50 protein-coding genes and 1 pseudogene (1 of these 51 running past the window's edge) are annotated in these 57,671 nt (G+C 60.4%); 18 read left to right on the forward strand and 33 right to left on the reverse strand.

The window, feature by feature from the left end:
* A partial coding sequence (gene hemA, locus X741_RS151855; protein WP_023778099.1) for a 5-aminolevulinate synthase occupies positions 1-714 on the reverse strand: 714 nt, incomplete at its 3' end.
* Positions 715-992: 278 nt separating this feature from the next.
* Between hemA and galE the strand changes: the two genes are divergently transcribed.
* The 3 genes from galE (at position 993) to X741_RS01000000166580 (ending at position 5,087) form a co-directional block, all read left to right on the forward strand.
* Positions 993-1,988, forward strand: coding sequence for a UDP-glucose 4-epimerase GalE (gene galE / locus X741_RS151850; protein WP_023778100.1), 996 nt, complete (start codon positions 993-995; stop codon positions 1,986-1,988).
* A 97-nt stretch (positions 1,989-2,085) separates the two neighbouring features.
* Positions 2,086-3,336 (forward strand): D-amino acid dehydrogenase, encoded by a 1,251-nt coding sequence (locus tag X741_RS151845; RefSeq protein WP_023778101.1) that lies wholly within the window; start codon positions 2,086-2,088, stop codon positions 3,334-3,336.
* Between the two features lie 2 nt (positions 3,337-3,338).
* Positions 3,339-5,087 carry an alanine racemase gene (locus tag X741_RS01000000166580; protein WP_245272708.1) on the forward strand — a complete coding sequence of 583 codons (1,749 nt, stop codon included), beginning with the start codon at positions 3,339-3,341 and terminating at the stop codon, positions 5,085-5,087.
* A 77-nt stretch (positions 5,088-5,164) separates the two neighbouring features.
* Here the strand turns inward: X741_RS01000000166580 and X741_RS151840 are convergent, their stop codons facing one another.
* The 7 genes from X741_RS151840 to X741_RS151810 all read right to left on the reverse strand — a co-directional run bounded on the left by X741_RS151840 (position 5,165) and on the right by X741_RS151810 (position 12,349).
* Positions 5,165-6,541, reverse strand: coding sequence for an FGGY-family carbohydrate kinase (locus tag X741_RS151840; RefSeq protein WP_023778102.1), 1,377 nt, complete (start codon positions 6,539-6,541; stop codon positions 5,165-5,167).
* Complete coding sequence (gene rhaM / locus X741_RS151835) at positions 6,538-6,855, reverse strand: L-rhamnose mutarotase (protein WP_023778103.1); 318 nt, start codon at positions 6,853-6,855, stop codon at positions 6,538-6,540. The genes X741_RS151840 and rhaM overlap by 4 nt, the downstream gene beginning before the upstream one ends.
* Positions 6,855-7,850 carry an ABC transporter permease gene (locus tag X741_RS151830; protein WP_023778104.1) on the reverse strand — a complete coding sequence of 332 codons (996 nt, stop codon included), beginning with the start codon at positions 7,848-7,850 and terminating at the stop codon, positions 6,855-6,857. The genes rhaM and X741_RS151830 overlap by 1 nt, the downstream gene beginning before the upstream one ends.
* Positions 7,847-8,824: an ABC transporter permease gene (locus X741_RS151825; RefSeq protein ID WP_023778105.1), complete on the reverse strand. Its 978-nt coding sequence runs from the start codon at positions 8,822-8,824 to the stop codon at positions 7,847-7,849. The genes X741_RS151830 and X741_RS151825 overlap by 4 nt, the downstream gene beginning before the upstream one ends.
* Complete coding sequence (locus X741_RS151820) at positions 8,821-10,377, reverse strand: sugar ABC transporter ATP-binding protein (RefSeq protein ID WP_023778106.1); 1,557 nt, start codon at positions 10,375-10,377, stop codon at positions 8,821-8,823. The genes X741_RS151825 and X741_RS151820 overlap by 4 nt, the downstream gene beginning before the upstream one ends.
* 117 nt (positions 10,378-10,494) lie before the next feature.
* On the reverse strand, positions 10,495-11,490 hold the full coding sequence (rhaS, locus tag X741_RS151815; RefSeq protein ID WP_023769316.1) for a rhamnose ABC transporter substrate-binding protein: 996 nt from the start codon (positions 11,488-11,490) through the stop codon (positions 10,495-10,497).
* Positions 11,491-11,545: 55 nt separating this feature from the next.
* Positions 11,546-12,349: a DeoR/GlpR family DNA-binding transcription regulator gene (locus X741_RS151810; RefSeq protein WP_023778107.1), complete on the reverse strand. Its 804-nt coding sequence runs from the start codon at positions 12,347-12,349 to the stop codon at positions 11,546-11,548.
* Positions 12,350-12,533: 184 nt separating this feature from the next.
* On the opposite strand from X741_RS151810, the gene X741_RS151805 reads away from it, so the two are divergent.
* From X741_RS151805 to ggt, 3 genes are all read left to right on the forward strand, one after another.
* A complete protein-coding gene (locus X741_RS151805; protein ID WP_023778108.1) occupies positions 12,534-14,636 on the forward strand; it encodes a bifunctional rhamnulose-1-phosphate aldolase/short-chain dehydrogenase in 2,103 nt (700 codons plus the stop codon).
* 93 nt (positions 14,637-14,729) lie between these two features.
* The gene (gene rhaI / locus X741_RS151800; protein ID WP_023778109.1) at positions 14,730-16,022 is read left to right on the forward strand and encodes an L-rhamnose catabolism isomerase; all 1,293 of its coding nucleotides are present in this window, start codon (positions 14,730-14,732) and stop codon (positions 16,020-16,022) included.
* Between the two features lie 264 nt (positions 16,023-16,286).
* A complete protein-coding gene (gene ggt, locus X741_RS151795) occupies positions 16,287-18,023 on the forward strand; it encodes a gamma-glutamyltransferase (RefSeq protein WP_023778110.1) in 1,737 nt (578 codons plus the stop codon).
* Between the two features lie 111 nt (positions 18,024-18,134).
* Here ggt and X741_RS1000000170880 read toward each other — a convergent pair whose 3' ends face one another.
* On the reverse strand, positions 18,135-18,476 hold the full coding sequence (locus X741_RS1000000170880; RefSeq protein WP_013897228.1) for a hypothetical protein: 342 nt from the start codon (positions 18,474-18,476) through the stop codon (positions 18,135-18,137).
* A 346-nt stretch (positions 18,477-18,822) separates the two neighbouring features.
* Here X741_RS1000000170880 and X741_RS1000000170885 point away from each other — a divergent pair, with 346 nt between their 5' ends.
* The gene (locus X741_RS1000000170885; RefSeq protein WP_245272709.1) at positions 18,823-19,068 is read left to right on the forward strand and encodes a hypothetical protein; all 246 of its coding nucleotides are present in this window, start codon (positions 18,823-18,825) and stop codon (positions 19,066-19,068) included.
* Positions 19,069-19,077: 9 nt separating this feature from the next.
* Here X741_RS1000000170885 and X741_RS151785 read toward each other — a convergent pair whose 3' ends face one another.
* The 3 genes from X741_RS151785 to X741_RS0134675 all read right to left on the reverse strand — a co-directional run bounded on the left by X741_RS151785 (position 19,078) and on the right by X741_RS0134675 (position 20,701).
* Complete coding sequence (locus X741_RS151785) at positions 19,078-19,527, reverse strand: hypothetical protein (protein WP_245272710.1); 450 nt, start codon at positions 19,525-19,527, stop codon at positions 19,078-19,080.
* Positions 19,528-19,811: 284 nt separating this feature from the next.
* A complete protein-coding gene (locus tag X741_RS151780; RefSeq protein WP_023778114.1) occupies positions 19,812-20,252 on the reverse strand; it encodes a hypothetical protein in 441 nt (146 codons plus the stop codon).
* Between the two features lie 191 nt (positions 20,253-20,443).
* On the reverse strand, positions 20,444-20,701 hold the full coding sequence (locus tag X741_RS0134675; protein ID WP_023769324.1) for a hypothetical protein: 258 nt from the start codon (positions 20,699-20,701) through the stop codon (positions 20,444-20,446).
* A gap of 1,301 nt (positions 20,702-22,002) precedes the next feature.
* On the opposite strand from X741_RS0134675, the gene X741_RS151775 reads away from it, so the two are divergent.
* The 5 genes from X741_RS151775 (at position 22,003) to X741_RS151755 (ending at position 27,313) form a co-directional block, all read left to right on the forward strand.
* Positions 22,003-22,944, forward strand: coding sequence for a hypothetical protein (locus X741_RS151775; RefSeq protein ID WP_031250060.1), 942 nt, complete (start codon positions 22,003-22,005; stop codon positions 22,942-22,944).
* Between the two features lie 39 nt (positions 22,945-22,983).
* Positions 22,984-23,193 (forward strand): hypothetical protein, encoded by a 210-nt coding sequence (locus tag X741_RS151770; RefSeq protein WP_023778117.1) that lies wholly within the window; start codon positions 22,984-22,986, stop codon positions 23,191-23,193.
* A 174-nt stretch (positions 23,194-23,367) separates the two neighbouring features.
* Positions 23,368-25,500, forward strand: a complete 2,133-nt coding sequence (locus X741_RS151765) for a DUF262 and DUF1524 domain-containing protein (protein WP_023778118.1) — start codon at positions 23,368-23,370, stop codon at positions 25,498-25,500.
* Positions 25,501-25,931: 431 nt separating this feature from the next.
* The gene (locus tag X741_RS1000000169735) at positions 25,932-26,234 is read left to right on the forward strand and encodes a hypothetical protein (RefSeq protein WP_023778119.1); all 303 of its coding nucleotides are present in this window, start codon (positions 25,932-25,934) and stop codon (positions 26,232-26,234) included.
* A gap of 410 nt (positions 26,235-26,644) precedes the next feature.
* The gene (locus X741_RS151755; protein ID WP_156937883.1) at positions 26,645-27,313 is read left to right on the forward strand and encodes a hypothetical protein; all 669 of its coding nucleotides are present in this window, start codon (positions 26,645-26,647) and stop codon (positions 27,311-27,313) included.
* Positions 27,314-27,341: 28 nt separating this feature from the next.
* Here X741_RS151755 and X741_RS151750 read toward each other — a convergent pair whose 3' ends face one another.
* The 5 genes from X741_RS151750 to X741_RS151735 form a co-directional block, all read right to left on the reverse strand.
* Positions 27,342-28,484 carry a hypothetical protein gene (locus X741_RS151750; protein ID WP_023778121.1) on the reverse strand — a complete coding sequence of 381 codons (1,143 nt, stop codon included), beginning with the start codon at positions 28,482-28,484 and terminating at the stop codon, positions 27,342-27,344.
* A 2-nt stretch (positions 28,485-28,486) separates the two neighbouring features.
* On the reverse strand, positions 28,487-29,113 hold the full coding sequence (locus X741_RS151745) for a hypothetical protein (RefSeq protein ID WP_023778122.1): 627 nt from the start codon (positions 29,111-29,113) through the stop codon (positions 28,487-28,489).
* 57 nt (positions 29,114-29,170) lie between these two features.
* Positions 29,171-29,353 (reverse strand): hypothetical protein, encoded by a 183-nt coding sequence (locus X741_RS151740; protein ID WP_023778123.1) that lies wholly within the window; start codon positions 29,351-29,353, stop codon positions 29,171-29,173.
* Between the two features lie 416 nt (positions 29,354-29,769).
* A complete protein-coding gene (locus X741_RS01000000166585) occupies positions 29,770-30,126 on the reverse strand; it encodes a hypothetical protein (protein ID WP_348625682.1) in 357 nt (118 codons plus the stop codon).
* Between the two features lie 309 nt (positions 30,127-30,435).
* A complete protein-coding gene (locus tag X741_RS151735; protein WP_023778124.1) occupies positions 30,436-30,645 on the reverse strand; it encodes a helix-turn-helix transcriptional regulator in 210 nt (69 codons plus the stop codon).
* Between the two features lie 531 nt (positions 30,646-31,176).
* Here X741_RS151735 and X741_RS1000000169740 point away from each other — a divergent pair.
* Positions 31,177-31,410 (forward strand): hypothetical protein, encoded by a 234-nt coding sequence (locus tag X741_RS1000000169740; protein ID WP_156937884.1) that lies wholly within the window; start codon positions 31,177-31,179, stop codon positions 31,408-31,410.
* Complete coding sequence (locus X741_RS0134700; RefSeq protein WP_031250066.1) at positions 31,346-31,600, forward strand: hypothetical protein; 255 nt, start codon at positions 31,346-31,348, stop codon at positions 31,598-31,600. Before X741_RS1000000169740 ends, X741_RS0134700 begins: the two co-directional genes overlap by 65 nt.
* A 146-nt stretch (positions 31,601-31,746) precedes the next feature.
* Here the strand turns inward: X741_RS0134700 and X741_RS151730 are convergent, their stop codons facing one another.
* The 12 genes and pseudogenes from X741_RS151730 to X741_RS151680 form a co-directional block, all read right to left on the reverse strand.
* Positions 31,747-33,060 (reverse strand): HlyD family type I secretion periplasmic adaptor subunit, encoded by a 1,314-nt coding sequence (locus tag X741_RS151730; protein ID WP_023778127.1) that lies wholly within the window; start codon positions 33,058-33,060, stop codon positions 31,747-31,749.
* The gene (locus X741_RS151725) at positions 33,035-34,810 is read right to left on the reverse strand and encodes a type I secretion system permease/ATPase (protein WP_245266721.1); all 1,776 of its coding nucleotides are present in this window, start codon (positions 34,808-34,810) and stop codon (positions 33,035-33,037) included. The genes X741_RS151730 and X741_RS151725 overlap by 26 nt, the downstream gene beginning before the upstream one ends.
* Positions 34,811-35,193: 383 nt before the next feature.
* Positions 35,194-35,994 (reverse strand): hypothetical protein, encoded by an 801-nt coding sequence (locus X741_RS151720; RefSeq protein ID WP_023784695.1) that lies wholly within the window; start codon positions 35,992-35,994, stop codon positions 35,194-35,196.
* A gap of 904 nt (positions 35,995-36,898) precedes the next feature.
* Positions 36,899-37,160, reverse strand: a pseudogene (locus X741_RS1000000170380) (hypothetical protein); the annotation flags it as partial.
* Positions 37,161-37,190: 30 nt separating this feature from the next.
* Positions 37,191-38,141, reverse strand: a complete 951-nt coding sequence (locus X741_RS151715) for a LysR family transcriptional regulator (protein ID WP_023770907.1) — start codon at positions 38,139-38,141, stop codon at positions 37,191-37,193.
* 66 nt (positions 38,142-38,207) lie between these two features.
* On the reverse strand, positions 38,208-38,996 hold the full coding sequence (locus X741_RS151710; protein WP_023778129.1) for an ABC transporter permease: 789 nt from the start codon (positions 38,994-38,996) through the stop codon (positions 38,208-38,210).
* Positions 38,997-38,999: 3 nt separating this feature from the next.
* Positions 39,000-39,911 carry a nodulation factor ABC transporter ATP-binding protein NodI gene (nodI, locus tag X741_RS151705; RefSeq protein WP_023736276.1) on the reverse strand — a complete coding sequence of 304 codons (912 nt, stop codon included), beginning with the start codon at positions 39,909-39,911 and terminating at the stop codon, positions 39,000-39,002.
* A gap of 4 nt (positions 39,912-39,915) precedes the next feature.
* On the reverse strand, positions 39,916-40,200 hold the full coding sequence (locus tag X741_RS151700) for a carbamoyltransferase N-terminal domain-containing protein (protein WP_023778130.1): 285 nt from the start codon (positions 40,198-40,200) through the stop codon (positions 39,916-39,918).
* A gap of 35 nt (positions 40,201-40,235) precedes the next feature.
* Positions 40,236-40,844 (reverse strand): nodulation methyltransferase NodS, encoded by a 609-nt coding sequence (gene nodS, locus X741_RS151695; protein WP_023778131.1) that lies wholly within the window; start codon positions 40,842-40,844, stop codon positions 40,236-40,238.
* Between the two features lie 35 nt (positions 40,845-40,879).
* A complete protein-coding gene (gene nodC / locus X741_RS151690) occupies positions 40,880-42,238 on the reverse strand; it encodes a chitooligosaccharide synthase NodC (RefSeq protein ID WP_023778132.1) in 1,359 nt (452 codons plus the stop codon).
* Positions 42,239-42,252: 14 nt separating this feature from the next.
* A complete protein-coding gene (nodB, locus tag X741_RS151685; protein WP_023778133.1) occupies positions 42,253-42,912 on the reverse strand; it encodes a chitooligosaccharide deacetylase NodB in 660 nt (219 codons plus the stop codon).
* On the reverse strand, positions 42,909-43,502 hold the full coding sequence (locus X741_RS151680) for a NodA family N-acyltransferase (RefSeq protein ID WP_023736281.1): 594 nt from the start codon (positions 43,500-43,502) through the stop codon (positions 42,909-42,911). The genes nodB and X741_RS151680 overlap by 4 nt, the downstream gene beginning before the upstream one ends.
* Positions 43,503-43,741: 239 nt before the next feature.
* Here X741_RS151680 and X741_RS151675 point away from each other — a divergent pair, with 239 nt between their 5' ends.
* Complete coding sequence (locus X741_RS151675; RefSeq protein WP_023778134.1) at positions 43,742-44,767, forward strand: LysR family transcriptional regulator; 1,026 nt, start codon at positions 43,742-43,744, stop codon at positions 44,765-44,767.
* Between the two features lie 483 nt (positions 44,768-45,250).
* Here the strand turns inward: X741_RS151675 and X741_RS151665 are convergent, their stop codons facing one another.
* Positions 45,251-46,282, reverse strand: coding sequence for a LacI family DNA-binding transcriptional regulator (locus X741_RS151665; RefSeq protein ID WP_023778136.1), 1,032 nt, complete (start codon positions 46,280-46,282; stop codon positions 45,251-45,253).
* A gap of 304 nt (positions 46,283-46,586) precedes the next feature.
* A complete protein-coding gene (locus X741_RS151660; protein WP_023770900.1) occupies positions 46,587-47,915 on the reverse strand; it encodes a dicarboxylate/amino acid:cation symporter in 1,329 nt (442 codons plus the stop codon).
* A 1,413-nt stretch (positions 47,916-49,328) separates the two neighbouring features.
* Between X741_RS151660 and nifA the strand changes: the two genes are divergently transcribed.
* The 3 genes from nifA (at position 49,329) to X741_RS151645 (ending at position 53,588) form a co-directional block, all read left to right on the forward strand.
* Positions 49,329-51,095, forward strand: a complete 1,767-nt coding sequence (gene nifA, locus X741_RS151655; RefSeq protein WP_031250074.1) for a nif-specific transcriptional activator NifA — start codon at positions 49,329-49,331, stop codon at positions 51,093-51,095.
* A 223-nt stretch (positions 51,096-51,318) separates the two neighbouring features.
* A complete protein-coding gene (gene hisC / locus X741_RS151650; protein ID WP_023778138.1) occupies positions 51,319-52,458 on the forward strand; it encodes a histidinol-phosphate transaminase in 1,140 nt (379 codons plus the stop codon).
* 89 nt (positions 52,459-52,547) lie between these two features.
* On the forward strand, positions 52,548-53,588 hold the full coding sequence (locus tag X741_RS151645; RefSeq protein WP_023736289.1) for an LLM class flavin-dependent oxidoreductase: 1,041 nt from the start codon (positions 52,548-52,550) through the stop codon (positions 53,586-53,588).
* Positions 53,589-54,177: 589 nt separating this feature from the next.
* On the opposite strand, the gene X741_RS151640 is transcribed toward X741_RS151645, so the two are convergent.
* A complete protein-coding gene (locus X741_RS151640) occupies positions 54,178-56,070 on the reverse strand; it encodes an ABC transporter ATP-binding protein (protein WP_023778139.1) in 1,893 nt (630 codons plus the stop codon).
* Positions 56,070-57,671, reverse strand: partial view of an ABC transporter ATP-binding protein gene (locus tag X741_RS151635; protein WP_023778140.1) — the 3' portion only. The gene runs 267 nt beyond the window's last position; only the last 1,602 of its 1,869 coding nucleotides appear in the window; its start codon lies off the right edge, out of view — the gene reads right to left on this strand; it ends in the stop codon at positions 56,070-56,072. Before X741_RS151635 ends, X741_RS151640 begins: the two co-directional genes overlap by 1 nt.

A 57,671-nucleotide genomic window follows, 5' to 3' on the forward strand; every position in this document is an offset into this window, starting at 1 on the left:
GTCCGCGAGCCGACGGATCTCGGCCATGCGATGCGACACATAGATGATGCCGCCGCCGCGCGGCCCGTACATGCCGACCGCATGGACCTCGTCGATATAGGTCATGGCATTGTGGCGCTCGGCCAGTTCGACGATCTCTCTGATCGGCGCGATATCGCCATCCATCGAATAGACGCTTTCGAAGACGATCAGCTTGGCGCGTTCGCGGCCCGCCGCCTGCAGCAGGCTTTCCAGATGCGCGACGTCATTGTGGCGGAAGATCTTCTTTTCGGCGCCCGAACGCCGCACGCCCTCGATCATCGAGGCGTGGTTCAACTCGTCCGAAATGATCAGGCAGTTGGGCAAAAGCCGGGCGATGGTCGAGATCGACGCTTCGTTGGAGACGAAGCCGGAGGTGAAGACCAGGCCTGCCTCCTTGCCGTGCAGGTCGGCAAGCTCGTGCTCGAGCTCGACCAGCGGGTTCGAGGTGCCGGAAATGTTGCGGGTGCCGCCGGCGCCCGAGCCCATCTTGCCGGCCGCGTCCTGGAACGCGGCGATGACGTCGGGATGCTGGCCCATGCCGAGATAGTCGTTGGAGCACCAGACGGTGATTTCCTCGGCGCGGCCGTTGGACCGCCATATGGCGCGCGGAAACTTGCCCGNGGCGAAGACGCGATAACGCCGCTCGGCATGGAGCTGGTCGATCGCTTCTTCGAAGAACCGCTGGTAGTTCATGTCGGCTTCCCAATTTTGCGCGGGATCATAGTCATTGCCCTTTTGGCCGTCCACCGGGCCGCTTTGGTCAAAATGCCACGCCCCGCACCTGTTCCTAACGATCCCGGATCGTGGCCTATTCCCCTCCACGGTACCCCTTTGGATCACTTTTGTTTCAGCTCTATGCCACATCAAGTGAACGCCGGTTACCTAGGGTACTAATGGCCATCCGCCAGGCTTTCCAGTAAGGCGGTTGTTGAGACAGTTTCCGATAAATCTTGGGTAAGCGAGGACTTGGGATGGCGGTTTTGGTGACAGGCGGCGCCGGCTATATCGGCAGCCATATGGTCTGGGAATTGCTGGATGCCGGCGACAGCGTGGTCGTTCTCGACCGTCTGTCCGCCGGCTTCGAATGGGCGGTGGCGCCGGAGGCAAAGCTGGTCGTCGGCGATGTCGCGGACAAGGAATTGGTCGGGTCGATCATCAGGGACAACAACGTCGACGCCATTATCCATTTCGCCGGCTCCATCGTCGTCCCGGAATCGGTTGCCGACCCGCTCGCCTACTACGAGAACAACACCTCGAAGACCCGCACGCTGATCGAAACCGCGGTTCGCGAGGGCGTGCCCAATTTCATCTTTTCCTCGACCGCCGCCGTCTATGGCGGCGCCGGATTGGAGCCGGTGCGAGAGGATGCCCGCCTGGCGCCGGAATCGCCCTATGGCCTGTCCAAGCTGATGAGCGAATGGATGCTGCGCGATGCCAGCCTCGCGCACGACATCCGCTATACCGCGCTGCGCTACTTCAACGTCGCCGGCGCCGATCCCAAGGGCCGCACCGGCCAGTCGACGCCCGGCGCCACCCATCTTATCAAGGTCGCCTGCGAGACCGCGCTCGGCAAACGGCCATTCATGCAGGTGTTCGGCACCGATTATCCGACACCGGACGGCACCTGCATGCGCGACTACATCCATGTCAGCGACCTGGCGGCGGCGCATCGCCTGGCCCTGCAGCGGCTGCGCGCCGGGGGCAAGAGCCTCGTCGCCAATTGCGGCTACAGCCATGGCTATTCGGTGCTCGAGGTCATCGACAGCGTGCGCCGTGCCTTCGGCCATGATTTCGAGGTGAAGACGGGCGACCGCCGCCCCGGTGACGCCGCGGCAGTGGTTGCCAATTCGGACCTCGCCCGGGCTGAACTCGGCTGGACACCGCAGCGCGACGATCTCGACCAGATCGTCGCCGACGCGCTCGCCTGGGAACGCATCCTGACCGGCAAGAACTCCTCGCGCGGCTGAGTCAGCCCCAAGGGCTCGCAAGCCACCCGGCGAAGCGCTATGGAAGCATTCGCGGAGGGCGCGGACGCGCTGCGCCGTGTCGAGCTTGGGGGATGGCATGAAGATAACGGTGCTCGGAGCCGGCGTTGTCGGTACGGCGGCGGCCTATTACCTGGCCGGCGATGGCCACGAGGTCACCGTGATCGAGCGCCACGCGGCGCCGGCGCGCGGCACCAGCCAGTCGAATGCCGGCCTGGTGTCGCCGGGGGATGCCACCGCCTGGGCCTCGCCGGCGGCATTGAAGACGTTCCTGCGCGCGCTCTACAACCACGATCTCGGCATCAAGGTGCGGTTGCGCTTCGATCCCTATTTCCTCGCCTGGAGCCTGCGTTTCCTGCGCCAATGCACTGTGGCGCGCCTGCGCGCCAACAGCCAGGTCAAGCTGCGCCTGGCGCTCTATTCCAGGGATTGCATCAACGCCATCTCCGCCGAAACGGGCATCGGCTACGACGAGCGCAAGAAGGGCATCCTCTATTTCTTCCGCTCGCAGCACAGTCTCGACACCGGCACCGACAATTACCGCTATCTCGCCGAGCATGGCCTGCCGATCGAGATCGTCGGCCGCGACCGACTGGTGGAGCTTGAACCGGGTCTTGCCGGCGTGAAGGAAAAGATCGCCGGCGGCGTCTATTCGCCGATCGACCAGACGGGCGATTCCCGCCAATTCGTCGAAAAGCTCGCCGCTCATGCCGCCGAGAAGCTTGGCGTGAGATTTCTCTACGGCACCGCGGTCGAGGGGCTGGACATCGAGGGCGACAGGGTGCGCGCGGTGATGACCTCGGCCGGACCGATTGCCGGCGATGCAGTGGTCATTTCTATAGGACCGGAGAGCGGCCTGCTCGGCCGCCGTTACGGCATAGACCTGCCGGTCTACCCGGTGAAGGGCTATACCGCGACCATTCCCCTGGAAGACGAGAGCAAGGGGCCGACCATGGGCGGCGCCGACGAGGATCAGCTGATGGCGTATTCGCGCCTTGGCAATCGGTTGCGATTGGCTTCGACCGCCGAGTTCACCGGCTTCGACCGCACCCACAAACCCAGCGACTTCGCCACCATGTTCAGGACCGGCAAGGATCTGTTCCCCGGCGCCTTCGACGAGAAGAAGGCCGAACTCTGGGCAGGCCTCAGGCCAATGATGCCGAACTCCGTGCCGGTGATCGGCCAGGCGCGCTATGAAAACCTCTACCTCGATACCGGCCACGGCCATGTCGGCTGGACCATGGCCTGCGGCTCGGGAAAATTCCTTGCCGACCTTGTCGCCGGCCGCAAGCCGGAGATCGACCCGCAAGGGCTGGTCTACAGGGGCTAGAGATGTCGGGACCGCAAGTCGCCATCGACCTTGGCCGCATCGAGCGCAACGCCCGCACCATCGTCGACCGCTGCGCGCTGTCCAACATCAAGGTTTTCGGCGTCACCAAGGGCACCTGCGGCATGCCGCAAGTGGCGCGCGCCATGCTGCGGGGCGGCGTTGCCGGCATCGCTGAATCGCGCTTCGAAAATATCCGCCGGCTGCGCGACAGCGGCATCAACGCGCCGATCATGCTCTTGCGCAGCCCGCCGATGGCGCGTGTCGAGGAGGTGGTGCGCACCGTCGACATCAGCCTGCAGTCGGAACTCGCCACTATCCGCGAGATATCGCGCATCGCCGAGCGCATGGGCCGTATCCACGAGATCATGCTGATGATCGATCTCGGCGATCTACGGGAAGGCATCTGGCCGAACGACCTTATCCCGACGGTGGAGCAGATCCTGCAATTCAAGGGCGTGCGCATTGCCGGCATTGGCACCAATCTCGGCTGTTTCGGCGCCATCATGCCGACGCCGGAAAACCTCGGACAGCTCGTCTCCCATGCCTACAAGACCGAGCGCCTGTCCGGCAAAAGTCTCGACTGGATCTCGGGCGGCGCCTCGTCGTCGCTGCAACTGCTGCTTGACGGCAAGCTGCCCGCTGGCATCAATAATCTCAGGGTCGGCGAGGCGATCCTGCAGGGCGGCATCGAGACCTTCCGCGACGTGCCATGGGCTGAACTCGAGCCCGATGCCTGCCGGCTCACCAGCGACATCATCGAGGTCAAGCTCAAGCCGTCGCGGCCGATCGGATCGTCCGGCTATGACGCCTTCGGCAACCAGCCTGTTTTCCCCGATGAGGGCGACAGGCTGCGCGCCATCGCCAATATCGGCCGCGAGGATGTGCTGGTCGAGGGCCTGACGCCGATCGCCAAGGGAATACGGGTGCTCGGCGCTTCGAGCGATCATCTGCTGCTGGATGTTCAGGACGCCGATCCGCGCCCCACCGTCGGCGACCGGGTCGCCTTCCGCATGAGCTATGGCGCCATGCTTTTGGCGATGACTTCGGAATATGTCGAAAAGGCCCCGATGCACGACGTCGAGGATTTTTCCGGCCGCAAGATGGTGTCGATCTCGGCGGAACGGGAAGCCGCCGGCATCCTGGCCCGGGAAGGCACTGGCGCGCGGCTGGAAGCGATCAGTTTCGACGTCGTCGAGCTCGCCGACATCGAGCGGCCGCCCTCGGGGCTGATCCGGCTCGCCGCCGGCGCCGACCGCCGCGTTGCGCACAAGGCGCTGACCGCGACGGCGCGCGCGACGCATTCCTTTGGCCTCATCTGGATCGACTCGGTCGCTGCCTTGATGCCCGAGGACGAAGAGGGGATCGACCTGCCGGAGGGCTCGGTGCTGGCGCGTGCGCTCGGCCTCGACCACAAGGCGGGTGCGATGCAGCCGCAGCTGTCGCCGGAAAATGTCGTCATCATTGGCCTGCGCCATGCCGATCCGGCCGAGGCGCGGGTGCTGAAGGATTCGCGCGTCTCGGCCTTCACCATGACCGACATCGATGCCATGGGCATGCGCGACCTGATGCACGAGGCGATCCGCATCGCCACCTCGGGAACGCAAGGTTTTCATGTCAGCTATTCGCCCACGGTGACCGAGTTTGCCGGCTGGGCGGCCGGTTCCGGCGGATTGACCGTGCGCGAGACGCACCAGGCGATGAGGCAATCGCGCTCTCCGGCAAGTTGCTGTCCATGGACGTTTCAGGCCTGACGGCAGGCCTGGAGCCCAGGATCGGTGCCGACCTGGTCAACTTCGTCATGTCGGCCTTCGGCAAGCGGATCCTATAATCATCCCCGCGCTTCGACCGCCGCGCGCCAGGCATTGACATAGCCGGCCCAGGCCGCGCTGGTCGGCGGTTCAACTCGCTCGCCTTTGCCGTGCGCTGTCACCTGTTTCGTTGCCAGCAACGCCGCGCCGATGCTGGTGCCGGTGGCGGCCTCCGAGGCAATGACGGTGCGCCCCGTGACCGCCGCCAGCATGCCGACAAACAGCCGGTTGCGGGCGAAGGGCCCCTCGACAGTGGTCGGGCCGTCGGCGCCGATCAGGTCGAGGCAGGTCGCCGTCATCAGCGCCAGATAGAACGAGATGGCGGCGAAGCGCTGGCCGCTGTTCATGTCGTCGGCAGCAAGCCAGGTCGCGGCCCGATGTGGGAACGGCCCCGACCCTTGCTGGGTCGACGGCAGCAGCAACGTCCTTCGCGCCAGCATGGCGTCGACATCTTTCTCGGTCCAGTTTTCCGGCTGGCCTTCCGTCAGCAACGAAAATTCGCGCCCGCCCATGAAGCGGGCCGAGGGAACCGGATCGCCGAGCGCGTTGACATTGACCAGCGTGTCGCGCGCCGGGTCGAGCGTGACCTGTTTGCCGCCGACCGCCATCGACACCACCCAGGTGCCGGTCGAGACAACCGAAAACGGTGGCGCGTCGGATAGAAGGTGCGGCAGCAGCGATGCGTTGGAATCGTGCAGGCCGCAAAAAACAGGCGTTTGCGGATCGAGCCCGGTTCGCGCCGCAAGAGCGGGCAGGATCGGGCCGAGACGGTCCCTGGCCGGCCGCATCGGCGCCATCAACCCGCGCCAACCCATGCTATCGACCAGCGACGAAAAATCCGATTTCCACGGGCTCCACAGATCGGTGTGGCAGCCGAGCGAGGTCACCTCGTTGGCGGCGACGCCGGTCAGCCGCAAGGCCCAGTATTGCGGATACATCAGCATGGCGGCGGCTTTTGCGAATTCGGCCGGGAAGCCTTTCTGCTGCCAGAAGAATTGCGCGCCGAGATTGAGGCCGAGCGGCAGGCGCGGCGTGCCGGTCTCGGCGAACGGCGGGCGGACAGCGTCATAATCCGCCGCCAGCCTGTCGGGGCCGTCGAACTCATAGTCGAGCACAGGCAGCACCAGTTCGCCCGCGGCATCGACCAGCACGCCGGTCGCGCCATGGGTGGTGATGGAGATGGCGTCGATGCGCTGTTCGCGGTTGAGGCTTGCCAGGCTATCGAGGATGAACGCCCACAGCGCTTCGACATCGTGATGCGGATAGGGCGCCTCGCGCACCGGGCCATTCGCCATGCGGCGCAGTGCCACCTCGCTCAGCGTTGCGAGATCGACCAGCGCCACCTTGGCGTTGGTCTTGCCGATGTCGATGACGGCGATGTGGCGCATCGCACTCATGCCATATGGAACACGGTTTCCAGTGGCACCGCCACCGGTTCGTTGTCCGGCTTGGTCTCCATGAGGTCGGCCATATCAGCCCACCAGCGCTGCATCACCGGATGCCCAGGCAAATCGGCCATGCCGTGGTCGTCACGCCGCCACAGCACGCCGAACAGGATGTTGGTCTCCTCATCAAGGTGAATCGAATAGTCGGAGACGCCGGCCTGCTTCAACAGCGCGACCAGCGACGGCCAGATTTCGTTGTGGCGCTTCTGGTACTCGGCCTTCATGCCGGGCCTGAGCTTCATCTTGAACGCGTATTTCTCAGCCATCAGCGTCCCCCGCGCAGCCGCCGCCAGACGATCGGCAGTGCGATGACGATGATCAGCAGCAGGCCGATGAAGATCGACATGACGATGCCGGGCACGTTGAGCAGGCCGAGCCCGAAGGTCACCAGTCCCATGATGAAGGCGGCGAGCACGACGCCCAGGATGCTGCCGGCGCCGCCCAGGATGCTGACGCCGCCCAGAACCACCATGGTGATGACTTCGAGCTCGTAGCCCTGCGCGATCGATGGCCTTGTCGAGCCGAGCCGCGAAGTGATCAGCACCGAGGCGATGCCCGCCATCAGTCCGGTCAGGCAGAACAGGGTGAATTTGATGCGGCCGACGCGCACGCCGGAAAACTGCGCCGCGACCGGGTTGTTGCCGATCGCAAAGACGCGGCGGCCGAAGCTCGTGCGATGCAGCAGGAACCAGTAGATTACGGCGGCGATGAGGAAGAGCACCAGTTCGAACGACACCACCCACCAGACATAGCCCTGGCCGAAGAAAGCAAAACTCTCGGGATAGCCCTTGTAGGCCTGGTCGCCGAGGATGATGAAGGCGATGCCGCGAAACAGGCTCATCGTGCCGATGGTGACGACGATCGAGGGCAGGCCGAGCCTTGTCACCAGCAGCCCGTTGAAGGCGCCGCAGCCGAGCCCGACGACGATGCCGATCAGCACCAGCACCGGCGTGCCTGCACCGGCCTGCACCGCCATGCCCATCATGGTCGAGGCCAGCGCGATGATGGCGGCCACCGACAGGTCGATCTCGCCTGAAATGATCAGCAGCGCCATGGCAAAGGCGATCAGGCCCTTCTCGGTGAAGTTGAAGGTCAGGTCCGACAGCGAATAGGGGTCGAGGAAGTAGGGCGAGGCGAAGCTGTTGATGGCGAAGATGGCGACCGCCACCACGATCAGCAGCGCCTCCCATGAAAAGATCGCCGAACGCAGCGGCTTGTCGAGCCGGTCGGGAATGTGGCGCGGGGCAGGGATGTCGGTCATGCCGCCTCCGCTTTTCTCAGGATGATGCGGCCCTGCTGGCGTTCGCCGCGCGCGTTGAGCACGACAGCCAGGATGATGGCGCTGCCCGAGATCGCCATCTGCCAGAAGGGCGAGATGTTGATGACCGGCAGAGCGTTGGAGATGATGCCGAGGAACAACGCGCCGAGCACCGCACCGCCGACCGAGCCGATGCCGCCGGCGATCGAAATGCCGCCGATGACGCAGGCGGCGATGATGTTGAGCTCATAGCCGTTGGCGACCTCGACCGAGGCGATCACATAGCGTGAGATCCAGAGGTAACCGGATAGCCCGCCGACCATGCCGGAGATGCAGAAGACGATGAATTTCGTGCGGCCGACATCGATGCCGGCATAGACCGACGCCGTCGGGTTGACGCCAATGGCGTACATCGAGCGGCCGAGCGCGGTGCGTGTCATCATAACGAAGAACAGCGCGATGACCGCGATGGCGATCCAGGACAGCACCGGTATACCGAGGAAGGCCGCACGCTGGAAGCCGATGAATTCGGGGCTCATCTTGTCGGCATTGACCCAGGCGCCGCCGGACAGGACGAACGTGGCGCCGCGATAGATGGTCAGCGTGCCCAGGGTCACCACGATCGAGGGGATGTTCAGCCGCCACACCAGCAGACCGTTGATGGCGCCAAGCACCAGCCCGACGGCCAGCGCGATGACGATCAGCAGTGGGATCGGGATCGCCGGATGCGCGGCGTTGAGCATCGCCACCACCATGCCGGTGAAGCAGAGGTTCGACGCCATCGACAGGTCGATCGACCGGGTCAGGATGACCACCATCTGGCCGAGCGCCAGGATCATCAGGATCGAGGTGTCGTTGAACACCTGGCGCAGATTGCCGGGATCGGCAAAGGCCGGGAAGCGCGTCGAGATCAGCCCGATCAAAACGATGATCGCCGCGGCCAGCCAGATTTCGCGGTATTTCAACAAAGCCTTCATGCCGCGATCCCCGCTGCCGTCCGGACCAGCGTCTCGGCGTCCAGTTCCTTGTTGTCGTAGACCGCCGCGACCAGCCCTTCGCGCATGACGACGACGCGGTCGGACATGCCGAGGATTTCGGGAAGCTCCGACGATACCATGATCACCGACAGGCCTTGCGCCACCAGCTCGGCCATGAAGCCGTGCACCGCGGCCTTGGAGCCGATGTCGATGCCTTTGGTCGGCTCGTCGAGGATGATCACCTTGGGCGCGGTCGCCAGCCATTTGGCGATGACGATCTTCTGCTGGTTGCCGCCCGACAGCGTGCCGACATCCTGGCTGAGCGAGGAGGCCCGGAGGTCGAGCCGCTCCGTGTAGGAGCGGGCGAGCGAAAACTCTTCCGCCAGCCGCAGCAGGCCGGATTTGGAGGTGCGCTTGAGTGAAGGCAGCGAGACGTTCTGGAAGATCGGCAGGCCGATCACCACGCCTTGCTTGCCGCGCTCCTCCGGCACATAGACGATGCCGGCCTCGATCGAATCCGCCGCGGATTTCGGCGCGATCGCCTTGCCGTCCAGCGTGATGGTGCCGCCCGAAATGCGGGTGATGCCTGAAATCGCCTGCATCACCTCGCTGCGCCCGGCGCCGACAAGGCCATAGAAGCCGAGAATCTCGCCCTTGTGCAGTTCGAAGCCGATGTCGTTGAATTCGGTTGGATGCGAAAGCCCGGAGACGGAGAGCACCGGCGCGCCGATCTCGGCCTTGCGCTGCGGAAAGATGTGATCGACCGAGCGGCCGACCATCATGCGCACGATCTGGCTCTGGGCGGCATCCCTGATCAGGCCTTCACCGACCATCTCGCCGTCGCGGAACACCGTGTAGCGATCGGCGATCCGATAAATCTCGTCGAACTTGTGGCTGATGAACAGGATCGCCTTGCCTTGCCCCTTGAGAAACTCGATGAGCAAAAACAGCTCCTCGATCTCCTTCATCGAAAGCGCGGCGGTCGGCTCGTCCATGATGACGATCTGCGCGTCGATCGACATGGCCCGCGCCACGGCGACCAGATGCTTGTTGGCGATGCCGAGATCCTTCAATCTTGCATCGGCGTCGATATGGCCGGCGTGCATGGTATCGAGCACTTCGCGCGCATTCTTGCGCATCGTACGCCAGTCGATGGTGCCAAATCGCGTGCGCGGCGCGTGGCCGAGAAAGATGTTTTCGGCAACGCTCAGATCGTCGAACAGCACCGTTTCCTGATGGATGGCGGTGACGCCATGGCCGAAGGCCGCATGCGCGCTGGGCAAGGTGACCGGCTGGCCATCTATGCTGATCGTGCCCGCGTCGGGCTGGTAGATGCCGGTCATGATCTTGACCAGCGTCGACTTTCCGGCGCCATTCTCGCCGATGAGCGCTGTCACCTGGCCAGGATAGAGCGACAGGCTGACATTGTGCAGCGCCCGCACGCCGGGAAAGCTCTTGGAGATGCCGGACAGCGTGAGGCGTGGGGCTGCCTTACCCTCCTCCTTGTGGGGAGGGTCGCGAACAATTTGAGCGGGGTGGGGGTCTACTAGCATATCAAGGTCCTGGTGCATGGAGATGTCGCCACCCCCACCCCGTCTCGCCTGCATCGCTTCGCGAAGCCGGCTCGCCGACCCTCCCCACAAGGGGGAGGGTGGTGCGAGCGTCCGAGATCAATAGATCTTGGAGAACTTCTCGATGTTGGACTTGTCGAACTGGAAGGGCGGAGCCATCGCAGCCGAGTTCGAGTCGTCGAGCGTGACCTTGCCGACGCGGCCGATCGACAGCGTCGCACCGGGCTTGGCCTCTTCCTTCTTCACCGCCAGGTCATGGGCGAGGTAGACGGCGGAGTAGCCGAGGTCGATCGGGTTCCAGAGAGCCACCGCCTGGCTGGCGCCGTTGTCGATGAACTTCTTGAACTCGGACGGCAGCGCGAGGCCGGTGACATTGACCTTGCCGATCAGGTTCGCGTCGGTGACGACCTGGGCGGCGGCGACGACGCCGACGGTGGTCGGCGCGATGATCGCCTTGAGGTTCGGATAGGACTTCAACAGGCCCTTGGCCTCGTCGGTGCTCTTGGCCGAATCGTCATCGCCATAGACGGTGGCGACGAGTTTGATCTTGGGGAACTTCTCCGGCAGGATTTTCTTGGCCGCGTCGATCCAGGCGTTCTGGTTGGTCGCGGTCGAGGAGGCCGACAGGATGGCGACGTCGCCGCCCTCAGGCAGATAGTCGGCGGCAAGCTTGATGATGGTCTCACCGATCAGGCCGGTGTCGGACGGGTTGAGGTGAAGCTGGCGGCCTTCCTTGGCGACGCCCGAATCCCAGGAGATGACGGTGATGCCGCGCTCCATGGCCTTCTTCAGCACCGGCACCAGCGCGTCGGCGTCATTGGCCGAAATCGCGATGGCGTTGACCTTCTGCGCGATCAGCGAATTGACCACTTCGATCTGCGCTTCGGCGGTCGCCTTGGTCGGGCCGGTGTAGATGATGTCGACATCGCCGAGTTCCTTGGCCGCCTCTTCGGCGCCCTTGTTGGCGGCATCGAAGAAGCCGTTGCCGAGCGACTTCACCACCAGCGCGATCTTGACGTTTTCTGCGTAGGCGGCATTCACGAACATGGCGGCGGAAAACGCCGCCGTAACCATCAATTTCTTCAGAAAGCTCATCGAATATCCTCCCTTGAGCGTTGCATTCCATCGCCGCTGCGGACGTGAGTTGGCCTCAGGCCTGCAGCGAAGATTCTTCCTTTGCCGATTTGCGGGCGACGATCAGCGTCACCCCCGCGGTCTCCAACATCTTGGCTTCGCGATCCTCGATGCCGTCATCGGTGATGACCGTGGCGATGCGCGACAGGCCGCACAGGATCAGGCTGGAGCGCTTGCGGAATTTCGAGGAGTCGACCAGCACCACCAGCTCGTCGGCCTGGTCGATCAGCTTCTGCTCCGCCTGGATCAACAGCGGATCGCCTTCCATCAGGCCGAGCGGCCCCAACCCTTGAGCGCCCATGAACATGCGGCGCGCGTAGAAATTGCGCGTCACGTCATTGTCGAAGGGCGACAGGATGATGTTCTGCTCGCGGTATATCGTGCCGCCGGACAGCATCACCGTGTTCTTGGAATGCTTGAGCAGATGCTCGGCGATCGGGAACGAATTGGTGAAGATCGGCATGCGCCGGCCGGTCAGGAAATGCACCATCTGGAACGTCGTGGTGCCGCCATTGATGATGATCGGCTCGCCATCCCCGCACAATTCGACCGCTTCACGCGCAATCGCCCGCTTCTGCGAAGCGTTGATCGTTTCGTTGACGGAAAAGGGCCGGCCGGCGAGCCCGATGAACTGTGGCGGCGAGATTGCCTCGGCGCCGCCGCGCACTCGCCGCAGCCGCTTCTGGACATGTAGTGCCGCGATATCACGCCGGATCGTCGCCTCGGAGACCTCCGTCAGGTCGACCATCTCCTGCACCGTCACCACAGGCTTTTCCTGGACGGCGGACAGAATGATCCTGTGGCGCTCTTTTTCGTGCATGGTTCCTCCCTGCCTGGCCATCTAGGCACTCAAAACGAGCAGTGTCAATCATTTCCGATCATATAATTTCATTGTGCAGTGCAATATGATCGATCTTGATCGTTTATGATTGACAATCGGCCGGCTTGCGTAGACATTCCCGGCAAAATGGACTGCACCCTTTTGCGTCCCAGGGAGGATACCTATGCTCGACAAGCGCTCCGGCTCGCGCCTGGCCAATCTGTGGGATGATGCGAAAGCCAAGGGGATGAGCGATCCCGAGCTTCTGGTCTATCGCTCGAACACGCTCGGCTCCGACAAGCGCGTCACCAACTATGGCGGCGGCAACACCTCCTCCAAGATCTGGCAGAAGGATCCGCTCAGCGGCGAGACCGTCGAGGTGCTCTGGGTCAAGGGCTCCGGCGGCGACAGCGCCTCGATCAAGCTCGATGGCTTCGCCACGCTCTACATGGACAAGTTGCGCGCGCTCAAAAGCCTTTATCGCGGCGTCGAGCATGAAGATGAGATGGTCGGCTTCCTGCCGCACTGCACGTTCAATCTCAATCCGCGCGCGGCCTCGATCGACACGCCGCTTCACGCCTATGTGCCGAAGCCTTTTGTCGACCACATGCATCCCGATGCCATCATCGCCATTGCCGCCGCGAAGGATTCCAAGGCGCTGACGAAAGAGATATTCGGCGACGCCATCGGCTGGTTGCCATGGAAGCGGCCGGGCTTCGAACTCGGCCTGTGGCTGGAGAAATTCTGCGTTGAACACCCCGAGGCCAAAGGCGTGATTCTGGAAAGCCACGGCCTGTTCACCTGGGGCGACACACCCAAGGAATGCTACGAAACGACGATCTCGGTGATCAATCAGGCGATCGAGTGGTTCGAGCGCCGCTCCGAGGGCCTCGCCATATTCGGCGGCGAAGCGGTGAAGTCGCTCGACGCCGCCGCACGCCGCGCCATCGCGGCGAAACTGATGCCGAAAATCCGCGGCCTGATCTCGGAGAAGAGCCACAAGCTCGGCCATTTCGACGACCAACCCGCCGTGCTCGAATTCGTCAACTCCAGGGATTTGCGCTCGCTGGCCGCACTTGGCACCTCGTGCCCGGACCACTTCCTGCGCACCAAGATCCGCCCGCTGGTCATCGAGTTCGATCCGGCCAAGCCCGATGTCGACGCCGTCATCGCCCGCCTCGCCGACGACATTGCCACTTATCGCGTCGGCTACCAGGCCTATTACGACAGCTGCAAGCATCCGGATTCGCCCGCCATCCGCGATCCCAACGCCGTCGTCTACCTGATGCCCGGCGTCGGCATGTTCACCTTCGCCGGCGACAAGGCCACCGCGCGCATCTCGGGCGAATTCTACGTCAACGCCATCAATGTCATGCGCGGCGCGTCGACCGTCTCCTCCTATGTCGGCCTGCCCGCGCAGGAAGCCTTCGACATCGAATACTGGCTGCTCGAGGATCTGAAGCTGCAGCGCATGCCCAGACCGAAGTCGCTCGCCGGGCAGATCGCGCTGGTCACCGGCGGCGCCGGCGGCATTGGCCGGGCAACGGCCAACCGCCTGCTGCGCGAAGGCGCCTGCGTGGTGCTGGCCGACATCGACGAGGCCGCGCTCGCCAGCGCCAATGAGGAACTGGCGAACGCCTACGGCAAGGATTTCGTCCGGCCAGTGGTGATCAACGTCACCTCGGAGGACCAGGTCGTCGCGGGCTTCGCCGAGACGGCGGTCGAGTTCGGCGGCATCGACATTCTTGTGTCCAACGCGGGTCTCGCCTCCTCGGCGCCGATCGAGGAGACGACACTGGCGTTGTGGAACAAGAACATGGACATCCTGTCGACTGGCTATTTCCTGGTCTCGCGGGAGGCATTCCGGCTGTTCAGGGTGCAGAAGATCGGCGGCAACGTCGTCTTCGTCGCCTCCAAGAACGGCCTTGCCGCATCGCCCAACGCCGCCGCCTATTGCACCGCCAAGGCGGCCGAGATCCATCTCGCCAGGTGTCTCGCGCTGGAAGGCGCGGAAGCCCAGATCAGGGTCAACGTCGTCAACCCGGACGCCGTCCTGCGCGGCTCGAAGATCTGGACCGGCGAGTGGAAGGAACAGCGCGCCGCCGCCTACAAGATGTCGACCGACGATCTGGAAGAGCACTACCGCTCGCGCTCGATGCTGAAGCGTTCGGTGTTTCCCGAAGACATCGCGGAAGCGATCTACTTCTTCGCTTCCGACATGTCGGCCAAGTCGACCGGCAACATCGTCAACGTCGACGCCGGCAACGCGCAGAGCTTCACGCGCTAGGCCTTCTTCCTTCTCCCGTTCACGGGGAGAAGGTGGCCCGAAGGGCCGGATGAGCGGTAGCGCTGACGGAACGCATTTTGGGAGGAATAGCAGTTGTCCGAAACCATCATCTCCACCGAAATCGTCGAAAAGGACAACGCCGCGCGCAAAGCCAACCTCGAGCGTGACTACGCCTCGCTCGGCGAACGCCTCGACCGTCGCGGCATCGCCATCGACGCCATCCGCGACAAGGTCGAGAAATTCGCCGTGGCCATCCCTTCCTGGGGTGTCGGCACTGGCGGCACGCGCTTTGCCCGTTTTCCCGGTGCCGGCGAACCGCGCGACATCTTCGACAAGATCGAGGATTGCGCCGTCATCCAGCAATTGACACAGGCGACGCCGACCGTCTCCTTGCACATTCCGTGGGACAAGGCCGATCCCAACCGGCTGAAGCAGGCGGCCTCGCGCTTCGGTCTCGGCTTCGACGCCATGAATTCCAACACCTTCTCGGACGCCAGGGACCAGAAGCTGTCCTACAAATTCGGCTCGCTGTCGCACGCCGACGCCGGAACGCGCCGGCAAGCGGTCGAGCACAATCTCGAATGCATCGAGATCGGCAGGACGCTGGGCTCCAAGGCGCTGACGGTGTGGATCGGCGACGGCTCGAACTTCCCGGGCCAGGTGAATTTCGCCAAAGCGTTCGAGCGCTATCTCGACGCCATGAAGCAAATCTATGCCGGGCTGCCGGCGGACTGGAAGCTGTTCAGCGAACACAAGATGTACGAGCCGGCCTTCTATTCCACCGTCGTGCAGGACTGGGGCACCAACTACATCATCGCCAGGGAGCTGGGCGACAAGGCCTTCTGCCTAGTCGACCTTGGCCACCACGCGCCCAACGTCAACATCGAGATGATCGTGTCGCGGCTGATCCAGTTCCGGAAACTCGGCGGCTTCCACTTCAACGATTCCAAATATGGCGACGACGATCTCGATGCCGGTTCGATCGACCCCTACCGGCTGTTCCTGGTCTTCAACGAACTGGTCGATGCCGAGATCTCCGGCGCCGAAGGTTTCGACCCCGCCCATATGCTCGACCAGAGCCACAACGTCACCGATCCGATCGAAAGCTTGATGCTGTCGGCGGTCGAGGTGCAGCGCGCCTATGCGCAGGCGCTGCTGGTCGACCGCAAGGCGCTCGAAGGCTTCCAGGAGGCCAATGACGCGCTGATGGCGACGCAGACGCTGAAAGCGGCCTACCGCACCGACGTCGAGCCGATCCTCGCCATGGCGCGGCTGAAGACCGGCGGCGCCATCGATCCCGTCGCCGCCTACCGTGCCGCGGGCTACCGAGCCAAGGTCGCGGGAGAGCGTCCGGCGGTCGCTGGCGGGAGCGGCGGGATAGTGTAGCCCATAGTTCGACGTTTCAGTCGATCCGACAGGGGCGAGGACAGCACTTGAGCACCCCCCTCTGCCCTGCCGGGCATCTCCCCCGCAAGGGGGGAGATTGGTCGCTTCATCGGCGGGGCTCTTCCTGCAACGTCGGAGATTGGCGGGGGGAGATGTCCGGCAGGACAGAGGGGGGTGAAGGATCGCCACCCGTTATTATTGGCTGGACTAACCCACCCCAAGAGGGTCTTCTAGGCGCACCCCTCACGCTCCCGGAGGCACGCCATGCCGCTCACCCGCAGAACGCTGATCGCCGCCAGTCTATCGTTGATGCTTACCCTTCAGTCGGTGGCGGCTTTCGCTGCCTCGCCGGCGCCGGCCAAGGGCGAACACGGCATGGTGGTGACGGCCCAGCACCTGGCATCCGAAGTCGGCGTCGAGGTGTTGAAGAAGGGCGGCAATGCCGTCGATGCGGCGGTCGCGGTCGGCTATGCGCTCGCCGTCGTCTACCCGAACGCCGGCAATATCGGCGGCGGCGGGTTCATGACCATCCGCTTCAAGGACGGCAAATCGACCTTCCTCGATTTCCGCGAGCGCGCGCCGCTGGCGGCGACCAAGACCATGTATCTCGACAAGGACGGCAAGCCGGTGAAGGGCGCGAGCCTGGATGGCTACCTCGCCGTCGGCGTGCCGGGCTCGGTGGCCGGCTTCGAGATGGCGCGTGAAAGATATGGGACGCTGTCCCGGCAAGACCTTATGGCGCCGGCGATCACCTATGCCAAGGACGGCTTCGTCCTCAACCAGGGCGATGCCGCGTCCCTTGCCGGCAATGCGGAGCGGCTGGCCAAGGATCCCGCCGCGGCCGCCATTTTCCTGAAGCCCGATGGCAAGCCCTATGGCATCGGCGAGCGGCTGGTCCAGCCTGATCTTGCCGCCTCGCTCTCGGCGATTTCCGACAAAGGTCCTGATGCTTTCTACAAAGGCGCGATCGCCGACGCCATCGTCAAGGCAAGCGGCGCCAAGGGCGGCATCCTGGCCAAACCAGATTTCGAGCAATATGCGGTGCGCGAACTCAAACCGGTGACGTGCAGCTATCGCGGCTATGAGATCACATCCTCGCCGCCGCCAAGCTCGGGCGGTGTCATCATCTGCGAGATACTCAACGTGCTGGAGGGCTATCCGCTGTCCTATCTCGGCGCGGGCTCGGCGGAGACGGTTCATGTCATGGTCGAGGCCATGCGCCACGCCTATGTCGACCGCAATTCGGCACTTGGCGATCCCGATTTCGTCGACAACCCGGTCTCCAAGCTTCTCGACAAGGCTTACGCCAAGGACATCCGCGACAAGATCGATCCGTTCCGGGCCGGGGTCTCGCAGGACCTGATGCCGAAGGGCTTTGGCGAGTCGAAGGAGACGACCCACTACTCCATCATCGACAATGACGGCAATGCGGTCGCGGTGACCTACACGCTGAACGGCTCGTTCGGCGCCGGCGTCGTCGCCGACGACACCGGCATCCTGCTCAACAACGAGATGGACGATTTCACCCAGAAGCCCGGCGTGCCCAACCTTTATGGGCTGGTCCAGGGCGAGGCCAATGCGATCCAGCCGAAGAAGACGCCGCTGTCATCGATGAGCCCGACCATCGTCGCCAGGGACGGCAAGCCGTTCATGGTCATCGGCAGCCCGGGCGGCTCGCGCATCATCACCATCACGCTGGAAGCGATCGTCAACGTCATCGACCACGGGATGAACATCCAGGAGGCGATCGACGCGCCGCGCATCCACCACCAGTGGCTGCCCGACACGGTTTACATCGAGCCATTCGGCCTGTCGCCCGACACCGAAAGGTTGCTGGCCGGCATGGGCTATCACCTCGATCTGAGCGACAAGACCTGGGGCCAGGCCGCCGGCATTCTCGTTGGCGGCAAGAGCCTGGCGGAAATCGAGAAGGGCGGAGGCGCGCGCTATAATGGCGCCATCGACAGCCGTGCCGTGTCAGGCGAGGCGCTGGGATATTGACAGGCCCGCGGCCTGTCCCGTCCGGGACGAAACCGGGTTCGCATTTCGGGATTGCGCTCTGGTTTGCGGCCCGGCCCGGGCCGTCAAGTAACCGCCGTCAATTAATCGTCGTCAGGTCACCAGCGTGATGGTCGATGCGATCAGCATCAGGGCGGCGATGGCGACGAACAGCGCGTAGATGCGCGGCCGGTCGAGCAGAAGTGCGTTTCCGGAGATCCACGCCGATGTGGCGCCGCCCAGCGCGAAGAGGAAGCCGTTGCGGTGGCCGAAGGTCATCGATGCGGCCATCAGCCCGCCAATGATCAGGGCGCCGAACACGATGATCACGGCGACCGCGTATTTCTCGAAATCGTTGTTACCGATCCCCGGCCCGATCGCGTTCAGATTTGGCAGGTCGTCCGGATCGAAAGGGTTGGCCGACCCATACTCGTCTTGACCTAAGGATTCTCGCATCACTCGTTCTCCGCTGACCGGCAACAAACCATCAACACTTGCCGAGCGCAACCCGATCGTATGTCCCCCTAGGTGCTGAATGCCATCTTCAACACGTTCCAGCGGCGCTCGTCACTGTCTTTTCGGGCACATGACTTGACGATCTGGCAATTAGCGCCCGCGTTGGGCAATGCCAGGGACGAATTCGTTTTCCGCTCTTCGCGACTGCGGCCGCGAGTCGCAGCGCCGGGTCTGTCGCCGGAATGGTGGCCTCCTGAGCATCTTAAATCTTGGCTATGAAGGTCATGTTTCATAGTCAACCGGCATTGGTCGCTCTAGGCCAGGGTCCGCAGACAGGCATCGCACGTTGAAAGCAGATCAGGATAACCGGCTGGGCAAGGCAGCCGATCGCCCCTGCGGTCGGATGACCCGGCGCGGCGCACTTGCGCTGTTCGTGCTGCCTTTGGCCGCAACCATGGTTCGGCCGACCGACGCAATGCACGCCGGCGAGAACCACATGTCGATCCTGCCTGTGACAGTCAACCGAGCTGTGCAGGCGGCGTTCGCGGTGCGGCAAGGGAATATCGCCGCTGCCGAACGCCTGCCTCGGTAAGAGGCGCCGTCATTCCTGTGAAGGGGGCGCGCTCAATCGACGATAGGGGATGCCATCGAATCTTGCCGTCACAAAATCCGTGACGGACATCCTGCGCTTGCGTCCGTCGCTGCAGGCGTAGACCGGCCAACCGGCATCGCTGCATTCGCTGGCAGCGCAGATACGCGCCAGGCAGTTACCGATCGTCAACCGGAAGCCGCCCTTGCCGGCGAAGCCTTGCAACAAGCTGCCATCCGCCGACCGCCATGTCCGCGCACGGAATTCCGCCCGCAAAAGCGATGGTTCGAGAGGGACCGCAAGATTGGTTTCGCCGGCACGCCCTGCGAACTGCAGACGGAAATGCGCCATTGCAGTCGTGTACGCGGTCACAAGATCCGATTCGCGAAAATAGGCGATCGCCAGATTGGAGCGGTCAAGCAGATGAGACATGCGCTCGGTTGCTTCTACCGGCGTCAGCAAGGCAACAAAGACAAGAAAGGCGAAGCAAGCTCGCGACATTTTCCAGCAGCCATATCGATCCCGGCCTGCCGGTGTGGCCCCGGTTGCCCTCCCGCAACATCCCGCCAATCGTCGCCCTGCGCAAGCCGCTTGCTGAGGCAGTCCAAAGGTGGCGTGGTGTACAACTCGCAAGGCCACCAGTTAAAGGGCTTGGAGCCGAAGGCGATGACGACGAATTTGCGCGGGCTTGGCGAGGTGCAGGCGGCGTTTGCGATAAGGAGGACACCTGCCGCCAGACAGGTTTCTTAGCCGGCGCGGGCCGGCGGCAGTTCGAACAGATTGGCGCCGTTATCCTGGCCGCGCTCGACATAGCCGATGATGTGAAACCACCTGGCGACATCGGGTCCTTGGAGCCAGCTGCGGGAGTGGATGGGAAGGTTACCGGCGAGGGCCTGGATATGCCTTATATGCCGCTTGCAGAAACGGACGGTCGAGGCCCGGAAGAAATCATCCTGCGCGGCGAACAGCGTATCGGCGGCGTCGCTGCTTTCATGCCACGCGATGATTGCCACGGTCTTCTCGCCCTCGGCCAGCGCGTGCGCGCGGCCCTCCTTCAAATTCATCATCAGGTTGTCGTAGGCGATCTTGCTGTCCTTGCCGGCGGCGACGTATTCGTCCGACATCCGCTTGGAGAGACCATGAAAGACGTCCTCGAGATCGCCGAGCGTAGCTGCGCGTGCTCTCATTTCACCTCCTGCAGCCCCAAGGGAAGTTTGCCCTAGGGTTGAGGGGGCGCCAAGCAAATTGAATCCCGATACGGGCTGATCAGAGCAAAGCCGTTCCGCCAGATCACGGGCGAAGTCGCAACGGGGTCTTGGGGAGAAGGTCGACAGTCGTGACGCCGGCCAACCGTTGCACGCGGTCGGCCAAGTTTGCCTCAGCCAGCTTTGCCAGTGCGTGCCCGACTTCCTGCGCCGAGTCGTGCCGAAGCCTTCCGGGCTGGCGGATCGATCTTCACCATCTGTCGCTTGGCCTCGCTCACCCGGCGTTGAGCAGACCGTATCCGGCCGCACAACGCCAAGCTGATGCCGACGCCGCAATCATCTCCGAGCAATTCTTCAGCGCGTTCGAGATCCAGCTTCGCCCGGCTGACACTCTGCCTGGCCTTCGCCAGTTCCATCTCCAGCAGATCCATTCTTCCGCTCCCATTTGGGTTGCGGTCCCTTCGCTTCGTTAACCGCGGCTGATCGCGTTGGTTCCGACAACGACTAATCACGGATGGCGAATTACATATTTGAAGCTGGCCTGATGGGTGGCCGAGGTCGATAATCCGGCCTCTGCCGTGGTTTGAGCGGAACATCGGCTAGCGATACCCGCACCGGCTTGCCGGGCAACGATGGCACGGCAGCAGCCTGACGCTTGCGCAGCGCGGCTGACAGCTTGGAAACGAAGTCTCGTATCTCCATGGGCGCTCCTCCCGAGCAGCCCCCCAAGCTTGCATACACTACCGCGGCAGTCTCTGCATTTAACTTTGATGTACCGGCAGGCGCTTCGCGACCGGCCCCGGGGATCAAACGGGAAGGCTCAGCTGCGATCCTGCATCTGTGCCTTCTCAAGGCACGACAAGAAACCAAACCCCGGTAGCTGTTCTGGGTGAGATAAGTGTCTGAATTTGCTTGGAAAAATGGTGCCCAGAGGCGGAATCCAAGTGAAGGAAATCCGGCTGCGTTTTCTTATGGTTAGGACTCACATAGCAACCGTGCCAACCAACAGAAGTACCAACAAAATATTTCTGTGGATTAGTTCCGTTCCCAAATTCTCTGTTTGCTCGACGCCGGCATACCCGCACCTTATCTTATAAGCCGATAGCCGTTGCTACTCGGGTGGCCATGTTAGTGCCCTCGATGACCCGCCGTGATGTGGGTTCGAGTCGGTAGAGGGATACCGTCAATACAGTGCCGCTACCGAATTCGTTTGCTAATTCGACTTCTTGCCCTCTCGACCGCCAGTCTTGAACATGTTGCTGATCGACCAATCTGACCATGTTCAAAGAGTCAGCGAGGTCGGACGTGCATACCGTTTCCCGTGAAGAGCTGTACACGCTAGTTTGGTCAAAGCCGTTGAACAAGGTGGCCGCAGACTACGGGATCACCGGGACAGCGCTGAAGAAGACGTGTAACCGGCACCGCATTCCAACGCCTCCCCTCGGTTATTGGGCGAAGCTCGAGCACGGCAAGCCGGTTACGAAACCCGAGTTGCCCAAGCTGGACGATCCACAACTCGGTCAGGTGCGGATCGTCGGCAGTATGGTGCAGCGGCCGCCAGAGAGTGTTCGATCCGCAAAGGATAGAGCACGGACGTCGCTTGAACAGCAGGGACACCCGGCACCGGAACCCCACGCACGACCAATAGGTTCGGAACTGCCTTCGCTGAACCTAAATCCTTGCAGCTACTCGGCGTGCAATCTCGAAGACCCGCTCCGACGAGCAGGGTTTTGTGACTGCCCGGGGCCAAGGCGTTGTGCCGCTGAGGATCGCGCCAGCATCGATCAAGCGAGCCATCGAAGTCTTTAGCCAATTCGTGTTCATCGCTGAGGCACAGGGATACCGGACAGAAGCGATGGAGAACGGCTTGGCGCTGATAGTCGATGAAGAATCCATCGCTTTCAGTCTCGAGGAGAAGTCGCAGAAGGTTCCGCATGAACCCACCGCCGCGGAGCTGAAAGAGTGGAACCGACGGGCGAGTTTGGGCTATGCCAGCCGGCCCTGGCCGAACTACGACTACGCCCCATCAGGCCGTCTGGCTATCATCATCGATGCCAACGCCTATTCCGGTCTCCGGCGAACCTATGCAGATGGCAAGACGCGGACGCTGGAGAACATGCTGCCGGAAGTGTTCGCCGGTTTCGCCGAGCACGCCGCCATGAAAAAGGAACGAAGGCGGGCAGAAGAAGCCCGCGCCCGCGCCTGGAGAGAAGCCGAAGCCCAACGCCTTCGCCGGGCCGCCTTTGAAGCACGGGAAAAACGACGCATGGAGTTTGTGGATGCGGTCCACGAGCAGTTAATCGAGCGCGCCAAACTGTCCTCGGTCCTATCCCACCTGGAGAACATGGCGGCAGAAGACGCTTGTCGGGTTGGCGCTATGGTCGCGTGGATGCGCCGCCGCCTCCTGCAGATCGATGTCCTCATTGGCCCTCGCTTCCTCGATATCTCTTCGAGATCTGCAAAGGTGGGCTTCGAAGAGCCGTGTACGGGGTCCGACGATGAGGAGGAGAGGGACCTTGGCTATCTGCCACCTATCGAACTTGAGTACTGGTCTATTGATGAGGAGAAGGGTCTCGCCACTGCAACCACTCGCTACGATTGGATCAAGGAATCGGGGCTGGATGGAAACCAGAACAGTGATCGGAACGCAGAACCGCAGACGAATTCTGACTGAGACGCCAACTTCGTGAGATGGCTCGCGCCGTCGCAGCCAATGGCAATCGATGAAATCGCGGATGCGGCATTTGCCAAGGTTGGGGTCGAGCGTTCGAATCGCTTCACCCGCTCCTGGTTTCCTTCGGGAACCAAGCATCGAAAAGCCTCGGTTCGCCGCGGCTTTTTCGTTTTTGGGCCGGCCCAGATCGAGGCCGGCCAAAAAGGCGCTTCGAGGCGGCGGCTACCACAGGGTTACACGTTCCCGTGAATTCGGTGGATTGCAATCGCGGCGTCGCGAGGATGTGTGTCAGTTCACATCACCAGGAACCAGCCGGCGGCCGGCGTAGCAAGCTCAATGGCGGGAGCTAGTATCTCCGATACTTGCTTTCTTACGTGGCTTGAGGCTCCTATGGGCGAAATGTGCGTCGCGATTGGGGGAAATATGAAGGCGTCTGAAGTTAATCTACTAAAGTTCATCCGGAAGTCGCCCCAGTTCGTGATTCCAATCTACCAACGGAATTATTCCTGGAATGAGGTCCAGTGCCGCCAGCTCTGGCGCGATCTCATGCTAGCGGGCAGCAACGATGGCATCAATGCTCACTTCATCGGTGCTATCGTCTATGTTGAGAGGGCACTATCTACTGTTGCTAGCCAGGAGGCCCTTCTCGTAATCGATGGGCAGCAACGCTTAACGACAAGCACCTTGCTGATCGCGGCTCTAGCGAAACACTTTGAGGAAAACAGGCTGGAGGAAATACTTGAATCGTTTTCCGCTCGAAAACTAAAAAACTACTATCTACTGAATCCCGACGAGTCTGGAGAGCGCCACTATAAGCTCCTACTTTCCGAGGCAGACAGGGAAACAATGCTAGCACTGCTGCGGGAGGCGCCACTGCCTGCGGAAAGTAGCACCCGAGTGCTCGAAAATTTCAAGCTCTTTCAGTCCCTCATCGTGGAGAATGCGAACAAACTCGAGGCCATCTGCAAGGGGCTGTCCAAATTGGTCATAGTTGAGGTCGCTTTAGATAGATCCCAGGATAATCCGCAGCTCATCTTTGAGAGTATGAATTCCACCGGCCTCGAGCTTAGCCAAGCAGACCTGATCCGAAATTTCATTCTTATGGGACTGGAGCCGCGACTTCAAACCGAGCTCTATACCAGTTACTGGCGACCGATGGAAAAAGCGTTTGGCCAAGCTGCCTATACTTCTCATTTTGATGCTTTTATGCGTCATTACCTAACCACAAAGACCGGAGAAATTCCAAACGTTCGGCAGGTTTACTTGGCCTTTAAAAGTTATGCGCAGAGGTTCAAGGGAAACGTCAGCGATCTGGTCGCCGAGATCCACTCGTTCGCAACATACTACTGCGCCATGGCCCTGGACGCCGAGAAGGATTACAACCTCAACCAAGCCTTCCGGGACCTTCGTGAGCTGAAGGTCGATGTGTCATATCCTTTCCTGCTGGACGTCTACCACGACTACCGCAATGGGTTGCTGGAGCTGCCCGACGTGATCAAGGTTGTGCGTTTGGTTGAGAGCTACGTTTTCCGCCGTGCCATCTGTTCGTTCCCGACCAACTCTCTGAACAAGACGTTCTCACAGATGAGCCGGACGCTGGACAAGAGCCGATATCTGGAGAGCCTCCAGGCCTCGTTCATGATGCAGCCATCCTACCGGCGCTTTCCGAGCGACGCTGAATTCGAGCGCGACTTCAAGGTGCGCGACCTCTATAATTTCCGAAGCCGTAGCTATTGGCTGCGCCGCCTCGAGAACCACGGCCGCAGGGAACGCGTCATGGTCGAGGACTATACGATCGAGCATATTCTGCCTCAGAACCCTGATATCTCCAGCACATGGAAAGCGGAACTTGGCAAAGACTGGCAGAGTGTCCATCAGACTTACCTGCACACGCTTGGGAACTTGACGCTGAGCGCTTATAACAGCGAATATAGTGATCGACCGTTCGCGATAAAGCGAGACCAGATCAAAGACAAAGACGGCAATTCTGTCGGTCTGGCATTTAGCCCGCTGAAGCTTAACCAGGGCCTGGGCCAAGTGCAGGTGTGGAACGAAATATCCATCAAAGCCCGGGCGGACCGGCTGGCCGCAGAATCGACTAAAGTGTGGGGGGCGCCTGAATTGAAGCAGGAGGTGCTGGACACGTTCCGCCCCCCAGCCCCGGTGGTACCGGCCCACATCTACACGATAGAAGACCATCCGAACCTGTCGCCAGGACCGATTCAGGATCTCTTCTTCATGCTACGCAAGTCGATCCTTAGCCTTGACCCCGCTGTTACCGAGGAATTCTGGAAGGTCTACGTGGCTTATAAAGCAGAGACCAATTTCGTCGATGTTGTGCCGCAAACGAAGGCACTTCGGCTATCCATCAACGTCCCGTTTCATGAGATCGAGGATCCGAAGAACGCGTGTATCGACGTATCGAATTTAGGTCGGTGGGGAAACGGCGACGTCGAACTCAAGATCTCTGGCTTGGATGATCTGCCATATGCGATGGGGATGATCAGACAGGCCTTCGACCGACAAATGGGAAGCACTGCAGATATGGAGACATGAGCGCTGAGCATTAGGGCCTGGGGTTGAGCATCCAAATCACTTCACCCGCCTCGTGTTTGGAAAACCAAGCGTCGAGAAGCCTTAGTCGTCGCCGCTTTTCGTAGTAAGACAGAACGAATGTCCCCGGGCCTTATCGCCGCCAGCCCGCCTTCGTGAAAAAGCCGGGAAACTCTACCTTCCGGCGGTCCAGAGAATGGTATCGGAGCAGAAATGGTCGCGGCTCTAATCGCAACTGGATGACAGTTCAGTGGCGGGACACGCCCACGTAGCTGCGCCGCTGCTGAAAGGCGCGTGGCTGGCAATGGCGCCCAGGTCCTTATTGCGACCAGCGAGCGGTTGGAATCCGTAGAGGTGGCTCTTCGTAACAAGCGATGCCAGCTTATCAAATTCGACGGGCGCTTGATCCGCCGTCTGGATGAGACTGCGACGCCATGATCGGTCCTATTTCTGGGCTAACACTGACGGCGGGCACGCCGTTGGTCGCGGCCGTCCAGGGGCAGAGCCTCGAGGGGGAGTGTGCCGCCTTCGCTGTCTTCGTGGGCGAAGAATGCGCCGATGCGTGTCCAGAAGCCCTTCTGGCCTTCTTCCCGGGCGTCGCGCACGGTGTAGGCGAGGTAGGTCGGGCTCTTCGACTCGGTCTTTTTGCCTTGGTGTTGCTCGTGTTCTTCATGGTCATTTCCTTTGGTGATTGGTTTCTGTCCCGGAGGACGGTTCCAAAGGGGGCCGACGCCTGAGGCTGGGTTGTCCCCAACTCGGGAGCGAAGCGAAGGAGCGGGCAGAAACGGGACAAGACGGCCGCGTCGGCCACATTAACCGTCACTCACTCCGGGCAGACCTCCAACCGAAATGCATTGATGACCTAGCAAACCATTGGCCTCGACGGGTATCCGACCGCAAAGGCGTCACCGCGCCCATTGGAGATGACAGAAGGGTTCAACACCATCGGACCCTTTTCCCAATAAGTACGGTTTTGGCGGCATCCTTTTGCGGACTACGGCGGAGTTGGCTCGCAGCGTGGGTGCGTGGGTATTGCAGGGGACTACTGAACTGACTCTAACCTGCACGCTGGTATGGTACGGATGATCAGCTGCTCGATTGCCTGCCACCCCAGAATGGCTCTAAGTCATCCATACAGGAGGTTCCTATGGGCAAGGCGCAACCGGCGTACTGCTGCGCGCTATGCGGAGAGCGGCGACCCCTTACACGAGAGCATGTAGTGCCGCGCGGGCTGTATCCGGCATCCAAGGCGGAAAGTCGCGTCCAGCGGATCGTGATATGGAACTGTGAAACGTGCAACAATGGCAGCTCGGATGACGATGTGCATTTCCGAAACGTGGTGAGTATCGCGGGCGATGCCACCGCCGCGGTGAATGAACTCTGGGCGGGACCGATCGGGCGCAGCTTCGGCAAAGGCGATGGAGGCAGACGCGCCAAAGACGTGCTTGCGTTGATGGAGCCGGCCACGCATGTCGGTGAAAATCGCTACATGGTCTACCCCGGCCGCGATCCCAGAATCCTCGGCACACTGCGCAAGATCATCAGGGGCCTGAGCCACTATCATGGTCTGCGCTCGGCGGTGGCCGACGACGAGGTCCTTGTCGACGTGCTCAAAGTCGACTTTCCGGAAGACCTCCTGCAGCGCCTGCGCTCTGGTCACGCCGAGCCGGACATCCTCGACTACCGCTATGGTCCGATCGACGACATGCCCGGGATGGAATCAGCCTGGCTGTTGCGGTTTTATGAGCGAACTACGTTCTTCGGGCTTGTGTTCGCCGATGCCGCGCAGCGGCTGGCGCGAGGGGCATCACCTTGACCGCCCCGCGCCTGCGCTACGAGAGGTTTCAGCCTGGGACAAAGGCTTTTTCGATGGCCTTGCGACTCTCCTCAAGCGGCAAAGCGTCGTACTGGCGGATCATTGCTGTCTGCTCCCTGGCGACCTCGCGGGCGAGGTCGTCGATCTCCGTCGAAAGCACATCGAGCCCGACGAACTTCCGGTCGGAATCGAAGATCTTGCGGGTTCCGTCCGGAACGTCGAGGGTGCGCGCGAAGGCCCGGTTGTTGCGCAACACTTCTAGGAACCGCTGGGTCTCCGAGAGAATGGCCAGTTCATAGACGCGCCCGGTCTGCAGCATGCTCTGATTTGCATGGTACATGATGCCGGCGATGTCGAAACTCGGGAGGGGCACGTCCTTGCCGTCCTCGATGGCGTCGTTCTTGACGTTCTTGGCCAGGCGAATGGCCTTTTTTAGGCCTCCGCCGGCCTCGAGCAAGTCTCGCTGATGAACCCTATCGATGTGCAGGAACGGCATGTTGTCGATGGTTTCAGGGACCTTCTTGTTGAGAATTGTCACACCGCGATCGCGCAGCTGCTGTGTGCTCTGGTATGCGATTGTGTCGACCCAGTGCGATGGGACCACGTCGACAGGCCGAGCCAGGCTGCCACCGGAGATGCAGATCGCCTTGCCCCCCGTAGTGTCAACGTCTGCCGCTGGATAGGCGTCGATCAAAATCCGTTCCGACTCTTTGCGAAGGCGCAACAGGCGGTCGACCGACGATTCTGAACCTGGACTGCCATAGAGGCCGGCGATCGCGCGGGGACCGGCGACGTAATAGCTAAGGAAGTAAGCCTCCAAATTAAGGAGGTCGACATCGCTGACGCCGCGGATATGGACATTCAGGGGCACAGACCCCTGAAGCCTGAACTCGACCGACCTGCCATTGGCCTCGAGCTTGTCCTTCAGCTGTTTGCCGACGCGCTCGGCAGTTTCGATGCTTTTCTGGGTGTATTCGGGGCCAACCTCGGCCATGCCGCCCAGCGCATAACGTGTGTAGGGCTGCGACAGGGCACGTTTCTGCCACGCTTCGTCAGTGAAACTCTTGGTCAGCACGTCCAGCTTGGCCGCCTCACTGAGTCTGCCAAGGCGGTCAGTTCCGCGGCGGCGGGTGTTCAGCTGGCGGAGACGCTTTTCAATATCTCTTGCCATCTTCAGATCCTCGTCAGGGCCATCTTGCCGAACGTATAGCGGCCGTGCCCGTTGAAATATTCGCCGTTTGCGGACTTCAGGTCCTTGGCGAAGGTGATGTCGGCCGACCCCCGGTGAGACTTGAGCTCGACCTCGTTGATGTTTGGGTCATTTTTGTAGGAGTAGAACAGCCGGAAGCCATCGGCAGGATCATAGATCAGAGCGGCACTTGTGCTGTTCGATCCTGACTGCGCCGTTTTGAGGCGCACCCGGATCCGATCCCAGCTCTGGACGATGGTGATCTTGGCGGTCCATTGGTAGCCGTCGGTGCCGTCCGGTTTGACGGTCTGGCCCTGCACGGACCAGTCACCCGCCAGATTGGGACCCTTAAGCACTGAAGCCAATGGCCACCATTTCCAGGCGTATTTCTCGAGCAACCAGTAGAGCACAACAAAAACGGCCCCGGCGCTGACCAGCGACATGACCGAGGGAGGCAGGTTGGCCGCGATGCCGAATGTCTTGGCGACATCGACCGCAGAGAGCAGGAGGAAAACGACGCCGGCCGAGACCACACCCGAGACGATGCCCAGGTAGTGGCCAATGCGCGCGCGGTTTATGCCGCCCAAAACGGTGTATTCATGTTCAAGCATGACTGGAGACCTTAAGGAAGGCTCGACGGCAGTGGGAGGGCCGCCGTCGAGACTGGGTTACTTGGTCTTCGTAGGGTCGGTCAGGCGGAACTTCTGGCCAGGTGCAAGCGGCGGGGGGAGGGGCTCACCCTTGACCACGGTGCGCTCGACACCGGTGCCGCCACCACGCGGTCCGGTAATTTCATACTGCCCCGACTTAGGAGCAGTCTCGCCAGGCTTGTAGAGATTGTCATCAGACATAGTCGTTAGTCCAGGTGGTTGCCATAGGGACCATCTGGCACTAGATACCGACTTGTTCAGGGTTCGGACTAGCGGTTCGGCTGCGAACACAACGGCACCACCGGACCGCAGTTCAAACCAAAAGACGGCAGGCGACGGAAAGGTCTCCTGCCGTTTTCTTATGCATAGTTAAAATAAGATGTAAATACCGAACCGGCGTGCACACACTAAAAATACCTTTACTTGTCAACAAGCAAACCGACCGGTTTCTGGCATAAATTGTCGCACCGCAAAACGCGGCACAGGGCAGCACTCGGGGACACACAGTTGGGGTGGCCAACCGGGATTATCAAGGACAGCGACTATTAAAAATGACATAGCGTCACGGCCGATAGGGCCGTTCAACAAATCGCTTAAAGCGCGGCGCTGTTTGTAGGTCAAATCTCGCTGCCGAAGGTGCTCCGGCTTGTCATGCAGCATGTGGCAGCGCTGGCAAACGCCCGGAGACTCTTCGGAGCATTGTTCGACAGATCATGATCAAGATGCGCGGCCGCCAGCGCCACCTTGGTGTGCAAGACAGGTTCGGAGCACGCCGACAGGGGAGGGTGGCCCGGCAGGGCCTCACCCGTGCCTGACCGCCACAGTGAGGCATCCTCATCCCACCAGCGACCGTCGCCCAGATGGGCGATTGTCTTGCCGTGCGGCCGGCCGCCGGCGCGCTTGAAGCGCACCCATTGGGAGAACTCCGGCCAGTCGATCGGATAGAACCAGCGGCGGTGTTTGCGGATCGGCATTAGACGGCCTTCCGCCGGCCGAGCAGATCCGGGTTCTGAACGGACGTCACGCGCTTTTGGTCCTGAGCATGCCCCGATATCTCACAGGACCGCTATTGGGAAAGCGTATTTTCGAATGGCGGGAATGAGGCGCGAAGCCGCTGTTCGGAATGAGTGAACCAAGCCGGTTTTCGGGATCGCACATGTCTATTGCGCCAACCAAGATGAGTCGAAAGCGACGCATGCTGTGCCGCTCGCCGCGGTGCTGCTTGGGCGCGTGCTCGCGAGCGGCTGCGCGCAGGCGATTGATGGCCGACACGCTAAACAGCGCTAGCCGTCTTCTTCCGGTTTTACTAGTTCGATGTGGCTGACACCCAACGCCTGGGAGAGCTCGAAACGGGTGATGACAGTAGGATTGCGTCGACCACGTTCCAGACTGCTTAGGTATTGCTGGCGGTAGCCCGACCGGGCCTCCACCTGCTCCTGCGTCAGGCCTTTCTCCCTCGCCGCGTAAACGCCGCGCTGTCTCTCTTCGACCACTCTTTTCGATCTTTTGGAGGAGTTGGAAATTTCGGCTGGAGTGATCTCGTTGATGGGGCGTTTGGCGAGTGGGCCGGCCAGATCTTCCAGGAGCCATTTGGTTTTGGTGATGGTAGCCGTGATGGGCAGCGTCTTCCGCTTGGCGATTGTCACCTTACGGGCAGAGGCCGATCCAACCCTACACCTCCGGGGCGCTCCCCAACCGCCAAAAGTCAACGGTCGTGCCGCTATCACCGATGAAAAGAAGTTCGGCAAGCTGGTTGGCCAGCCGTCGTATTCGTCGACCGTCATCAGGAAGCCCGTCGCCATCGGCAAGACGATACGGCTTGTCTTTGGGCTTAGCGTTCTTGCAGGCGAAGTCGGAGAGAGACATGGGTAACGGACCTCCCGGGTAATGGGTAACGCCTAAATCGTTACCCACAAACCGATGCGCTTTATCTCCTCGTCCGGAACAACGGCTCCAAACGCTGGCAACTGCGGTACCGATAGCTGGAGAAGGAAAATATCCTCTCCTTTGGAAAATACCCGCTGGTGCCACTTCTCGACGCGAGAGGAAAGCGCGACGACGCCAAGAGGCTGTTGATCGCCGGCATCAACCCCTCCACCAAACGCAAAGAGGAGAAGACTGCGGCCATCACGGAAGCACGCACCACCTTCGCCTTGGTCGCCGAGGAGTACGTCACGCGGATGGAGGAACGGGATGCTGCGGCGCGCCACGCGCGACGAGTTCGACCGAAAGAAGGCCGTCTGGCATATTCCAGCTGAGCGCATGAAGATGCGTGCTCCGCACGACGTGCCACTGTCCAAACAGGCGCTTTCGGTTTTGGAAGGGGTCTGGCAGCTCTCAGAGGACGGCGGCCTGGTGATCAAAGCCGCCCTCCAGTTTCTCGCCCTCACCTGTGTCCGTCCCGGCGAAGTACGGGGCGTTGCAACGGTACGCGGTGGGTCACCATAAACCGCCAAACTAGACTAAGTCATTGATTTGTATTGATTGATGAGACGTCGTGAGAAGCGATGGGAAAGTGAAATGGTGCCCAGAAGGCGGAATCCAAGTGAGGAACGTATGCCTGTGCTTTCAGGATGTTTTTCTGTGGATTACTTTCATTCCTCCTGGAATGCCCGACTGATTTGGTCCGACAGCGGCTTCACAAAATAGGAAAGCGCCGTACGCTCGCCCGTCTTGACCATCGCTTCGGCCGGCATGCCGGGCACGAGCGTCAGGTCCTTGAGCTTCGTCAGTTCCGCATGCGGAACCGATAAACGCACCAGGTAATACGAAATGCCGTTTTTTTCGTCTGTCGCCAGATCGGCTGCGATCCGGCTGACATATCCGTTCAATTCCGGCGTGGTTCTCAGATTGAAGGCTGACATCCGCAGCACGGCCTTGTGACCAAGCTGGATTTGGTCGATGTCCTTCGGGGTGATTCGTACTTCAAGCGCAAGATCGTCGCCTTCCGGCACGATTAGCATGATCGGATCGGCGGGCGTAATCACTCCGCCGACCGTATGAACTGCGAGTTGTTGAATGGTGCCTGATTGCGGCGCGACGATATCGATCCGTCGCAGTTCTTGTTCAGCCGCCACCTTGCGCTCACCATACTCCCCGACCTGCGCCTGAACCTCTCTGAGCTCCTGGCCGACTTCGGTCTTGAAATCCTGATCGATCTGCGGGATCTGCAGGCGCGTTTCGGCTATGCGGGCTGCTGTCTGTGCCTGATCTGCGATCTTCTCACCGCGTTCGCCACCGAAAGTGGCAACCTGGATCTTCAGGCTGTTCAACCGTTGGTCCGAGACAATGCCTTGGTCGCGCAGCCCACTCAGAACAGCAATTTCCTTTAGGAGAACCTCGATCCTTTTTTCACAGGCAATTTCCTGCGCCTCGAATCCTTCGATCTCGTGGTGATATTGAGTAATGTGTTCCGCCAGTTGCGCCTGCTTTCCGTCGCGGGATTGTCTGCGGAATTCGAACAGCAGCGTCTCGCTATGTATTGCCGAAGCTACGTCCGGAACATCTCTTCGGGCGAGCAGCCAGTCCGGGAAGGCGATCTCCGCGAGATCGTCACGCTCAGCATCGAGTCGTGCCTGGTAGGCGGCGAGCTCATCGAGCCGCTTGGTGACTATGGCGAGATTAGCGCGCGTCTGGGTGGCATCGAGCCGCATGAGGATGTCGCCGGCTTTTACTTTATCGCCTTCGCGCACCAGGATTTCTCCCACCACCCCGCCGGTCGGGTGCTGCACCTTCTTGACATAGGAATCGACGACAAAGTGTCCGGACGCGACAACCGCACCGGAGAGATTCGTGAAGGTCGCCCAGGCTCCGGCTCCTCCCACAAAGATTACGCTCGCCACAAGGCCCGCCACCAGGTGGCGGCGAATGGAGCTGGAAACGTCATTGTTCTGATGAATGCCGGACACCGGGATCCTCCATGTCAGCGCGCTCTCCCACGTTATCCTGTGTAGATTCGATGGCCTTGACGCCAGCGCCTCTTGCCATCGCTGTCCCCTTCAGGACTTTGGAAAGCGCTTCACCACGCGCACCGAATGCTCGCTGCCGTCCACCTTCCATCACCAACACCAAATCCACGGCGCGGATGGCGCTGGGCCGATGGGCGACGACAACCGCAATGCCCTTGCGCTCGCGCACGGAGGCGATCGCCTTAATGACCGCAGCCTCGCCTTCCGAATCGAGATTGGCATTGGGTTCATCCAGCACAACAAGGAAAGGGTCTCGATAAAGAGCACGGGCAAGACCGATACGCTGGCGCTGCCCGGCGGAAAGTGCCGATCCGGCCTCACCGATCGGAGTTTCGTAGCCGTGCTCAAATCGGAGGATCAGTTCGTGCGTGCCCGCTGCTTTCGCCGCGGCGACAATAGCCTCAGGGTCAGGATTATCTTCAAAACGAGCGATGTTTTCGGCAATGGTGCCGTCGAACAGTTCAACACCTTGCGGCAGATAGCCGATATGACGGCCTAGTGCTTCCCGGTCCCATTGATCGAGGCTTGCGCTGTCGATGCGAACTTTTCCGGCGACCGGCGCCCATGCGCCGACGATGGCGCGCGAGAGTGTCGACTTGCCCGAGCCCGATGCACCGATGATCCCGAGTGCGCTTCCCGCCTGAATGGCAAACGCAAGGCCGGTCACGGTCGGCTTCCTTGCGCCGGGCGGAACGATTGTCACGCCTTCGAGGCGCAGTTCGCGTTCAGGTGCAGGCATTGGCATAACGGCAGCGGATTCAGGAACCTTTTCCAGGAGGTCCTCCAGCCGCGCCCAACCCTGGCGCGCCATGAGGAAAGGTTTCCAGCTTGAAATGGCCAGATCGACCGGAGCCAGCGCACGCCCCATCATGATCGAACTGGCAATCATAACCCCGGCCGTAGCCTCCTGTCTGATGACAAGGTACGCGCCGACGGCAAGAATGGCCGATTGCAGCAGCACGCGCAGCGATTTTGAAATGGCACCCAGCCCACCTGCCACGTCCCCAGCTTTCCGGTTGGCGGCCAGAAACTTGGCATTGGCCTTTTGCCATCGGGCAGCGATCCGCTTTCCAAGACCGAGAGCTTGCACGACCTCGGCATTGCAACGCGCTGCTTGCAGCAGACCATTGCGTGCCATGTTGTGGGAAACGGTATCGCTTATCGGCCGTTGCGAGAGAGTGTTGGCAAGGAGTGTCAGAGATGTGAGACCGACCGCCCCGATAAGTGCCGTCATGCCGATCCAGAAATGAAGGAGGAAGCAAATGCCAAGATAAAACAGCATCCATGGCAGATCGAAGAACGCTGTCGGACCGTTTCCACCTAAGAAGCCGCGAACATTGTCGAGATCGCGAAGCGGCTGTAAGCCGTCGCCCGGCATGCGCGTTGAAAGCGGAAGGCGAACGATCGCATTGTGAACGCGTCCGGAAAACTCTCCATCGAAACGCTCGCCAATCCGCAGCAGCACGCGGGCGCGCAAAATGTCGAGCAAGCATTGGAACGCATAAAGCCCCGCAGCAAGCACGACGAGCCCCACCAGCGTCGATACGCTGCCACTTGCCAGAACGCGGTCATAGACTTGAAGCATGAACAGCGGCGAGATCAGCGCAAGCACGTTGACCACGCCGCTGATCAACAGAATTCCCCAAATAGCGGAAGTCAGAGGGAAAGGTCTCAAAGCTGAATCCTTCAAGGAATGGTTACTCACGTAGGTCTCCGTGAGGATCTGGCGACCCAGCTCCCTATATTGCTCCCCGAGCGGCAACCGACTCGCTGATTCAGGATCAGTGCTCCCGCCGAATATGTTTGGTTTGGCATCTAATGGAGCGGGTCAACAACAACACCGTCCGGCTGAAGGTTTGGAAGGGATTCATCGTGGCCGGCCGCAAGGGCCCGAACAGGCTTCCGCCTCCACGCCTTCAGGGAGATTTCGGTGTACGACCAGCGCGACGTGCAGGGCTTCGTCAAGCTGTACACGCTGCGACTGCTCCCGGGCGCCCCGGCCATCGCAAGTAGCGGAGACGGGAAAGCGCCCGCCCAGGGGGGCGGGGCGCGGTTCCGTATCGGTTTTCTGGATCAAACGAAGGTGAAGTCCGACGCGGTCAGGCCTAGGTCGGCCACGGTGACCACACCGCCCAGGTGGGCGAACTCGTGCGCGCTGCCGTCGCCGGTGACATAGGCCAGAGTTGCGACTCTGTCGGTGTAGCTGCTTTGGTAGACAATGATGTCGCCGGCGTGCTCGCCGGAGATCGCACGCGCTGCCTCATCAGCAGAGTTGAAAGATTCGCCAGTGATTACCACGACATGTTCGCCGTTCGCACCCGAGGCCGCGCCACTGTAGAAGCTGCTCACCGGGTAGCCGGACTGTATACTGGCGTTGTTGACGAAGTTCGCGCCAAAACCGTCGTTGTAGAGGCCCACCGCATCGAAGGCGAACTTGTCCTCCGCCGGGTTGAAATCGGTGATAGTGGTAATGTCCGGCTTCGACCCGACACTCGGATCGACCCCAGGCACCGGATTGTGGAACTGGAACACGAACGTGTCATTGTCGGTGCCCCCGGTCAACGTATCCTGGCCGTCACCCACGTAGAGGACATCCTGGCCGGGACCGCCGCTGAGCCTGTCATTGTCCTCACCGGAGATGCGCGCGTTGAAGCGGCCGTTGTCGCCGGAGAGATCGTCCCAGCCATCTCCGCCGAAGATGCGGTCGTTACCCTCGCCGCCAAGGGCTCGGTCACTGCCCGGGCCAGCCGAGATCTCGTCGTTGCCGCCACGACCGTCAATCCAGTCACCGCCCTGGAAACCCTCCATCCAATCTTCACCCTTGGTGCCGAGGAGTGTTTCGGCATCCGGGCTACCCTCGATAATGTTTGCCATCGAAAAATACTCCTGATGATGCACCCTGCCTGACGCGTTCATATTGCTCATCGGGTAATTAGAGAAATCGATTGCTTGGATAGACACACATTTACGAAATGGATGCATTCACGTTCACTTCGCCCTTCCGCTGAGCAGTAGCGGGCTCGCAGGCGGCGGGGAATCTGGTCGCCCAAGCATCGATCTGAAGATTGGACACTCAAACCGGACCGGGACAACACTTCGTAAGCCGTCCTAGTTCCGCCCCAAACTTCTCTCTGTTGCTCGACGCCGGCATACCCGCACCGTAAGCGCTGGACGAGGACAAGTTCCGCTGGCCGCGGGTGGAGAACGGCGTGATCCGGCTTGCCGCGCCCAACTGATGGCGCTCGTCGAAGGCATGGACTGGCGCGCTTAAGCCGATCGCAGACGGCGTCCGACGTCGGCCGGATAGGCCGTGGCGAAGTGACTCAGGCGCAAAAGGCGGGCCTCTGGCCGTGCAAAATAAGCTTTTGTCGGCGTCATGACGAGAAGCGCTTTGGCCCGTCTCCACGAAATCGTTCCGCTCAAGGCGATATTCGTCCCCATGGCGGCGGAGAAGGCCGAACTGCAACAACTCCGGAGCGAACACTCAAGGCCGAGATCGTCCGGATGGCGACACTCAACGAGCGTGCCCAGGAGAGGCTCGCCGACCTTCAGGGATCGTCAAGCAGCTGGAGCGCGCCGCTTCGGTCGCAGCTCCGAGAAGCTCGAACGTGCCCAGCAGGCCTTCGCCTTCGAATCCAGACCGGGCTCGGCGCGATTGAGTCCGAACTCGAGGCCGCAAGACCGCAAGACCGACAGGCGAGCCGCGACGTGCTGCGCGACCGCGCAAGGCGTTCCCGATGCATCTGGAGCGGGTCGAGATGGTCATCCGGCTCGACCCATGGGGGAAGAAGCGCTCCCGCAGCCAATCGTCCAGTCCGTCAAACGCCGTCGGCCGCACGGGCTTGCGAAACGGAACAGTCCCGCCCTCGCTTAGATGCCGAGGCACGGTGTTGCGCGCGCACCCGAATTCCTTCGCCCGTCGGTTCCCCGCCAACCTCATGCCGCCGCAGCATCGCTGCCACCTCTTCAGGCTGAAGGATCTGCTCTCCCTGCATCGTTCTCGACAATGCAGGAATCGCCCAATCCCAATCGCCATCCATGCCTCCTCTCATAACCGAGGGGTCAGTTTCTCAATTCGGCCGACAACTGAGACGTCCGGTGCTCTTAGGCAGGGCAATCATACGAGATGCCTCCTGCAACATCATTTCCCGCATCCATAGGCTTGCCGGATCATTATTGTGAAGCGCAGGCCATTGGACGGCCTCCGTGAATGCGGCAGGAAGTGGCGGCGGAAGTTCGACAATCCGCAAGGGTGTTAATTTCGCGAAATGCTGCGCCAGCCGCAACGGCATGGTCCCGATGCGGCTGGTGCCTGATAGAAGGGGCGGGATCATGCTAAAGCCGTGTACGACGACCTCGATACGTCTCTCGAAACCGTTCTCGAGCAAATACCATTCCTCGATGGAGGGCTGCCGGGTGTCTCCGAATTTGAGCACAACCTGCCCCATCGACAAGTATCGGTCGAATGTAAGTGGCTCTGACAGCTGCTTGTTCGTGCCGCAGCCTACGCATACGAGCATATCTTCGAACAGGGCTGCGCGAGGATGTTTCGACATGAACACTTCCGGCATAATCAGAAAATCAACGTCGCCGCGCCGGAGAAGCTCCTCGGGGTCGTCGGAAATAGGCAGACATTCGAAGCGGACGGCGGGAGCTTCCCGCGCAGCACGCTTTACGATTTTCTTAAAAAATACGAGTGTGAGGTAATCGGAAAGGATGATGCGGAAGCGACGATCCGATCCGACCGGGTTAAAGGGGTCCCAGGAAATAATCGACAGCTGGATGTGCAGCAATGCCTCCCGGACTGCTGTGGCGAGCCCCTCCGCGCGCGGTGTCAAAATGAGTTCGCGGCCGTTCATCGTAAATAGCTCATCGCTGAAATAGGCGCGTAACCGACCGACGGCGGCGCTCATGGCCGGCTGGCTCAGGTTGATACTGCGGGCTGCGGTGGTGACTTTACGCTCCCTGATCAAAGCGTCCAGCACAACGAGGAGATTTAGATCGAGTCCCTTAAAACGCATGCATTGACCTATCCGACGCGTGGATGGGTATCGCCCAAACAATCAATTTCACGAATGGTGAGAGCGTCAACGCATCAGCCGACGACGAAACAGAGCAACCGATAGGAAGAACGGCAAAACCGTGTATATGCAAAGCGCGCCGATATGCAGGCCCATGCTGCCGGCCGGACGGCCAAGCATCGCCGGACGAATGAGGTCAATTGCATGTGCGAGGGGCAACAAGGAGGCGATGTCCTGAAAAGCGCTGGGCAATTGGTTGACCGGAAACATCGCGCCGCAAAGGAAGAGCATGGGTGTTATAACAAGCGTATTATAAAATATGAAATATTCATAACTGGGCGCAAGCGCCGTGACGACCATCGCTAGACTCGCGAAGGCGAGGCCACTGAGAGCGATGACTGGCAGCAAGCAGAGGATGGATGGCCACGATGCGTAGCCTAGCGTGGTGGCAACAATAGTGATTGCTGTGCCCGCCATCAGGGCCTTGGTGGCTGCCCACGCCAATTCGCCCAGTAAGATATCGCCGAGCGTCAGCTGAGTGCATAGCATTCCTTCCCAGGTGCGCTGGTCGCCCATGCGGCCGAAACTCCCGTAAACCGTTTCAGCGGTCGCCGATGCCATCGCGCTTGTGGCAACCATGCCAGCCGCGAGAAACGCAATGTACGAAGTGCCCTCAACAGGACCTATCATTGTTCCGATTCCAAAGCCGAGACCGAACAGATAGATCATCGGATCGGCGAGGTTGCCGAGCACCGATGCAAGCCCGATTTTCTTCCATCCAAGATAGTTGCGGCGCCAAACCGCGACCCAATTCCACGCATTGGCGGGCATGCCCGCCGCATAACGTTCGCCCATTGTTCAGTCCTCCATCTCGCGCCCGGTTAGCCGCAAAAACACATCCTCGAGATTGGGGGGACGCTGCAGAAGGCGTAGACCCGCGCGCCCGCGTAGCTGCGCCAGCACCTGCTCCGGATCGGGTGCATAGCAAAAAAGCGTCTCACCGCTCACCTCGATGCGCTGTGCGTACGGCCGGATCAGCGCACCCAGTTCATGCGGATTGCCGCCGTAGACCTCGACCACGTCACAGCCGATCTGCTCGTCAATGAGTGCGGACGGGCGGCCTTCGGCGATCTTGCGCCCCTCCTCCATAACGCACAGCCGATCGCACAGCCGCTCGGCCTCTTCCATGAAATGGGTAGTCAAAAGAATAGTCTTGCCCCGCGCCAGCAGCGATCGCAGCCGTTCCCAGATCAGGTGGCGGGCCTGCGGATCGAGGCCGGTGGTCGGCTCGTCCATCACCAGCAAGTGCGGGTCATTGATCAGCGCACGCGCGAGCGTCAGGCGCCGCTTCATGCCGCCGGACAGTTCGGCGACGCGCGCATCCGCTTTGTTCTCGAGGCGGGCGAACTCAAGCAGCGATGGTATGACCGCATCGATTTGGCGTCTGCTCATCCGGAAGTAGCGCCCGAACACCAACAGGTTCTCGCGTACAGTGAACGCGGTATCAAGATTGTCGAACTGCGGGACCACGCCGATGCGCATACGTGCCAAACGCGCGCGCGCCGGCACTGGAACGCCGAGCACAGTAATCTTCCCCGCATCGGGCGATGTCATGCCGAGGACCATACGCGCAATCGTGCTTTTGCCCGCGCCGTTCGGTCCCAAGAGCCCGAAGCATTCCCCCGCCGCAACGCGGAACGACAGCCTGTCGACAACGAGCTTGTCATAAGTTTTGCTTACGTCAGTAAGATCGATCGCTACCATGGACATGGGTTCATTTTACCGAGAGGGACGCCAAGACTGGCGGTTGCTTGGTTGCCTGCCGGACCTGAAACTGTGACTCGTCTTCGCCATCCCAGCCGTCGATAACGAACTGATCGACATCAAAAGGATTTAGCCCCTGTTCCGGTAAAGCGGCGATAATTGCGTCGAGATTATCGATGGCTTGGTAACGCGGATCGTTGTGCCGCTTTTCCTGGTCGACGCAGAAGACGAGCCGTCCATCCTCGACCAGGGCGATCGCCCCATCATGGGTCAGCTTGGTACCACAGATGCGCATAGTGTCTCCAGGTTAACGGCGATAGATTCGATTCATCAGGAAGCGGAAAGCGGGTTCCGGAAACGGACGAGCAAGCAGTCTTCGTTGACCGACTCGCCCCGACACTCAAGACGCTCTACCTCGATCAACGTTTCGTTCAGCATGGCGATGACCGGCTCAGCACCAGCGGCGTGACCCCAGCGACGGCAATTAGCATCCCTTGCCGATCCGAAGATCAGATGCCCGCCTGGCGCAAGCACCCGCACCAGGTTTTTGACGGCCGCGCGCATCTCGACTATGTCTTCGAGATAGTAGAGGACCTCCGCCACAACGATCAGGTCAAACAACTCGTCGGTCGAAAACTGTTGAACATCGGAGACTATCCAGTTGATGCGCGACGGCTCGTTTATCCGTTGACGTGCTCGAGCAATCGCTTGCGCCACGACATCGATGACGGTGAGCCCTTGGCAGTAGGGGGCTAGTTTTTCCGTGAATGCGCCGGCAGCGCACCCGACTTCGAGGGCATTTGAAATGGAGCCTTGGGCAAGCGCCAGCTGGAGCATTTGCGTGTGGCGCTTCCGCTCGAACGGATTGCCGTCGAGAAGCCACGGATCGTCTGCGGCCAATTCCCGATCAAGCAACTGATGATTCACGTTCTGGGTCAAACTCGTGCACCTCTCGTCCACTAGGTAATTAGCGATCACTCGTCGCCGCAAATGTTGCCCGACAGCACTAATTCCGAAGAATCCCGCGCAAGATTGAGCCTGCGAAGCGGAGCCGCATGCGGCGAGAATTCTGCCCTGCTGGAACCAGTGATCGGAGTTTGGGTGGGGGCCTGTTTTCCCCCAGTTTTCGATGTAGCGACAGCAGAGCCTCGCGACAGCCAATCGCTATTGCTCAATGTACACAGCGCGTAGGCTTTCAACGGAAGCAAGAGAAAGATGTTGATGAACGTGTGCAGCGAAAAGCCCAGAAATCGAAACTGTCGGGCACGAAATGCTACCACGCTGCATCGGAGCATGGTCATGGACACGATCATCAGTCCTGTCCACCAAGGCACAGAGCCTGTCAGTGCGAAATGTGCGAGGCCCGTTAATACCGATACGGCGAGGAGTAGCGCGCCGAGATTCTGTCCGACCACGTCCAACGTGAGATAGCTATTGAGGCTGGGCAGCAAGCGCAGCCCAAGCAGCGTGTCCCGGAATGTGCTTCGTGCCCAACGGAGTTGTTGGCGCAGATACGGTCCGAGTCTGTTCGGGACGACTGTGGCCGCGATGGCGCTCGGAACGTACTCGGTTCGAAAGCCTGCTTTCAGCATCAGGATAGTAAGATGGCGATCCTCACCGAAGTCGCTTGGCTTGCCCCGAAAAAACTGCGACTCGTACTGGTCCAGTAACAAAAGGAGCGCAGACCGGCGGTACATGGCACATGGGCCGCAACAGCACATAACGGCACCGAAGCGAGCCTGCGCCGCGCGCTCCTCGTTGCAAGCCAGCCAGTACTCCATGTCTATCAGCCTGGTCAGCCAGCTCTCGCTCCGGTTACTGGCCGTCAACTGACCCATGACCGCGCCGACCGCTGGATTTCGCATCTTCGGTACAAGCTTGGCAATGACGTCGGACGCGAGTAGCGTGTCTGAATCAACGTTAAGCACCAGATCCCCGGATGAGCGGCGTATCGCGGCGATCTGCGCCTTGCGCTTTCCAACATTCTCGGGAAGCAAAATGATGTCGAACCTAGGGTCGCGCGCGTAGGTTTCGTGGACAGTTCCTACGGCTTCGCGATTTCCAGAACCGTCATCAACCACATAGACCCGAAGTCTTCCGGCGTATTCTTGGTCTGCAATGGAAGCCAGGCACTCTGAAAGCGTGCGCGGATCCTCGTTGAAGCAGGGGACGATGACATCCACGCTGGGCAGTTGATCGGAGCCGACGAGAACCTCCAACGCCGATGAGTCGTTTGTCGGCAGAGCATAAAGCCCCTGCATGCTCTTATAAGCAGTCGAGAGCAGCGCATAAAGCGATATGGTCACAGTGCTGGTTGTACCAAGAAGAGTCATGGGATCTCGTTTGTTCAGTGATGTTGAGGAAGTGAGCGGATTACAAATCCGCGCTCACGCAATGCTGGAATCAGCCGGGACAGCGCCGTGACCGTCTGGTCGCGCAGACCGGCGTGAGCGCCCCGGCCCAACTCGCCGGGAGGGCATCCGTCGTGCAAGAGTACGATTGCGCCCGGCCGGACAGAGGCGAGCACTTTATCGATAATCGCGTCGACCCCGGGGCGAGACCAATCTCGGGGGTCGACGGACCAATGGAGGGCCGCCAGCCCGGCGATCTGTGACGCTGTGAAGACTTCTTCGCTCCAGGCGCCGTAGGGCGCGCGAACATAGCGCACCGAGGCCTGCGGGCACGCTCTCATGATGGCGTCGTTGGCTTCAAAGACCTCACGTTGCACTTCGCCGAAACCGCATTGGTACAGATCCGGATGAGACATCGTGTGGTTGCCTACCTCGTGCCCTTCTGCGACCATCCGTTGGATTAGATCTGGGTGCTCTAAGGCGTAGGCGCCGATGACGAAGAAAGTCGCCGGCACCCGCTGCTCTGCCAGCACATCGAGAATCTCCGGTGTGAAAAGTGGATTGGGACCGTCGTCAAACGTCAGATAAACGCTGCGACGGCCGGTGCCGTCAGAGCACTCACGGCGCACTTCGTACAAGCAATCGGGACGGCTCATAGCTCTGGTCCGTTCCGATCTATCATCGTGCCCGTGGGCCATTCGCTGATCGGCCGTCCAACCGGCAGAACAATGGTGAGTGCGTCATCGATGCGTGTGGGCGGCAGGTCGAGGCGGGCCTCTGGTCGGGTGGAGCGCACGCGAATTCCCGACAAAACGGCCAAAGGCCTGTATCGCCGCCCGAACCTCTCAACATGATTCCGCAGCGCGTCCCGGACCGTTCCGAAAGCGAATGGAACGCCAAGCTCCTGCAGTATTGGAAGCATGACATGGATTGAATGGGCGATTCCGAGACCCTCAAGGTCCGGACGTACCCCGTACAGGCCCAGCTCAGCCACCAACAGGTCGACCGCGTCAACCTTGATGAAACGGCGCAGTATGCCCATGTGAGCCGCTACACCGCTTGAATCATAGGCGATTACGCGGAGTTCAGGCCTGGCTCCGGCCCAGCTTCGACTACCTTCGAACGGTTCTGCGTTGGACGCCCCAGTCGGCCCGTACGTATCACGAAAGAACTCGGCGAGCTCAACGTGATCGGAGAGCTGCAACTCGTTTTCCCAGCACAACTTCCACTGCACCTGATGGCGCATTCAGGACCTCTCTTCATATTAGTTTTTTGCGGGCCGCATTACCCGACCAAAGCGGCGCTGTTGGCTGCATTCAGCCGTTGTCGTTGGCGAAGGTGAGCCAGACGCTCTCTCGAAGTTCCGGCCCGTGTCGTCGATTTGAGCTTGACGTCGCTCATTAACGTTCCTCTAATGCATGGCTCGTAAATTCGTAAAATTGATTGTTTGAATGATACGCATCCACACGTTGGATAGAACATGACATGCGTTTCAAGGGACTCGATCTAAATCTCCTCGTTGTGCTGGACGCTCTGATGAGGGAGCGTAAAGTCACTGCCGCGGCTCGCAGTATCAACCTGAGCCAGCCGGCCATGAGCGCCGCCGTTGCTCGGTTACGCGCCTATTTCAACGATGAGCTATTTACGATGAACGGCCGCGAGCTCATTTTGACACCGCGCGCCGACGGGCTCGCCACAGCAGTCCGGGAGGCATTGCTGCACATCCAGCTATCGATTATTTCCCCCGACGCTTTCAACCCGGCCCAATCGGATCGTCTCTTCCGAATGATGCTTTCCGATTACATCACGCTCGTATTTTTTAAGAAGATCGTAGAGCGTGCTGCGCGGGAAGCTCCCGCCGTTCGCTTTGAATGTCTGCCTATTTGCGACGACCCCGAGGAGCTTCTCCGGCGCGGCGACCTTGATTTTCTGATTATGCCGGAAGTGTTCATGTCGAAACATCCTCGCGCAGCCCTGTTCGAAGATATGCTCGTATGCGTAGGCTGCGGCACGAACAAGCAGCTGTCAGAGCCACTTACATTCGAGCGATACATGTCCATGGGGCATGTCGTGCTCAAATTCAGGCACACCCGGCAGCCCACCATGGAGGAATGGTATTTGCTCGAGCACGGTTTCGAGAGACGTGTCGAGGTGGTCGTACAGGGCTTTAGCCTGATCGCGCCCTTCCTGTTAGGCACCAACCGCATCGGGACCATGCCGTTGCGGCTGGCGCAGCATTTCGCAAAAACAACACCCCTGCGGATTGTCCAACTTCCGCCGCCACTTCCGCCTCCTGCATTCACGGAAGCCGTCCAATGGCCTGAGCTTCACAATAGTGATCCGGCAAGCATGTGGATGCGGGAAATGATGTTGCAGGAGGCATCTCGCCTGGCGCCTTTGCCTGAAATCATTGAGCGCCTCGGGCACGCCGATCCGACCTTGCGGTTGTTGGTACCGACTGCCACCTCGATTTCGCGTGCGAAGTCCCGGAAGATGTTAAGCCCCACTTAAACACCGGGCCTTTGCCCAGCAGAGCGGCGCAGTTGCTCGTCAAGTACGAGGGCCAGGAACGAGCAGAACACACGCCCGGGGTAGCTACTGAATTGACTGCCGCCTCCGATTCTGATTGCGGAGTCCCAGAAGATGCTCAGCCCCACTTAAATGCCAACGTCGCAGGCCTTGCCGCGGCTTTTCACGCGCGGCCAGGCGAGGAGATGGCGGTCGACGTGGTCGATCCAATCTGTGCCAGCCTCGCTCGGCTACTGGCATTGACGACAGTGCCCTGCACCGAGAAAGTCGGGCACTTGGCAATGAAGCCGGTGGAGCTTGACGCTGCGGACCCAGGCAATTGACCCCGCGCTTCTGCCTGAACGCGTGGCCGATCCGTTCATCTAATCGGCGCTTCATCCTGCCCGGCTGAGGCCCGTGGGTGCGGCCACCCCGCGGGATGGGATCATCATTCAACTCCCCGACTTACGACAGAGTCCATGAGTTTCATATATTTTCCGGCAGATGGATGTCGAACGGGAGAAATGTCTGTCCGGGAGTTTCAGCGGTGCCGGTCTCGATAGCCCGCGTCATCAGCGTTATCAGCTCCTGGCAAAGTCGGCGCATTGGCGTGGCGACCGCCATCGTGACGATATTATCTGCGAGCGCCGCCCGAGACTCCGGCGTGATTTCATTCACGATCGCGACGAGATCGCGACTTTTGCCCTCTTCTCGGAGCGCGGAGATGGCGCCCTCCATGCCGCCGCCGGCGACATAGAAGCCGACGAGCTCGGGCTCTCGCTGCATGAGATCAAGCGTTGCCTCGTAGGTGATCTGCCGTTTCTCGAGGTTCATGACTGGATCCAGCACCTCGAACGTGGGCGCGTTCTCACGGCAATAGGAGCGAAAGCCGACGTCACGGAGCTCGTGCCCCTGGAAACGATGGCTGCCGACAAAAACCGCCACTTTGCCGGGCCGTTTTGCAACCTTGGACACCATCCAAGCGGCCGTGCGCCCCACCTTGCGGTTGTTAAGGCCGATATACCCCTGTCGCACGCCGGCGGCGAAGTCGGAAAGCAGCGAGAAAACCGGAATGCCTTTGGCCTTGAGGTCCTCAACCGCTGCTGTAATTTTCGGGTGGTCCGGTGCCACCATCGCGATCGCATGGCAGCGTGCGCCCAAATCCTTGAGCGGCGCGATCAGGTCGCTCGGCATATGTGACGGGGCGAATTCGACGAGCGGAATGCCGTGGAAGGACTGGGCCAAATTGACCGATGCTTCGACCTCGCGCGCAAAATCTTGGTAGAAATGCTGGGCCGGTTTTCTCAAGATGAAGCCCAGACGGTAGTGCGGTAGGTCTCGCCGCAAGCGCTGCTTGATTAGCCCGGCAGCATGATAGCCGATCGCGTGGGCGGCGTCGTGGACCCGCCGCGCGGTCTCCTCGCGCACCGGATGGCGGGCGTTCAGAACCCGATCGATCGTTGCTACGCTGACTCGGGCTTCGCGGGCGAGATCGGCAATTGTGGGGCGCTTGGTCATAGGTCCTATTCTGATCGGTTTTTGACGCGGGCCGGCTCTCTGTCGCCTGACGCGTTTCGGTTTCGGGTGGCAAAGTGAAGACGTCCCATACGAATGGCCAACAGCGTGTTGGACGAACATCATTCCAGACGTAAACCGGCCGGGTATACTGAAAGGCTCATTCGCTTAAAGGGCGGTGACGGTTTGCACTCACACATTTAGCGCTTCTGCTACATGGTCCGTGAGGAGCCGTTTAGAGGCTGCGGGTCGGGCGTTCAGTTCATGTGACCAGCTAGGCGACTTAACAGGTCGTGGGCCGCCCACCTTATTGGGAGGAGGGTAGCCGGTTTGATGCCTCGGCAAGCTGATGACCGCAGAAGGCGGCTTTCATCTGTGCTCGGTCCAATTCTCCTTCCCAGCGGGCGACGACGAGGGATGCCACTGCGTTGCCGACGCAATTCGTCAGCGCCCGGCATTCGGACATGAAGCGGTCGATGCCGAGTATCAGTGCCATCCCAGCAACGGGAACACTCGGAACTACGGCGAGCGTAGCCGCCAGGGTGATGAAGCCCGCGCCTGTGACACCTGCAGCGCCCTTGGAGGAAAGCATTGCTACGAGCAGCAGCAGCACCTGATCGCCGATGGACAGATCCGTGTTCGTCGCCTGCGCGATGAAGAGGGCCGCCAGCGTCATGTAGATATTCGTGCCGTCCAGATTGAATGAATATCCGGCCGGGATGACGAGACCCACAACCGAACGCCTGGCGCCCGCCTTCTCCATTTTCTGCATCAGCGAAGGGAGCGCCGCCTCCGAGGAGGACGTTGCCAGGACAAGCAGCAGCTCTTCCTTGATGTAGCGAATGAGAGAACAGATCGAGAAGCCGTTGTAGCGGCAGACCGCGCCGAGGACCCCGAACACGAAGAGGAAGGCGGTGAAATAGAACGTCGCGACCAGCATCGCGAGGTTGACCACCGAACCGATGCCATATCTGCCGATGGTGAAGGCCATTGCGCCAAAAGCGCCGATCGGCGCGGCCTTCATCAGAATTCCAACGAGCTTGAAGACAGGCGCGATGAGCGCCTGAAGGAAGCAAACGACAGGCTTGCCCGGCTCTCCGGCCATCGCAAGCGCCATGCCGAACAGAACCGAGAAGAACAGCACCTGCAGGATGTCGCCTTCCGCGAAGGCACCGACGATCGTTGGCGGGATGATGTTCATCAGAAAGCCGGTGACCGACTGCTCGCTGGCTTTTGCGGCATAGGTATTCACGGCCTGGACATCGAGCGAGGCCGGATCAATGTTGAGGCCGGCGCCAGGCTGGACGACATTGGCGACGATGAGGCCGACGATCAGCGCGAGCGTCGAGAAGGTGAGGAAATAGACCATTGCTTTACCGGCGACCCGGCCGACCTTATGAAGATCGTTCATGCCGGCAATGCCGGTGGCAATTGTCAGGAAGATGACAGGCGCGATGATCATCTTGACCAGCTTGATGAAGGCATCACCCAGCGGCTTCAGGCTCTCGCCGGTCTCCGGATAAAAATAGCCAATTGCGACGCCGAGCGCGATGGCGGCAAGCACCTGGGCGTAGAGCTTGGTGTAGAAGGGTTTGCGGGGCGCGGGACTCGCGCCGCGAACTTGTGCAGCTGACACTGTTTCTCTCTCCCTGACCGGATCGAGGTGGCGTGACTTCTCCCGGGCTTCTCCCTATCGCGGCGCTCCGGTCGAACGCTGCACCAACGCCGCCGCAATACCCATGCCAGATGAATCCGCATGACCTGAACTGACGTGGGCTCGCCAATGATGGAGGAATGCGGTGTCAGACCAGCGGGATAGGCCGCGGTCCGGCACGCCCTTGATGGTCTCTGGCAGAGTGCTGCCGGTCGGTCCCTCTGGCTTGCGGTTTTGTTGCACAGAGCGTGGTGGGTTCCTCGTTTTAGCCGGCCTTGGACGGGCCGCATCGCTGGCGCCAGCGCAGGTTCTGTCGGCCAGTGCTTTTGGGTGCGTCGTCAATCGTTGTGTTGCTCGCGCCTTGTTACATCTTGCCAAAGGAGAACAAGGCGAGCCGACAAGAACTAGGCGACGACAGCCCCTGCGATCGGCGTGAACCAGTTCCGTTTCGACTGTCGCAAGCTCGCTTTGCGAAGTCCATTTCCGCCCCGATGAGACCAGGGAAAGCCGCCAACAAACGTCTCACTGTTGCGAGTCGCGGCCGGTCAGCCCACAGCGCGTTGGTGTGATTGTTTCGGCCCATTCGAGCGCACTGACGGTGAGCTTTCCTTGGTCGCTGCTAAAAGTCTTAGGCCATCCAGCACGCTAGCCTCGGAAAATCGAACACCAAGCGCCCGCTCGACAGTCCAGATCGGCCTCGCTCTCTTCGTTGACGCCGGACGACCAGGCCCTGTTGAAGCGGAGAATTGCCGTGCTCTTTGCAGCGCTCCCGCTGCATGAAAGCGACGTCGAGACGTAGAGATTGACGCCGTTGGTGCTGACCGCGACGGTGCGGTTCAGAAGTTGCGAGCACCGCCTACGAAGCCGTGCTCGACGCCAGCTTCCTTCACACGCGACACCGCTGCATATCCGAATGGTCAACTCGGGAAAAAAATGGCGGTTGCCGCAACCGACCAGTGTCGTTGGCAGTGATCATCGCTCCCGCCCCGTTCGCGGGCGCTGGTGAATGGCACGGCCCGGCATTTACACTCGACGCGGTCAGCCGCTCGGGCACCGCATCGCCGGCTCAGGTATTTCTGCTTCAACGCAAAAATAGAACTGATGAATCCTATCATAGGCCGCGAGGTTTCCTTTCACAGATGAAAGAAAGCTCGATTGACTATCCCGCCTCGCTCCAGTCTTCTGAAAACAACGTTTGGTTGCCTTGGTGCAAGCCAATAGCATGGCCAAGCTTCGTGGAGGGAGAGCCAAGCGATGCGTCAGGGCTCGACCCGCTTTGCACTCGACCAAACGGCGGCGGCACGAGTTCACGTCGGAGCATTTTCGCGCTTGCCCGCGACGTCGCGGGCGCACATGCCGCCAGGATACATTTGCTGGCGCCAGATCGAGGATCACATGCACCACAACATTCGCAAATCGGAACAAAATGCCAGCGAGTGCGGCATATCGCTGCCGGGTGCGATAAAGGGTTGTCCAAAGTCCGACACGAATCCTGCGAATGGGGTATTGCACGAGCGCGCGCTCACCGGAATCTTCGAAATATCGAAAATACTCGCCGATCCCGCCCGGCTCGAACTTACGCTGGCCAAGATCGTTGATCTCCTGCACTCGTTTGTGCAGATGCGGCACGGCATCATCGCTCTCTGCGATGCCGAGGGCGGACTGGACATCACCGTGGCCAGCGGCTGCGACACGAACAGCAATGAGCCCTCCCGGTCGCGTTTGCCGCGCAACGCCATCGATCAGATTGTGACGACGGACACGCCGCTCGTCACCGAGGACATAGCGATGCATCCGGCCTTCACTGCCGCTGACATCGAGGTGCTTGGGGCCTCCGAGACCGTGTCGTTCATCGGCGTTCCCATTCGTGTTGATGGGAACGCCGTAGGCGCGCTGACTATGGACAGGGCTTTGGAAAGCAGGTCAAGCTATCGGCTCGATTACGATGTCCGGCTGCTCACTATGATTGCCAACATGGTGGGACAGACAGTCAAGTTGCATCGCTTCTCCGCGGGCGACCGCGAGCGACCGCCGGAGTTGGAAGATCGGCTGCAAACGAAATTTTCTGATGTTAAGCACCCTGCACCCCGGCGCAAAAAGGTTCATGTCGAGGGGATGATTGGTGACAGTCCCGCGATAAGCGCGCTGCTGGAGAAGATCGCGGTCGTAGCCAAGGCAAAAACCACGGTTCTGTTGCGAGGCGAGTCCGGTACCGGAAAGGAGCTCGCTGCCAAGGCAATTCACGAGTTGTCGCCGCGCGCCAAGCGGCCCTTCGTTAAACTCAATTGTGCAGCGCTCCCAGAGACAGTTCTGGAATCCGAATTGTTCGGTCATGAGAAGGGTGCCTTCACAAGCGCATTCAATTCCCGCAAGGGGCGCTTTGAGCTCGCTGACAAGGGGACGTTGTTTCTGGATGAGATTGGCGAGATCTCGGCCTCGTTCCAGGCAAAGCTACTGCGCGTGCTGCAGGAGCAGGAGTTTGAGCGCGTCGGCAGCAATCAGACCATCAAGGTCGATGTTCGCGTGATTGCCGCCACGAACAGGAACCTGGAAGAGGCGGTTGCAAGGAATGAGTTCCGCGCCGACCTATACTACCGCATCAACGTGGTTCCCTTACTGGTACCAGCATTGCGCCAAAGGCGCAGCGATATTCCGCTCCTCGCAGCGGAGTTTCTCAAGAATTTCAACGGCGAGAACGGCTGTACACTCACTTTCGATCCGCGTGCGATTGAAGTGCTGATGAAATGTGAATTTCCCGGCAACATTCGGGAGCTTGAAAATTGCGTGCACCGGACAGCGATCCTGGCCGAGGGACTATCAATCGGGAGAAACGACTTTGCCTGCTCCCAAGGGCAATGCTTTTCCGAGGCGCTGTGGAAGTGCAGATCGGGCAAGGCCGCGCTGCAACCAGCGCCGATCCTGCCGGAGTCAGCGAATCCGGCCACGCCGCCGGATGGGGCAGCCAGTTCGGCCGCGACTACAGTCCCGCGTGCCGGCGCAACCCACCCAATTGGCGCGAGGACCCCCGACATAGAGCGCGTCATTGCTGCCATGGAAAGATGTGGCTGGGTGCAGGCAAAGGCAGCGCGCCTCCTTGGACTGACCCCGCGCCAGATTGGCTACGTGCTGAGGAAATACGGCGTCGAGATCAAGCGTATGTGAAACCGAGGAGATGAGCTGAGCTGCTTAGCGCCTTGGCGCAGCGATGCAGATCCGCGTCCGCGTCAACTCGATTCACCGAGGACAGCCTGGCCGAATTCCCATGTCAGTCGGCGTTGCGACCATCGTGTGAGAGGCAACGCTGCCATCGTCAATCCCGTCCGCCATGTTGCTCTCGTTGGGAGCTCATACGGATGCCCCTGTGCGACTGAAACGGAGATAAAATATGTCCGATGCAAAACTGCAAACTGTGCTTTCGGCTCTTCCGCAAGTGACGCGACAGTTAGATGCTCTGCCGTCCAACGGACCAGAGCCGGACGGAAATTTTATCAAGCTGAATACGAATGAGAATCCGTTTCCGTTGCCGCCAATCATCATGCAAAGTGCAGTGGCGGCCCTCAAGCGCCAGTATCTATATCCGGATGACGATAACATCAGCTTGAGGGAAGCAGCGTCCAGCACCTATGGCGTTTCCAGGGATCAGGTCATCGCTGGCAACGGGTCGTCTGAACTGCTCGGACTGATCTACAGAGCTTTCCTCGCACCTGGCGACAAGGTTGCGATGGTGTCGCCAGGGTTTTCGTTCAACCGCAAACTTGCCATGGTTCAGGGCGCCGAGTTTCTCGAAATCGGATGTCAAGCTCATTCCCTGCCAATGGAGCAATTGCTTTCCGGTCCGGCAAAAGACGCCAAGTTCATTATGTTGGCCAATCCAAACAATCCGACCGGAACATTCCTCCCGATAAGCGATATCGAACGCCTCGTAGCACAATCGGACCGCTTGGTTGTCCTTGATGAGGCCTACGTCGACTTTGCACCCGATCACGGCCTGCGCCTCATCAACCGGTATTCGAACGTTCTGATCTTGAGGTCATTCTCGAAAAGCTATGCCGCCGCCGGCATTCGCGTCGGTTTCGGCTTCGGTCACCCTGAAATTATTGGCAGGCTGCGAAACATCCAGAACGTCTTCAACATGAACGTCATCGGGCATGCCGTTGGTATCAGCGTGCTTGCGCATCGCGGCGCCTACGCAGAGAACCATAAGCACATCAAGTATGAACGAGAGCGAGTGACAGTCGCGCTGTCGCAACTCGGATTTTCCGTAACGCCCTCCCGCGCAAATTTCTTGCTGGCCCGTGTGCCCGCGGGACAGGACGGCTCATGGTGGCAAGCAGCATTGGAAAGGCAAAAGATACTTGTCGCGTTTTTTCCGGACAAAGGCTTGGAACACTGCATCCGCGTTAGCATCGGCACAAAAGAGCAGATGGATGCATTTCTTGCTGTCGCTGGCGACATTGCTGGAAGCTTAACGGTGCCAAGCTCCAAGGGCAGGGAATCGTCAGGCTCTGCTTCTTCGTTACGCTGACGCTAATCGGCGATCACACACATCTCTTCCGACTTGCTTGGTCGTCCCAGCAAGAGAACAGCCTGCTTTTAAAATCGGGGACTTATCGAGTGACAAACGTCTTTCCTTCAAACCTAGCGTTCGGCATCTTCGATCATCTGGACGAGGATGGCCGCGACATCGGTCGGCAATACGAAGATCGCCTGATATTAGCAGAGGCGTGCGATCAGCTAGGGTTCTATGCCTATCATCTCGCAGAACACCACTGTACTCCCCATGGGAGAGGTCCATCGCCGAATCTGTTCTTATCGAGCGTCGCCCAGCGCACCCGGCGCTTGCGTCTCGGACCCTTGGTGATGCTGCTTGCGCTTTATCATCCGCTGCGTGCGTTCGAAGAGATCTGTATGCTGGACCAGTTGAGCGGTGGCAGGCTCGAACTGGGCATAGGGCGCGGTGCTCTCCCGATCGAATTGGGCTACTTCGGGATTGGTGCGGACGCGGTGCCGGGCCGTTATGCCGAAGCCAGCGAAATCCTCATGGAAATACTTGTTAATCCGATGAAGGTCGGCACGCTATGCTATCAAGGCCGCCATTTTGATCTCAATGACGTTCCTTTGACGTTAAGACCTCATCAGCGTCCACATCCGCCGACATGGGTCGCTGCCAATCGACCCGAGTCCGCAGCTTGGGCGGCTGCGAATGGAACAAATATCGCGTGTGTAGGACCTTCCTCTTCTGTTCGCAAAACTACTGATGCGTTCCGCGCCTATCGAGAGGACAACGCTGGCGCGGGGGATCAGGCGCAATTTATCGGATTGCTCCGCATGGTCGTGGTTGGGCGTTGTGACACACATGCCTATTCGCTCGCGGCACCTGCTTACGAACGCTGGCTCAAGAGCTTCCAATTCCTTTACGAGCTTAACGCTATCCCCACTCCACCAAACCTGCCGCTGACCTTCGATGCGGCAGTCGAGAGTGAATTGTGCGTGGTAGGATCAGCAGAATCTGTGCGAAAAGCTCTGTTAGGTCAGTTGGAAGAGGCAGGTGCCAACTACCTGCTTTGTCAACTGGCATTTGGAAATCTGCCGCTAGATGCTTCCCTGTACACTGCGACGACCATTCAATCCGAAATCATGGCTCGACTTGGCTGACCATGAAATTCGCGGTCACAGCGCTCCCTCACATCCACGTGCTCGAGCGTGCACGTGATGGGGACGGGCAATCGGGAGGGAGGCCAAACTGACGACGAGCCGGCGGCACAGAATACCAGCTTTGTGCGTTGGCTGGCGTCTGGGCCATCGTGTGAACCTGCACGATCCTAAGGAGATGATGGCCGAGCGCGTCACGATGCAGGCACGCGTCTGCTCGTCGCGCTCGCGCTAGCCGTTGCCCATAGCCCGCCGCAGAGGTTCTTCTCGCCTGGGGCGGCGTCGGTGCGGCGCCCCCCATCCAGCTTCATCAGCGGCCCGGCGGTAGCAAAGCCGCCACTCGCTACGGCGCTGTTGAGGGCGCGCTCGCGAGCGGCTTTGCTGCGCCCAGCCACCAACGGGAGCGAGCTCGCCCGATGATGGGGGTGCACCGCGGTCGGGATACGATGCTGGAGGAAATCGTTCGCAGCCGGTCTTCACGAACTGCGAGGAGTGCTTGTCCTTGAATGCTGCCTGCTGGCGTCTGCGGTGGCCTGAGTGGTCCGCCGACACGCCCGAAAGTCAACGCCACTACCACAAGGCCGCCAAAAACTCAGGTCTGGGAGCCAGCTTGGACGGTGGTCTCGTGTTCGGGAATGTCGTCGAAGGAGGCGTAGTTGAGATAGTAGAGTTTGGAATACAGGCCGCCCATAGCTATTAGCTCATCGTGGTTGCCAGTCGCAACAACTTGGCCATTCTGAAGCACGATGATGCGGTCGGCCCCCCGGATCGTGGCGAGACGGTGGGCGATGACGAGGCCAGTCCGCCCGTCAAGCAGCTTGATCAGAGCCTTCTGAATCTGCAATTCCGTGTAGCTGTCGATGTTGGCGGTCGCTTCGTCGAGCACGAGGATCTTGGCGTCAGCGACGAGGGCGCGGGCGAAACTGATAAGCTGGCGCTGGCCGAGAGATAAGTTGTCGCCGCGTTCGCCAAGTTGGGTCTCATACCCGTCGGCGAGGCTCATGACGAAGTCATGCGCGCCGACCGCCTTCGCCGCCTCGATAACCTTGTCGCGCGTGGCTTCCGTCTTCTGGTATCGAATGTTCTCGAAGACCGTCCCGGTGAACAGGAATGGCTCCTGCAGCACCATGGCGACCTGGCGGCCGAGCGATTCCTGGGTGAGGTCGCGCACATCATGCCCGCCGACCAGCACCTGACCCTTCTGAACATCATAGAAGCGGTGGACCAGGGCCATCGCACTCGATTTGCCAGAACCGCTCGGTCCGACCAGTGCGACCGTCTCGCCGGGATTGACCGTGAAGGAGACATTTTTCAGAACCGAACGGTTCGGATCGTAGCCGAAGGTGACGTCCCTAAACTCGACCGAGCCGTCCATTTCGGGCGAAAGCACCTCGGCATTGGGTTTGTCCTGAACATCGATCTTGACGTCGAGCACATCGGTCAGGCGCTTGCCTGAGGCCATGGCGCGCTGCATGATCGAATATTGCAGGGTGAGTGAGCGGATCGGGTCAAAGAAGCGCTGGATGTAAAATAGGTAGGCTACCAACACGCCCACATCTACACGGCTATTCACGACCATCGAGCCGCCGACCACAATAACGGCGGCCAAGGCGAGGCCGGTTAGGCCATCGACGATAGGCACCATGACCAGTGCATATCTGGCAGCGATCAGTTGGGTCCTGAGGTTGGCATGGGCCCGGTCGTCAAAAAGAATGAAATTTACCTGCTGGCGATCCATCGACTGTATGGTCCGCACGCCGTGAATGGCTTCGGCCAGCGCGCCATTGACGACGGAATTGGTTTCGTGTGCAGCCATGAAAGCGTCGCGGGCACGCGGCAGCCAGACAATGCGGACGATCACCAGGATCGGCAGAACCGACAGCGTCAGGAGGCCGAGGCGAAAGTCGAGCCACAGCATTACGAAAACGATGCCGAAGAGAAGCGCAACATCGCTTAGGGAATATACCGAGGTTTCCAGGAACTCCTGTATGGAGTTAACGTCGCCTTGCAGCCGCGACATCAGGCGTCCGACCTCAGTCTTGTCCATGAAAGAGAGCGAAACCTTTTGCAGATGGCCAAACATGGCGCGGCGGATGTCGAACAGGACAGTTTCGGCAATTTTCCCATCCAAGGTTTCCTGCATGTAACCGGCGGCGAAATTGACCAAAATCGCCGAAAGGAACGCGCCGACGGCCGCAAGCTGGGCTGAGCGATCGCTCCCTGCCGGGTTCATGCCGTTGTCGATCGCGTAGCGGATGATCAAGGGGATGAGAAGCTGCGTCCCGGTGAAGATCAGCATCGCGACAATCGTGACAACTACCTTTGCCCGATAGGGATGGACGAAGCCCCAGATCCGACGGAGGATGCTCTTGTCGAAAGCCCGGCCGAACATCTCCTCCTCGATCCGGTGCGAGCCGACGACCGCGCGCGGAGGGCGTCTGCCGTCGTCACGTTCGGCTTCGAGTTCGCCGGGGCCTTGGTCCATCAGCGGGCGCCCCCATACTGGGTCATAATGCTAACACCCGGGCGCGTCTGGAGATCGTAAAGGGCCCTGTAGCGTCCCCGCTTCGCCAGAAGCTCTTCATGCGTGCCGCGTTCTACGATTTCGCCGTTATCGACAAAAAGGATCTGATCGGCATGCATAAGCGCACTCAGCCGGTGCGCGATGATGATCGTCACCCGATCCTTGGCGAAGCGCCGCGTCGCCGCGCGAATGCGCTGCTCGGTGCCGGCATCGATCGCGGCCATCGAGTCGTCGAAAACGACGACAGAGGGGCGCAGCATCATGGTGCGAGCAATCGTGAGACGCTGGCGCTGGCCGCCAGAGAGAGAGACGCCGCGTTCTCCCACGACCGTCTCATACCCTGCTGGGAGCCCGAGGATGTAGTCGTGGAGCTGGGCGAATTCGCCAGCGTGTTCAATTCGCTGTCTCTTCGCCCAGGGGTCGCCATAAGCGATGTTGTTCTCGATCGTGGTGGTGAATAGGAACGCATCCTGCTGTACAACGGCAACCGCCTTGCGAAGGCTCTCGAGGGTGACATTGCGTATATCCTGGCCGTCCAACGTGATGGCGCCACCGGTCACGTCGTAAAAGCGGGGGATCAGATGAGCCATCGTCGATTTGCCGGAACCCTGCGGACCGACGATCGCGATCGTCTCGCCTCTCCGGGCCTCAAAGCTGAGGTTCTTCAGAATGGCGCGGTTTTCGACATTGGGGTACGCAAATGAGACATTGTGGAAGCGCAGAGTGCCGGCGCTTATCTCAAGCGGTCTGGCCTCGAGAGCATCCCTGATCGTGATCTCCTGATCGAGGAGACCGAAAAGCCGCGAACCGCAGCTGGAAGCGCGGGCAAAGGCATTGACCATGAGGCCGATCTGGCGGACTGGCATTTGCAGGATGGTCATGAAGGTCAGGAAGGTCGCCATCGTTCCGACGCTGATCTCGCCAGCGACGAGCTTGTTGCCACCGATCCAAAGCACCAATCCCATTGCGAAAAAGAAGGACAAGGTCATCGCCGACGTGCTGGGTACGTAGATGTCAACGAGATCCTTGGCGAGGCCGAGCGCGGTCTTGGAAGCGCGGTCGAACTTCAGCATCTCATAGGATTGAGCCGCAAAAGCGCGGACCACGCGGATGCCTGCGAGATTTTCCTTCATCACGCGGCTTAGTACCGAAAGGCGCTCATAGAGGTCGAGCCAGGTGGCGCGCAGCCTAAGCTGTGTGGTCGATGAGCGCCAGGCGACAAAAGGCACGAAGCTCAGCGCGACCAGGCCGAGCATAAGATCGGTCGAGATCATCATGTAGGCGCCGATCCCGATCAGCATGGTGAGCAGGACCACGCGAACGAGCGCGGTGGAAAAATACATCCGTACGCCTTGGAGATCGAGCATTCCGATGGTGATCAGATCGCCTGAATGGACCCGGTCGTGAAAGGAAAAGCTGAGACGCTGGATCTTGTCGTAGTAGGCGAGCCGCAGTTCGTACGCGACATGATGCCCGACGGCTTCGGCAAAATAGTTCTGCGCCATCGTGAAAAGGCCGCGTAGCGCGCTGACGGCGAGCAGCAGGAGAGCCGGGGTCCAGAG

The sequence above is a fragment of the Mesorhizobium sp. LNHC221B00 genome (genome assembly GCF_000502935.1).
GTDB classification, from domain to species: Bacteria; Pseudomonadota; Alphaproteobacteria; order Rhizobiales; family Rhizobiaceae; genus Mesorhizobium; species Mesorhizobium opportunistum.

Coding starts and splice junctions, on each gene's coding strand:
- galE (WP_023778100.1), top strand. CDS start 993: ATGGCGGTTTTGGTGACAGGCGGCGCCGGCTATATCGGCAGCCATATG.
- X741_RS151845 (WP_023778101.1), top strand. CDS start 2,086: ATGAAGATAACGGTGCTCGGAGCCGGCGTTGTCGGTACGGCGGCGGCC.
- X741_RS01000000166580 (WP_245272708.1), top strand. CDS start 3,339: ATGTCGGGACCGCAAGTCGCCATCGACCTTGGCCGCATCGAGCGCAAC.
- X741_RS151840 (WP_023778102.1), bottom strand. CDS start 6,541: ATGAGTGCGATGCGCCACATCGCCGTCATCGACATCGGCAAGACCAAC.
- rhaM (WP_023778103.1), bottom strand. CDS start 6,855: ATGGCTGAGAAATACGCGTTCAAGATGAAGCTCAGGCCCGGCATGAAG.
- X741_RS151830 (WP_023778104.1), bottom strand. CDS start 7,850: ATGACCGACATCCCTGCCCCGCGCCACATTCCCGACCGGCTCGACAAG.
- X741_RS151825 (WP_023778105.1), bottom strand. CDS start 8,824: ATGAAGGCTTTGTTGAAATACCGCGAAATCTGGCTGGCCGCGGCGATC.
- X741_RS151820 (WP_023778106.1), bottom strand. CDS start 10,377: ATGCTAGTAGACCCCCACCCCGCTCAAATTGTTCGCGACCCTCCCCAC.
- rhaS (WP_023769316.1), bottom strand. CDS start 11,490: ATGAGCTTTCTGAAGAAATTGATGGTTACGGCGGCGTTTTCCGCCGCC.
- X741_RS151810 (WP_023778107.1), bottom strand. CDS start 12,349: ATGCACGAAAAAGAGCGCCACAGGATCATTCTGTCCGCCGTCCAGGAA.
- X741_RS151805 (WP_023778108.1), top strand. CDS start 12,534: ATGCTCGACAAGCGCTCCGGCTCGCGCCTGGCCAATCTGTGGGATGAT.
- ggt (WP_023778110.1), top strand. CDS start 16,287: ATGCCGCTCACCCGCAGAACGCTGATCGCCGCCAGTCTATCGTTGATG.
- X741_RS1000000170880 (WP_013897228.1), bottom strand. CDS start 18,476: ATGCGAGAATCCTTAGGTCAAGACGAGTATGGGTCGGCCAACCCTTTC.
- X741_RS151780 (WP_023778114.1), bottom strand. CDS start 20,252: ATGAGAGCACGCGCAGCTACGCTCGGCGATCTCGAGGACGTCTTTCAT.
- X741_RS0134675 (WP_023769324.1), bottom strand. CDS start 20,701: ATGGATCTGCTGGAGATGGAACTGGCGAAGGCCAGGCAGAGTGTCAGC.
- X741_RS151770 (WP_023778117.1), top strand. CDS start 22,984: ATGGCAATCGATGAAATCGCGGATGCGGCATTTGCCAAGGTTGGGGTC.
- X741_RS151765 (WP_023778118.1), top strand. CDS start 23,368: ATGAAGGCGTCTGAAGTTAATCTACTAAAGTTCATCCGGAAGTCGCCC.
- X741_RS1000000169735 (WP_023778119.1), top strand. CDS start 25,932: ATGATCGGTCCTATTTCTGGGCTAACACTGACGGCGGGCACGCCGTTG.
- X741_RS151755 (WP_156937883.1), top strand. CDS start 26,645: ATGGGCAAGGCGCAACCGGCGTACTGCTGCGCGCTATGCGGAGAGCGG.
- X741_RS151750 (WP_023778121.1), bottom strand. CDS start 28,484: ATGGCAAGAGATATTGAAAAGCGTCTCCGCCAGCTGAACACCCGCCGC.
- X741_RS151745 (WP_023778122.1), bottom strand. CDS start 29,113: ATGCTTGAACATGAATACACCGTTTTGGGCGGCATAAACCGCGCGCGC.
- X741_RS151740 (WP_023778123.1), bottom strand. CDS start 29,353: ATGTCTGATGACAATCTCTACAAGCCTGGCGAGACTGCTCCTAAGTCG.
- X741_RS01000000166585 (WP_348625682.1), bottom strand. CDS start 30,126: ATGCCGATCCGCAAACACCGCCGCTGGTTCTATCCGATCGACTGGCCG.
- X741_RS0134700 (WP_031250066.1), top strand. CDS start 31,346: ATGCTGCGGCGCGCCACGCGCGACGAGTTCGACCGAAAGAAGGCCGTC.
- X741_RS151720 (WP_023784695.1), bottom strand. CDS start 35,994: ATGGCAAACATTATCGAGGGTAGCCCGGATGCCGAAACACTCCTCGGC.
- X741_RS151715 (WP_023770907.1), bottom strand. CDS start 38,141: ATGCGTTTTAAGGGACTCGATCTAAATCTCCTCGTTGTGCTGGACGCT.
- X741_RS151710 (WP_023778129.1), bottom strand. CDS start 38,996: ATGGGCGAACGTTATGCGGCGGGCATGCCCGCCAATGCGTGGAATTGG.
- nodI (WP_023736276.1), bottom strand. CDS start 39,911: ATGTCCATGGTAGCGATCGATCTTACTGACGTAAGCAAAACTTATGAC.
- X741_RS151700 (WP_023778130.1), bottom strand. CDS start 40,200: ATGCGCATCTGTGGTACCAAGCTGACCCATGATGGGGCGATCGCCCTG.
- nodC (WP_023778132.1), bottom strand. CDS start 42,238: ATGACTCTTCTTGGTACAACCAGCACTGTGACCATATCGCTTTATGCG.
- nodB (WP_023778133.1), bottom strand. CDS start 42,912: ATGAGCCGTCCCGATTGCTTGTACGAAGTGCGCCGTGAGTGCTCTGAC.
- X741_RS151680 (WP_023736281.1), bottom strand. CDS start 43,502: ATGCGCCATCAGGTGCAGTGGAAGTTGTGCTGGGAAAACGAGTTGCAG.
- X741_RS151675 (WP_023778134.1), top strand. CDS start 43,742: ATGCGTTTCAAGGGACTCGATCTAAATCTCCTCGTTGTGCTGGACGCT.
- X741_RS151665 (WP_023778136.1), bottom strand. CDS start 46,282: ATGACCAAGCGCCCCACAATTGCCGATCTCGCCCGCGAAGCCCGAGTC.
- nifA (WP_031250074.1), top strand. CDS start 49,329: ATGCACCACAACATTCGCAAATCGGAACAAAATGCCAGCGAGTGCGGC.
- hisC (WP_023778138.1), top strand. CDS start 51,319: ATGTCCGATGCAAAACTGCAAACTGTGCTTTCGGCTCTTCCGCAAGTG.
- X741_RS151640 (WP_023778139.1), bottom strand. CDS start 56,070: ATGGACCAAGGCCCCGGCGAACTCGAAGCCGAACGTGACGACGGCAGA.